The 57,671-nt window shown below is 38.4% G+C and carries 48 protein-coding genes (2 of these 48 running past the window's edge); 27 read left to right on the top strand and 21 right to left on the bottom strand.

The genetic code is table 11. From position 1 onward, the window contains the following. The 4 genes from OW492_RS10040 to OW492_RS10025 all read right to left on the bottom strand — a co-directional run. On the bottom strand, positions 1 to 354 hold the start of the coding sequence (locus OW492_RS10040) for a DUF547 domain-containing protein (RefSeq protein WP_290039823.1). The gene continues 495 nt to the left of window position 1, outside the view; the window shows 354 of its 849 coding nt (coding positions 1-354); its start codon is at positions 352 to 354; the stop codon falls past the left edge of the window. Continuing rightward, the gene (locus OW492_RS10035) at positions 354 to 2,507 is read right to left on the bottom strand and encodes a bifunctional TVP38/TMEM64 family protein/FAD-dependent oxidoreductase (protein WP_290039822.1); all 2,154 of its coding nucleotides are present in this window, start codon (positions 2,505 to 2,507) and stop codon (positions 354 to 356) included. Before OW492_RS10035 ends, OW492_RS10040 begins: the two co-directional genes overlap by 1 nt. 362 nt (positions 2,508 to 2,869) lie before the next feature. Beyond that, a complete protein-coding gene (nrdA, locus tag OW492_RS10030; protein WP_290039821.1) occupies positions 2,870 to 5,140 on the bottom strand; it encodes a class 1a ribonucleoside-diphosphate reductase subunit alpha in 2,271 nt (756 codons plus the stop codon). A 680-nt stretch (positions 5,141 to 5,820) separates the two neighbouring features. Then, on the bottom strand, positions 5,821 to 6,162 hold the full coding sequence (locus OW492_RS10025; protein ID WP_290039820.1) for a thioredoxin family protein: 342 nt from the start codon (positions 6,160 to 6,162) through the stop codon (positions 5,821 to 5,823). 478 nt (positions 6,163 to 6,640) lie between these two features. Between OW492_RS10025 and OW492_RS10020 the strand changes: the two genes are divergently transcribed. Next, entirely contained in the window at positions 6,641 to 7,624 is a 984-nt protein-coding gene (locus tag OW492_RS10020; protein ID WP_290039819.1) for a DUF1852 domain-containing protein, read from the top strand. Positions 7,625 to 7,683: 59 nt separating this feature from the next. Beyond that, complete coding sequence (locus OW492_RS10015) at positions 7,684 to 8,712, top strand: methionine synthase (protein WP_290039818.1); 1,029 nt, start codon at positions 7,684 to 7,686, stop codon at positions 8,710 to 8,712. A gap of 142 nt (positions 8,713 to 8,854) precedes the next feature. On the opposite strand, the gene mtgA is transcribed toward OW492_RS10015, so the two are convergent. The 4 genes from mtgA to OW492_RS09990 all read right to left on the bottom strand — a co-directional run bounded on the left by mtgA (position 8,855) and on the right by OW492_RS09990 (position 12,895). Further along, positions 8,855 to 9,538 (bottom strand): monofunctional biosynthetic peptidoglycan transglycosylase, encoded by a 684-nt coding sequence (mtgA, locus tag OW492_RS10010; RefSeq protein WP_290039817.1) that lies wholly within the window; start codon positions 9,536 to 9,538, stop codon positions 8,855 to 8,857. 263 nt (positions 9,539 to 9,801) lie between these two features. After that, positions 9,802 to 10,200 carry a DUF2061 domain-containing protein gene (locus OW492_RS17030; RefSeq protein WP_354669230.1) on the bottom strand — a complete coding sequence of 133 codons (399 nt, stop codon included), beginning with the start codon at positions 10,198 to 10,200 and terminating at the stop codon, positions 9,802 to 9,804. Positions 10,201 to 10,494: 294 nt separating this feature from the next. Continuing rightward, positions 10,495 to 11,574: a polysaccharide lyase family 7 protein gene (locus tag OW492_RS09995; RefSeq protein ID WP_290039816.1), complete on the bottom strand. Its 1,080-nt coding sequence runs from the start codon at positions 11,572 to 11,574 to the stop codon at positions 10,495 to 10,497. A 187-nt stretch (positions 11,575 to 11,761) separates the two neighbouring features. Then, complete coding sequence (locus OW492_RS09990; protein WP_290039815.1) at positions 11,762 to 12,895, bottom strand: PQQ-dependent sugar dehydrogenase; 1,134 nt, start codon at positions 12,893 to 12,895, stop codon at positions 11,762 to 11,764. Between the two features lie 310 nt (positions 12,896 to 13,205). On the opposite strand from OW492_RS09990, the gene OW492_RS09985 reads away from it, so the two are divergent. Beyond that, the gene (locus OW492_RS09985; protein WP_290039814.1) at positions 13,206 to 13,982 is read left to right on the top strand and encodes a DUF1223 domain-containing protein; all 777 of its coding nucleotides are present in this window, start codon (positions 13,206 to 13,208) and stop codon (positions 13,980 to 13,982) included. 219 nt (positions 13,983 to 14,201) lie between these two features. Beyond that, the gene (locus tag OW492_RS09980) at positions 14,202 to 15,986 is read left to right on the top strand and encodes a protein adenylyltransferase SelO family protein (protein ID WP_290039813.1); all 1,785 of its coding nucleotides are present in this window, start codon (positions 14,202 to 14,204) and stop codon (positions 15,984 to 15,986) included. 119 nt (positions 15,987 to 16,105) lie between these two features. Here the strand turns inward: OW492_RS09980 and OW492_RS09975 are convergent, their stop codons facing one another. From OW492_RS09975 to OW492_RS09960, 4 genes are all read right to left on the bottom strand, one after another. Next, a complete protein-coding gene (locus tag OW492_RS09975; protein ID WP_290039812.1) occupies positions 16,106 to 16,375 on the bottom strand; it encodes a hypothetical protein in 270 nt (89 codons plus the stop codon). A 41-nt stretch (positions 16,376 to 16,416) separates the two neighbouring features. Next, the gene (locus tag OW492_RS09970) at positions 16,417 to 17,295 is read right to left on the bottom strand and encodes an AEC family transporter (protein WP_290039811.1); all 879 of its coding nucleotides are present in this window, start codon (positions 17,293 to 17,295) and stop codon (positions 16,417 to 16,419) included. Positions 17,296 to 17,643: 348 nt separating this feature from the next. Continuing rightward, positions 17,644 to 19,977, bottom strand: a complete 2,334-nt coding sequence (locus OW492_RS09965) for a glucose/quinate/shikimate family membrane-bound PQQ-dependent dehydrogenase (protein ID WP_290039810.1) — start codon at positions 19,975 to 19,977, stop codon at positions 17,644 to 17,646. A 376-nt stretch (positions 19,978 to 20,353) separates the two neighbouring features. Continuing rightward, the gene (locus OW492_RS09960; RefSeq protein WP_290039809.1) at positions 20,354 to 20,545 is read right to left on the bottom strand and encodes a CsbD family protein; all 192 of its coding nucleotides are present in this window, start codon (positions 20,543 to 20,545) and stop codon (positions 20,354 to 20,356) included. A 373-nt stretch (positions 20,546 to 20,918) separates the two neighbouring features. Between OW492_RS09960 and OW492_RS09955 the strand changes: the two genes are divergently transcribed. Together OW492_RS09955 and OW492_RS09950 are read left to right on the top strand one after the other, a co-directional pair. Next, positions 20,919 to 21,107 carry a hypothetical protein gene (locus OW492_RS09955; protein WP_290039808.1) on the top strand — a complete coding sequence of 63 codons (189 nt, stop codon included), beginning with the start codon at positions 20,919 to 20,921 and terminating at the stop codon, positions 21,105 to 21,107. Between the two features lie 621 nt (positions 21,108 to 21,728). Then, positions 21,729 to 22,307, top strand: a complete 579-nt coding sequence (locus tag OW492_RS09950) for an outer membrane beta-barrel protein (protein WP_290039807.1) — start codon at positions 21,729 to 21,731, stop codon at positions 22,305 to 22,307. A gap of 203 nt (positions 22,308 to 22,510) precedes the next feature. Here the strand turns inward: OW492_RS09950 and purT are convergent, their stop codons facing one another. Beyond that, positions 22,511 to 23,701, bottom strand: a complete 1,191-nt coding sequence (gene purT / locus OW492_RS09945) for a formate-dependent phosphoribosylglycinamide formyltransferase (RefSeq protein ID WP_290039806.1) — start codon at positions 23,699 to 23,701, stop codon at positions 22,511 to 22,513. A gap of 570 nt (positions 23,702 to 24,271) precedes the next feature. Here purT and OW492_RS09940 point away from each other — a divergent pair. The 5 genes from OW492_RS09940 (at position 24,272) to OW492_RS09920 (ending at position 28,571) form a co-directional block, all read left to right on the top strand. Then, positions 24,272 to 24,580 (top strand): hypothetical protein, encoded by a 309-nt coding sequence (locus OW492_RS09940; RefSeq protein WP_290039805.1) that lies wholly within the window; start codon positions 24,272 to 24,274, stop codon positions 24,578 to 24,580. Positions 24,581 to 24,778: 198 nt separating this feature from the next. Further along, positions 24,779 to 27,025, top strand: coding sequence for a DUF2971 domain-containing protein (locus OW492_RS09935; RefSeq protein WP_290039804.1), 2,247 nt, complete (start codon positions 24,779 to 24,781; stop codon positions 27,023 to 27,025). 264 nt (positions 27,026 to 27,289) lie between these two features. Next, entirely contained in the window at positions 27,290 to 27,538 is a 249-nt protein-coding gene (locus OW492_RS09930; protein WP_290039803.1) for a hypothetical protein, read from the top strand. A gap of 16 nt (positions 27,539 to 27,554) precedes the next feature. Next, complete coding sequence (gene pyrF / locus OW492_RS09925; protein WP_290039802.1) at positions 27,555 to 28,103, top strand: orotidine-5'-phosphate decarboxylase; 549 nt, start codon at positions 27,555 to 27,557, stop codon at positions 28,101 to 28,103. Between the two features lie 168 nt (positions 28,104 to 28,271). Continuing rightward, positions 28,272 to 28,571 (top strand): 2OG-Fe(II) oxygenase, encoded by a 300-nt coding sequence (locus OW492_RS09920; protein ID WP_290039801.1) that lies wholly within the window; start codon positions 28,272 to 28,274, stop codon positions 28,569 to 28,571. A gap of 392 nt (positions 28,572 to 28,963) precedes the next feature. Here the strand turns inward: OW492_RS09920 and OW492_RS09915 are convergent, their stop codons facing one another. Together OW492_RS09915 and ubiG are read right to left on the bottom strand one after the other, a co-directional pair. Continuing rightward, the gene (locus OW492_RS09915) at positions 28,964 to 29,647 is read right to left on the bottom strand and encodes a DUF2982 domain-containing protein (protein ID WP_290039800.1); all 684 of its coding nucleotides are present in this window, start codon (positions 29,645 to 29,647) and stop codon (positions 28,964 to 28,966) included. 995 nt (positions 29,648 to 30,642) lie between these two features. After that, a complete protein-coding gene (gene ubiG, locus OW492_RS09910) occupies positions 30,643 to 31,407 on the bottom strand; it encodes a bifunctional 2-polyprenyl-6-hydroxyphenol methylase/3-demethylubiquinol 3-O-methyltransferase UbiG (protein WP_290039799.1) in 765 nt (254 codons plus the stop codon). 317 nt (positions 31,408 to 31,724) lie between these two features. Between ubiG and gyrA the strand changes: the two genes are divergently transcribed. From gyrA to tldD, 12 genes are all read left to right on the top strand, one after another. Next, positions 31,725 to 34,445: a DNA topoisomerase (ATP-hydrolyzing) subunit A gene (gene gyrA, locus OW492_RS09905; RefSeq protein ID WP_290039798.1), complete on the top strand. Its 2,721-nt coding sequence runs from the start codon at positions 31,725 to 31,727 to the stop codon at positions 34,443 to 34,445. Between the two features lie 59 nt (positions 34,446 to 34,504). Then, positions 34,505 to 35,593, top strand: coding sequence for a 3-phosphoserine/phosphohydroxythreonine transaminase (gene serC, locus OW492_RS09900; protein WP_290039797.1), 1,089 nt, complete (start codon positions 34,505 to 34,507; stop codon positions 35,591 to 35,593). Positions 35,594 to 35,625: 32 nt separating this feature from the next. Then, entirely contained in the window at positions 35,626 to 36,732 is a 1,107-nt protein-coding gene (hisC, locus tag OW492_RS09895; protein WP_290039796.1) for a histidinol-phosphate transaminase, read from the top strand. A 14-nt stretch (positions 36,733 to 36,746) separates the two neighbouring features. Next, positions 36,747 to 38,039 carry a 3-phosphoshikimate 1-carboxyvinyltransferase gene (gene aroA, locus OW492_RS09890; protein ID WP_290039795.1) on the top strand — a complete coding sequence of 431 codons (1,293 nt, stop codon included), beginning with the start codon at positions 36,747 to 36,749 and terminating at the stop codon, positions 38,037 to 38,039. 542 nt (positions 38,040 to 38,581) lie between these two features. Then, on the top strand, positions 38,582 to 39,619 hold the full coding sequence (locus tag OW492_RS09885) for a rod shape-determining protein (protein WP_113819585.1): 1,038 nt from the start codon (positions 38,582 to 38,584) through the stop codon (positions 39,617 to 39,619). A gap of 50 nt (positions 39,620 to 39,669) precedes the next feature. After that, positions 39,670 to 40,551 carry a rod shape-determining protein MreC gene (gene mreC, locus OW492_RS09880; RefSeq protein WP_290039794.1) on the top strand — a complete coding sequence of 294 codons (882 nt, stop codon included), beginning with the start codon at positions 39,670 to 39,672 and terminating at the stop codon, positions 40,549 to 40,551. Beyond that, on the top strand, positions 40,535 to 41,017 hold the full coding sequence (gene mreD / locus OW492_RS09875; protein ID WP_290039793.1) for a rod shape-determining protein MreD: 483 nt from the start codon (positions 40,535 to 40,537) through the stop codon (positions 41,015 to 41,017). The genes mreC and mreD overlap by 17 nt, the downstream gene beginning before the upstream one ends. Further along, on the top strand, positions 41,017 to 41,586 hold the full coding sequence (locus tag OW492_RS09870) for a Maf family protein (protein WP_290039792.1): 570 nt from the start codon (positions 41,017 to 41,019) through the stop codon (positions 41,584 to 41,586). Before mreD ends, OW492_RS09870 begins: the two co-directional genes overlap by 1 nt. A 1-nt stretch (position 41,587) precedes the next feature. Beyond that, entirely contained in the window at positions 41,588 to 43,060 is a 1,473-nt protein-coding gene (gene rng, locus OW492_RS09865; RefSeq protein WP_290039791.1) for a ribonuclease G, read from the top strand. A 118-nt stretch (positions 43,061 to 43,178) separates the two neighbouring features. Next, positions 43,179 to 47,180, top strand: a complete 4,002-nt coding sequence (locus OW492_RS09860) for a YhdP family protein (protein WP_290039790.1) — start codon at positions 43,179 to 43,181, stop codon at positions 47,178 to 47,180. A gap of 4 nt (positions 47,181 to 47,184) precedes the next feature. After that, positions 47,185 to 48,048, top strand: coding sequence for a carbon-nitrogen hydrolase family protein (locus OW492_RS09855; protein ID WP_290039789.1), 864 nt, complete (start codon positions 47,185 to 47,187; stop codon positions 48,046 to 48,048). A gap of 9 nt (positions 48,049 to 48,057) precedes the next feature. Further along, positions 48,058 to 49,503 (top strand): metalloprotease TldD, encoded by a 1,446-nt coding sequence (tldD, locus tag OW492_RS09850; protein WP_290039788.1) that lies wholly within the window; start codon positions 48,058 to 48,060, stop codon positions 49,501 to 49,503. Between the two features lie 83 nt (positions 49,504 to 49,586). Here tldD and yjgA read toward each other — a convergent pair whose 3' ends face one another. Further along, entirely contained in the window at positions 49,587 to 50,096 is a 510-nt protein-coding gene (yjgA, locus tag OW492_RS09845) for a ribosome biogenesis factor YjgA (RefSeq protein WP_290039787.1), read from the bottom strand. 124 nt (positions 50,097 to 50,220) lie between these two features. Between yjgA and pmbA the strand changes: the two genes are divergently transcribed. Beyond that, the gene (gene pmbA, locus OW492_RS09840) at positions 50,221 to 51,546 is read left to right on the top strand and encodes a metalloprotease PmbA (protein WP_290039786.1); all 1,326 of its coding nucleotides are present in this window, start codon (positions 50,221 to 50,223) and stop codon (positions 51,544 to 51,546) included. Positions 51,547 to 51,649: 103 nt separating this feature from the next. Here pmbA and OW492_RS09835 read toward each other — a convergent pair whose 3' ends face one another. From OW492_RS09835 to rsfS, 5 genes are read right to left on the bottom strand one after another with little or no spacing between them, the layout of a single operon-like run. After that, a complete protein-coding gene (locus OW492_RS09835; protein WP_290039785.1) occupies positions 51,650 to 52,483 on the bottom strand; it encodes a septal ring lytic transglycosylase RlpA family protein in 834 nt (277 codons plus the stop codon). A gap of 4 nt (positions 52,484 to 52,487) precedes the next feature. Then, positions 52,488 to 53,591, bottom strand: coding sequence for a rod shape-determining protein RodA (gene rodA, locus OW492_RS09830; RefSeq protein ID WP_290039784.1), 1,104 nt, complete (start codon positions 53,589 to 53,591; stop codon positions 52,488 to 52,490). Positions 53,592 to 53,593: 2 nt separating this feature from the next. Next, a complete protein-coding gene (mrdA, locus tag OW492_RS09825; RefSeq protein ID WP_290039783.1) occupies positions 53,594 to 55,492 on the bottom strand; it encodes a penicillin-binding protein 2 in 1,899 nt (632 codons plus the stop codon). Continuing rightward, positions 55,493 to 55,963 (bottom strand): 23S rRNA (pseudouridine(1915)-N(3))-methyltransferase RlmH, encoded by a 471-nt coding sequence (gene rlmH / locus OW492_RS09820; RefSeq protein WP_290039782.1) that lies wholly within the window; start codon positions 55,961 to 55,963, stop codon positions 55,493 to 55,495. Then, positions 55,963 to 56,289, bottom strand: a complete 327-nt coding sequence (gene rsfS / locus OW492_RS09815; RefSeq protein WP_290039781.1) for a ribosome silencing factor — start codon at positions 56,287 to 56,289, stop codon at positions 55,963 to 55,965. Before rsfS ends, rlmH begins: the two co-directional genes overlap by 1 nt. Before the next feature lie 116 nt (positions 56,290 to 56,405). Between rsfS and OW492_RS09810 the strand changes: the two genes are divergently transcribed. The 3 genes in view from OW492_RS09810 to rsmH are tightly spaced (at most 6 nt apart) and all read left to right on the top strand, a layout consistent with a single transcriptional unit that may run on beyond the window. Continuing rightward, complete coding sequence (locus OW492_RS09810; protein ID WP_290039780.1) at positions 56,406 to 56,582, top strand: hypothetical protein; 177 nt, start codon at positions 56,406 to 56,408, stop codon at positions 56,580 to 56,582. A 6-nt stretch (positions 56,583 to 56,588) separates the two neighbouring features. After that, a complete protein-coding gene (gene mraZ / locus OW492_RS09805; protein WP_290039779.1) occupies positions 56,589 to 57,050 on the top strand; it encodes a division/cell wall cluster transcriptional repressor MraZ in 462 nt (153 codons plus the stop codon). After that, positions 57,050 to 57,671: the 5' portion of a 16S rRNA (cytosine(1402)-N(4))-methyltransferase RsmH gene (gene rsmH, locus OW492_RS09800; protein ID WP_290039778.1), read on the top strand. 326 nt of this gene lie beyond the right edge of the window; 622 of the gene's 948 nt are visible here — the first part of the coding sequence; the start codon lies at positions 57,050 to 57,052; the stop codon falls past the right edge of the window. Before mraZ ends, rsmH begins: the two co-directional genes overlap by 1 nt.

Raw genomic sequence — 57,671 nt, 5'->3', positions numbered from 1 at the left:
CTTCGTTAAGATAAATTCAACTGTCCATGCATTGTAAGCATTGATCAAAAAAGCTAATTGCTTCTCTTTTGACCATCCATCAAATTCTGTGCGTGTTGTTTCAGCTAACGTATCTAAGTAAGTTTGTAATGTATCTTCTTGTTGCTTAAAGCCTGCATAATCAACTGCAGTACTATGGCCTTGGTTGACTGGCGTAATATGCTCTGCCAATAAATTTGTCCAAGTACTGTGTAAGTTGCCGCTGGTTTCAGCATAAGCTGTGCTGAGCATTGAACCACTTAATATTGCTGCTCCTAAGGTGAAGCGCACTAGGGCGCTTACCTTATTGGTTGTGTGTTGGATTGCTGATTTCATTAGCCGCGTCTCCATGTATGGTATTTCTCTAACCAATTTAGAACCGTTTGTGGCGCATGATTTCGCTTCCATTCACCAGCTGCGTACTTATTACCTTCAGCCCATGTTGGGTAACTGTGGATCGTACCTAATATTTTGTTTAGACCTAAACCGTGTTTCATTGCTAATACAAACTCAGCAATTAAGTCTCCGGCATGTTCAGAAACAATCGTCACACCTAAGATCTTATCTTTACCTTTTGGTGTAATGACTTTGATGAAACCTTTGGTTGCGCTGTCTGTGATCGCTCGGTCTAGTTCTTCAAAATCAAAGCGAGTGATTTCGTAATCAATACCTTTTTGTTTTGCTTCATCTTCATTAATACCAACACGTGCTACTTCTGGGTCGATAAAGGTAGTCCATGGAATTACTCGGTAATCCACTTTAAACTTCTTCAAGTTACCAAATAGACCATTCACTGCAGCGTACCAACCTTGATGGGCAGCGACATGTGTGAATTGGTAAGGACCAACAATATCACCAGCAGCAAAAATGTTAGGGTAAAGTGTTTCTAAGTACTCGTTGGTAACGATAGTACGGTTAGTTTCGATACCAAGTTCTTCTAAGCCGTAACCAGTTAAACGTGCACTACGACCTACAGCACATAATAATTGGTCATATTCAATTTCAATCTCTTCTTCGTTGTGTTTAACAATGATAAATTTCTTACCATCTTTTGTTTCACAACGTAATGCTTGATGCGAGGTTAAGATGTTTACGCCACTCTCTTTTAATGACTCGGTAGCGAATTCAGACACCTCAAGATCTTCTTTGATCATGATGCGCTCTGCCATCTCAATTTGTGTAACGTTCGAGCCTAAGCGAGCGAAGCTTTGTGCTAATTCAGAACCGATTGGACCACCGCCTAATACCACTAGTTTCTCTGGTGGTGTTTCTAATTTAGCGAACTCAGTCCATAACGTATCACTAGTAACATAACCTGTTTCTTCGATACCTGGTAGTGGTGGAACAAATGGGCGAGCTCCAGTTGCGATAACAATAGTACGAGTCGTTAATTTCTTTTTAGTACCATCTTCGTAGCTAATTTCTACTGTCCAAGGGTCAAGAATTTTTGCGTAACCTTTTTCTACTTCTACACCTAAATCAGTGTAACGTTCAACACTGTCATGCGGTGCAACGTCAGCAACAACTTGATGTACACGCTCCATTACTTTTTTGAATGAAAATTGCGGTGTTGTATCTTCTAAACCGTAATGGTGTGCATTTCTAATTTGCTCTGCAATTTTTGCGCTTTTGATGATGGCTTTACTTGGTACACAACCATAGTTTAGACAGTCACCACCCATTTCACCGGCTTCAACCAAAGTTACTTTAGCTTTAACAGCTGCTGCAATGTAACTTGTTACTAGACCGCCTGCGCCTGCACCAATAACAACCATGTTACGGTCAAACTTAGCTGGTTTAGTCCATTTTTTATAGACTTGACGTTTTTTAATCATATTAACAATACCTTTTGCAATAAGTGGGAATATACCGAGTAAAACAAATGAGATGATTAAACCAAAAGATAAGATACCTGACAGGCTATCGATTTTAGCTAGTTGCGTACCTGCATTCACGAAGATAAAGGTTCCAGCTAACATACCGATTTGGCTTACCCAGTAGAAAGTCCAAGATTTAAGTGCTGTCACACCCATTAATAGATTGATTAGGAAGAATGGGAAGATAGGTACTAAACGTAAAGTGAATAAGTAAAATGCACCTTCTTTTTTGATCCCTTCATCAATAGCTGATAAACGTTCTGGAAAACGTTGTTTCAGCGAATCACGTAATAAGTAGCGTGAAACTAAGAACGAACACAGCGCACCAATACTAGAAGCAAATGAAGCAATGATTAAGCCTTCAAATAAACCAAACAGTGCGCCTGCTGCTAAGGTCAAAATAGCGGCACCTGGCAATGCTAATGCAGTCACTAATACATATAAAATAAAGAAACCACCAATCACTAAAGCAGGTGATTGTTCACGTAATGAAGTGAACTGATCCATTGAACCTTTTAACCCTTCAAGGGTGAGCAATTGGTGTAGGTTGAAGTGGAAAAACAACCCTATTAATCCGATTGCTAGTATCAAGAGTACGATCTTTTTTAACATAGTTTATTAGCCTTTATATCAATGCGCATTAATGCTTTAAAAATGGTCCTTGCTAAGCATTAAAAGCGGGTTGTTGTCCGTTATTAGTATGTGTGAGCAATAATTTATGTCGTCATTATTTAAAGCTCCCATACCAAGACCCGAGAAGATTTAATTTAATTTCTTAATTATTTAAATAATTACAATTAATTTTTAAAAGCGGGTAATGAAGGGTGAATAATGCTTGTATTTAATTGTAGGTATATTTACTTTAGGAGAGATTATCAAATATGCAAAAAATAAAAGATGTTTTTTAGCAAAAAAAAAAAGGATGCCTTGAGGCATCCTTTTGATTTATAGAATTATTATTAAATTTCTATATTTTATATTTTACAAGCACCGCCCGCACAACCATCATCTTCGATGACTTTTTCATCATCTGCACCATCGCGTGTATTATGGTAGTACAGTGTTTTTAATCCCATCTTGTAAGCCATTAATAGGTCTTTAAGTAGAATCGTCATTGGTACTTTACCGTCATCAAAACGTTTTGGATCATAGTTTGTATTTGCTGAGATAGCTTGATCAACAAACTTCTGCATGATACCTACTAGTTCTAAATAACCTTTATTATTTGGAATGCTCCATAATAATTCGTATTGATCTTTGTATTTATCAAATTCAGGTACAACCTGTTTCAAAATACCATCTTTACTCGCTTTAACACTAATGAAACCACGTGGAGGCTCAATACCGTTAGTTGCATTTGAAATTTGGCTTGATGTTTCAGAAGGCATCAAGGCAGATAAGGTTGAGTTACGTAAACCATCTTTAACGATGTCTGCGCGCAATTGCTCCCAATCTAAGTGGTAACCTTCGTCACAAATTGCATCTAACGATTTTTTGTAGTTATCTAACGGTAAAATACCTTGTGAGTAACGTGTCTCATGAAACTTCTCACAAGCACCACGTTCTTTAGCTAACTTGTTTGATGCTTTCAATAGGTAGTATTGAATTGCTTCAAATGCTCTATGCGTTAGGTTATTTGCACTACCGTCAGAGTATTTCACGCCGTTTTTCGCTAAGTAGTAAGCGTAGTTGATTACACCTATACCTAGAGTACGACGGCTCATGCTGCTTTTTTCAGCCGCAAGAATTGGGTAATCTTGGTAATCTAACAGGTTATCCAGTGCTCTTACTGCAAGCTCTGATAACTCTTCAATTTCATCTAATGACTCAATTGCCCCTAAGTTAATCGCAGATAAAGTACAAAGGGCGATTTCACCTTCTTCATCTTTAATATGCGTTAATGGTTTAGTTGGTAACGCAATCTCTAAACATAAGTTACTTTGGCGTACAGGTGCTACTTTACTGTCAAATGGACTGTGTGTATTACAGTGGTCAACATTCTGAATGTAAATACGGCCTGTACTTGCACGCTCTTGCATCAATAGAGAGAATAACTCTACCGCAGGAATTGAGCTCTTACGGATTGACTCATCAGCTTCATATAGGTGGTATAAACGCTCAAACTCATCTTGGTCTTCAAAGAAAGCATCGTATAACCCTGGTGTATCAGAAGGGCTGAATAGTGTGATCTCTTTTTTGTCGATTAAGCGTTGGTAGAATAAACGACCAAGTTGTACACCGTAATCAAGGTGACGAACACGGTTTGATTCAATACCACGGTTATTTTTCAATACCAGTAATGATTCAACTTCTAAGTGCCAAATCGGGTAGAAGACAGTTGCTGCACCACCACGAACGCCACCTTGTGAACAAGATTTAACAGCCGTTTGGAAGTGTTTGTAAAATGGAATACAACCCGTGTGGTAAGCTTCACCACCACGAATATTACTGCCCATCGCACGAATACGGCCCGCATTAATACCAATACCAGCACGTTGTGATACGTATTTAACAATGGCGCTAGACGTTGCATTGATAGAGTCTAGGCTATCGCCTGTCTCAATTAATACACATGAGCTGAATTGACGAGTCGGAGTACGCACACCAGACATGATCGGTGTCGGTAATGAAATCTTAAATAATGACGTCGCATCGTAAAAACGCTTAATATAATCTAAACGAGTTTCTTTATCGTAATCAGAGAATAAACATGCCGCTACCATTAGGTATAAGAACTGTGCACTTTCGTAGATTTCACCACTTACACGGTTCTGTACTAGGTATTTACCTTCCAGCTGTTTTACTGCTGCATAAGAGAAATTTAAATCACGAGAGTGATCAATAAATTGATCCATCTCTTCAAACTCTTGCTTAGTGTAATCTTCTAGTAAATGTTCATCATATTTACCTTTAGAAACCATCTTACTCACGTGTTCGAATACACTTGGTGGTGTAAAGCGTTGGTAAGCGCGTTTACGTAAGTGGAATACTGCTAAATGTGCAGCAAGATATTGGTAATCTGGCGACTCTTCAGAGATTAAATCAGCAGCGGCTTTAATGATCGTTTCATGGATATCGTCAGTACGAATACCATCATAAAATTGAATATGAGAGTTTAACTCTACCTGAGATACTGAAACGTTGTTTAAACCTTCTGCTGCCCATGTAATGACGCGATGGATTTTATCAAGGTCAATGGGTTCTTTTTTCCCATTACGCTTAGTGACAGACAGGTTTTTATTCATTTTTAGAGGCCTTTGCTTGATGTTAGTAGAGTAAAGATGTTAGCTATTTAGGCTGTCTTTACTCTAGTGTGTGTTGTTCAAATAAAACACAAGATGTAGTGTTGCTTTAAAAGAAGAGACACAAGATAAAGCTTTTTGAGAATTTTTCAAGGGATAAGTTTTGTTAAATTAGTGGATAAAATTGTGGACAAATAGAGATGATTTAAGTTGGTTAGTAGTCACTAACAAATGGTTTCAGTTCAGCTCTGTTTTATAGGAAATGCAAACATTATTTTAGCTTTTTTTTTCACAGAAAATTATTTGAGGGAGAAATAGCTTTTTTATAAACTTAGAACTTGTTCATGTTTTTATTATCTTTTTTCATCGTTTTTTTTGTTGTATTTGGCACTTAATTATAGGCTTAAACTATCTACCAAAATGTGAGTGTTATATGGCTTTTCTTTACTAAAATACACTTACTTTTAGCGGGCATTAATAAGATTAAAATAAATGGGTTTTAAGCAACAAAAGTGCTTAGAAAAAGTGTGGTTATGCAAGATAAGCTCACCCTTAAAGAGCTAATATAAAGGTGATAGGAAACCTTATTAAACCAAGATTATTAGCTTTATCTATGTACTTCCTGATTAATAATCAATTTTAAGCCTGTAATTGCTTTCGAAGACTATTAAATTCTGCATCTATTATTTGTTTAAAAATAGCTGTAGAGACTGTGACTCTGTTGGGCGAATCAAACGGGCAACCTCATCACCATCTTTTAATAAAATGAAGGTCGGCCATAGCTTGACCTTAAAAGCGCGGCCCAGTTGTTTACCTTTCCCGTCAAAGACTTTGATATGCCTTAATCGACTATATTTAGTATCCTCTGCAAAAGCCTCTTTGATTAATTCACTACCCAATTGGCAATGTGGACACCAGGGTGCTCCAAATTCAAGTAAAGTAAGGCCTAGCAATTCGCTTACTTCAGTAAAGGTAATGGTTTCTTCTTGATATTCAGGTTGAAAGCCAAGTTGATGCTTGTCCATATAGTTGTCCTGTAGTTATCTGCTTAATACGGCTTACAATAATGATCCAATATAAACCAGTTGAGCCGTATTTTGAAAAAGTATCAAATAATAGGTCCATTTTTAATATAACGTTTTGAGGGCAAAGGATACATTTTTCTCAATGCCTATTGTTTCCTGCGTTACATGACATCAGAAAATTCATTAAAGAAAAGCCCAACACTATCCAATCTTACAAAGGTGTTGTACTCAGTTCTGTTTTATCGTTGTTAATCACGTTAATTTTTGTTTATTAGTTATTTTCATGTTTATTTGAATATTAATCATTTTTGTTCATGTTTGATTTGGCGTATAAAATACTTACTGCTGTTTAATGCTAGGCAATATTACCCTGACTTTTATTATTTGGTGTTTCAGATACCAATAAGGGGATTGGCTAGGAAGTCTTAATAAACAAGGAGTGTGTAGATTTTATGATAGACAATTGGAGCTAAAAACGATGAATACAGATTTTACATTTACGGTTAACAGCACTGCTTTAGATGAGCATTACCAGCCAGCAGACAACACTCGAGCGACAACAAACTTTGCTAATCTGGCTCGTGGAGAAAACCGCCAGCATAATTTACGCAACGCATTTAAGATGATCGATAATCGATTTAATCGCTTAGCTCATTGGGATAACGCTGAAGCAAAGCGTTACTCTGTTGAACTTGAAATCGTTTCTGTTGAAATGAATATTCAGAATAGTATGCAAACTTTTCCCTCCATTGAAATGTTAAAAACTAATATTGTTGATCATCAAAGCGGGCTGCGTATTGATGGGGTTGTTGGCAACAATTTCTCATCTTATATACGTGATTACGATTTTAGTATTTTGTTGTCAGCACATAACAAAGGTAAGTCTTCATTCACTGTACCTGAAAATTTTGGTGAGCTGCATGGAAGGCTATTTAAGTCTTTTTTAAACTCTCCTGCTTATAAAGCATACTTTATTAAAAAACCGGTTATTTGTTTGAGTGTGGCGGAAACTAAAACCTATCAACGTACAGGTAATCAGCATCCGATATTAGGTATTGAGTATCAGCCTAATGCCTCCTCATTAACGGAACAATATTTTAGAAAGATGGGCTTACAGGTACGTTATTTCATGCCTGAAAATGCGGTAGCGCCACTGGCTTTCTACTTTATGGGGGATTTGTTGAATGATTACACAAATCTGGAACTAATCAGCACCATTAGCACGATGGAAACTTTCCAGAAGATCTATCGACCTGAAATTTACAATGCCAATACAGTGGCTAGTGATATTTATAAGCCTGATTTAAAGCATGTAGATTATTCATTAACACATATTTTATATGACCGAGATGAGCGCAGTCGATTAGGCATAGCACAAGGTAAGTTTGCTGAGGAGTTTTTCATCAAACCACATAAAAAGTTATTAGAACAGTTGGATACCCAGCCAGCTTGTTTTGCTTAATAGCCCAATAAAAACAGTAAAAGAATTAACATAAAATACCCTAAACAGGATGAATATTGATGAAAGTATTATTACCCACTTCTACGGCAGGCAGCTTGCCAAAACCGTCTTGGCTTGCAGAGTCTGAAACATTATGGTCACCGTGGAAACTACAAGAACAAACATTAGTTGATGGTAAAAAAGATGCATTGTGCTTAGCGTTACACCAACAGCAACTTGCAGGTATCGATATTGTCAGTGATGGCGAACAAACCCGTCAGCATTTTGTGACTACCTTTATTGAGCACCTTAATGGCGTGGATTTTGAGAACCGTAAAATTGTTAAAATTCGTGACCGATATGATGCGAGTGTACCGACTGTAATTGGTCCCGTTAGCCGACAAAAATCAGTATTTGTTGAAGATGCGAAATTTTTACGTCAACAAACTGATCAACCCATTAAATGGGCCTTACCTGGGCCAATGACCATGATTGACACTCTTTATGATGATCATTATAAAAGCCGAAAAGAATTGGCTTGGCAATTTGCAATCATCCTTAATCAGGAAGCGAAAGAGTTAGAAGCGGCAGGCGTGGATATTATTCAATTTGATGAACCGGCCTTTAATGTGTTTTTTGATGAAGTAAATGAGTGGGGGATTGCATGTTTAGAAAGGGCCATTGAAGGGCTTAAATGTGAAACTGCTGTACACATTTGTTACGGATATGGCATTAAAGCCAATACCGACTGGAAGAAAACATTAGGTAACGAATGGCGTCAATATGAAGCGGTTTTCCCTAAATTGAAAGCCTCTAACATTGATATTATCTCTTTGGAGTGTCACAACTCGCATGTTCCAATGGAATTACTAGCCCTTATTCGAGGTAAAAAAGTGATGGTAGGAGCGATTGATGTTGCAAGCAATGTGATTGAAACCCCGCAAGAAGTCGCTAATACTCTAAGAGAAGCACTTAAATATGTGGATGCAGATAAACTGTACCCTTGTACTAACTGCGGTATGGCACCTTTATCACGTGAAGTTGCACTGGGTAAATTAAATGCACTTAGTGCTGGCGCCGCAATTATACGTCAAGAATTGATCGCCTAGTACGTTAATAAGCAAGTGAAAAAACTGGACGGGGCAGTCGTTTGCCCCAAATATGATCTATTCATTGCGTAGTGTAAATTAGCCGGTAGGCGACTGTGGTAGATGATAGCTACTGCGTTTTATTATAGCTCCCTTGAGAAAGTTAATTTTCAAGAATAGGTTTAAGATAACCTGCGCCTAGTTGTCGCATTTGACGTTCGACCCAAATCACTCGTTGGCTGAGTTTAGCCGTTAGATTACGTGGATCACGAGTACGCGGGCTAGGTAATAATACTGCTAACTGTGCTGTTTGATGAGCAGTGAGTTGGGTAGCTGACTTGCCAAAGTAATGTTGGCTGGCCGCTTCAACCCCATAAATTCCTTTTCCAAACTCTGCAATGTTCAAATACACTTCCAAAATACGCTTTTTACCCCAAGCAGCTTCTAGGCTGAGCGCTAAACCGGCCTCTAAGCCTTTACGGATAAAGCTTCTGCCTGACCATAGGAAAATATTTTTTGCTGTTTGTTGGGTAATCGTGCTTGCACCACGTAACCCATCACCGTCATCGTATTGTTCAAGTGCATCAACAATCGCTGTAAAATCGACGCCAAAGTGAGTGGGAAAACGTTGATCTTCAGAGGCTACAACAGCCAACGACATAGCAGGTGAGAGCTTATCAATACTGATCCATTTCTGTGTTACAGGATATGGGCTTTGTAACATAAAAGCAGAGGTCGGTAATGGTACAAAGCGAAATAGTAGCAGGGTCAATATCATTAACAAAAGTAAACGCCACAGGACATACCAGATTTTGCCTAATAAACTCGATTTTTTCTTCTTTGCCATGTGTTGTCTCTAATTGGTTTTTACGAAACGTCTGCATTGTGCGCTTCGAATAAAGTTTGTATTTATATCTCTGCTTCACTCGCTCACAGGAGACAACCCAATAGCATGCCATATTTTTAATATTTTATCTCTTTTTCCAAAGAGTGAGGCTGGTGTGCGAAAAATATATGAGGAGCGGAAACGAGTAATTTTCCTGCTAGGTCTTTATGTTAATTATAAAGACCTAGCAGGAAGGGGGGATGAAGTTTTTTAACTAAATGTCATTAAACGCACATAGCCTGTTCAATTTCATAATCTGATTGTTTATTTTTGTTACCCCATGCTTTTTCATGGAAGAAGTAAGCAAAAGAGTTAATGGTTGGCTCAATCGTTGCCATTAAACCGCCGATGAATGCATCGCCAGTTAAAGCGAAAGTAACAGCAAAGGCAACATTAAAGTGAATCACAGCAAAGCTGATTGTTTTTGCCTTGGTCATTGACTCGCGCTTTTTAAGGAAAGGCACATGTTGCCAAACTTTTTCATGAAAATAGAAGGCTACGGTATTAATAGATGGTTCGATAATCGCAATCAAACTGCCCAATAAAAAATTACCTGTCAAAGCAAAAGCAACTAGGGTTGCGATGCTGAAGTGGATGCCTGCAAAAGTAATTGTTTTAGCCATTGTGTGTCCCTCTTAAAGTATGTCTCTGTTATGTGTAGCTATTATTGATACTTATTATCATTAAGTAAAATGGGTAGTTTCTATACTATTGATAGGTTTTTATGTGAAAACTTTTAATTTTTGATAGGTTTTGTTGTTTGTTTTTTTTCGGGCTGATTCTAAGTAATTGAATTATATTGATTAAATAAAGTAGGTTAAATTGATCTGAAAAGGTTAATCGGGAGAGGTAAGGCTATCCTGATTAGATAGAGGTTATAAAAACCGTTAATTAAACGGTTTTTATAACTGATCGAGTTAATTGCTTGGCGCTTCTGAAGTGCTTAATTCGATATTATAGAAAGTAGCTTGCGCGTAATCCCCGTTGGCTTTATCTATAGCCCACTCTCCTGTGCCGGGACAATTGGTGTACCATATGCCGGGCGCATCTTTACTGCTACATTGGTTATATGCGCCTGCCTTAAAATAAAACCAATCTTTTTGATATCCGTCTGGGTTATCTAACGCATCTACTTTACCGTAAGCATCAATGTTGTTGGATAAATCAATTTGATAGTTTACTTCAGCCTGGTTTTTGGTGGTAAAGGTAAGGTACATAATATTGTTGTGCACGTTAATCACATAACTAAACTCTTCTCCTAATGCGATCCCTGTAGCCGCAGGATCTGTTGGGTTTTCCCAGGTATTTCCCCAAACTGGGTAGGCGACATCAGTACGGTTAGGATCTTTTCTCGGTAGGTTTTTTTCATAAGTCCAAAAAACTGAGCCTGTTGTATGATTTGGCCACTTTTTATAATAAATTTTAATCGGTTCATTTCCCCAGCCAAACTGGTCATCTGTACCATATAGAAGATATTCATCTTTACCTGCATGTATCTGACCGACAACCATAGAGTAAGCAGGGGGCTTATTTGGATAGCCTGCGTGTAAAGAGACTGCATCTACTTTTAATGTGGCTTTTAATTGCCCACCGACACCGGCAAATTTCTTTGCATTGGGATTAGCGGCCAGTGCAAAGTTATTCATCTTATCTTTAGGTCCACCGCCTGAGTTACCGTTCATCATCTGTCTTAATTCACTGCGGGTATTGGTTGAACCGCCCGTTGTAGGAGCTTTGTTTGGTGTGGCAAAGACAACACCACCTTCAGTATTCGCATAGAAAAAATCAGTGTTGTAAAATGTTTTAATATCACTGACGCTAACTTCTCTCGCTTTACCGCTGTTCGCCTCTAAGGGCAGGGTGATTTTCCAATAACTTAAATCAATAATATCTGCTGGCCATACTCCATTTTCAGGAGGGGGAAGGGTACAACCAGAGAGTAATATAGATACACTGACACTGCTCAGTACATATTTTAAAGGTGGATAACGCGTCATAGAAACATTCCTGAATTAATGTAAGTATTAGATAAATCCAGTGTAACCCTAACGCCTTTCATATTTGTAATACAATTATGTAATTGTGAAGTGAGCCTTCAGATAAGTTAATGATAAAAGTTCATTCTTGATGAAGCTCACTAAAGCCACTATGAACCAAAAGGCAATGACAATAAAAGACTAATCATTAGCTTTCTTCAGGGAGTAACCTTAGGATACCTTTACCATCAATGCCTAAGTAAATATAACCATCGTTACCTTGCATAACATTTCTTACTCTACCAATACCCGCTAATAACTTAGTTTGTTTCATTACGTGTTTATTGTTTATTTCTAGCAAGACTAAATGCCCATATTTCATTCCTCCGAGCAATACCTTACCTTGCCATTGCGGATATTGTTCACTGCTAATATAGGCCATACCGGAAGGTGCGATGGAGGGATCCCAATAGAGTTTAGGCTGCTCCATTCCTTGCTTTTCAGTAATATCAGTATAGTTAGTACCAATATAATTAGTGCCATAGCCAATAACAGGCCAACCATAATTTTTCCCCGCTTCAATTAAATTAACTTCATCACCACCTCTTGGACCATGTTCATGTGACCAAAGTTGAGTATTGTCAGCAAGTGTCACTAAACCTTGTGGATTACGATGTCCATAGGAGTAGATGGCTTTTTTGGCGTTAGCTTGTTGATAAAAAGGATTGGAGGTCGGGATACTACCATCAAGATTTAATCGATAAATTTTACCGCCGTCTAATGATAAGTTTTGTGGATTTTTATCACGTTGTCCACGGTCTCCAATGGAAAAATATACAAACTGATCCGTCACGGCAATACGACTGCCATAATGTTGGCCTTTATTTGAATCACCTTCACCAAGGTATAGCTGTTTCTGCTCAACTAACCTATGGTTATTCAGATCTAATTTAGCTCGCATTAAAGCGGTGTTACTGGCTGTCTTATTATTATTGATATATTGGCTAGCATAGGTGAAAAAAACAACTTGGTTATTTTCAAACTTAGGATGCAAAGCAATGTCAAGTAAGCCACCTTGTCCATTGCTATCAATTTCTGGTAAACCTACTATTTCAATGGAAGGTTTACCTTCGCTTAATAACCATAATTTACCTGAACGTTCCGTCGCTAAAATCTGCTCATTGGGTAATTGAACCATACCCCATGGAATAATGATATCAGGCCAAACTACTTGTGTTTGATAAGGCGTTTTATCTTCAAACATAGGCAGTGAAAGGTCAGCTTGTACTGTGCTCGCCAACAAACTGAAGTGAATGAATAGTAGTTTCTGCCAACAAGTCATAATATTTCCTTAGCACATTGAAAATAGATGGTTACAAAGAATAGGTAGATTGTGGTGGTTAATTTTTAACCACTTTATTATGCGAATATTGAAGTAGGTTTACAAGACTGGGCGTCACTTATTATCTAATTGATATTTCATTGGAAATACTCTCCATTTCACTTTGTGTTACAAGAATTTATGTTTTTAATGCAATCAAATCTGTTTTTACTAGGTCTTCTAAACACAATCAGCTACCTAATTGATATAAAACAGCAAAAATCGATAGGTTAGTTGAATGTTGGATCGCTTAGCAAATAAAGAGGACAGAATGAAAAAATTAATTACATCTAGTTTGTTAGCCGTTGCTATGCTCAGCCAACAACAAGTGCTCGCTGAAACGTTTAATAGTGGGGTAAATAAGGTCGCTTTAGTTGAGCTTTTTAGCTCTGAAGGTTGTAGTTCTTGCCCGCCAGCAGAGAAAAAGCTGAGTCAACTCGTTGGTGACCCACAATTATTTCAAACCTTTGTGCCAGTGGCTTTTCATGTCGATTATTGGGATAGATTAGGTTGGACAGATCGCTTTGCCACACCTGAATATACAGCTAGACAATATAGCTTGTCAGCAAATGGTCTTCAACGCAGCGTGTACACACCTAACTTTATTATTTCAGGTGAAGAGTGGAAAGGCTTTTTTAGAGGGCATTCTATACAGGGTGCCGTAGAAGCCATGGCTAAAAGCGCAATTGGTAATTTAAAAATTGATTATCAATCATTAGATTCTCAGCATCAAGTCAAAGCGATTTTTTCACCAAGTGAAGGGGTTGTTGCTGATCAAAGTAAACCACTTATTTTATCCGTCGCCCCCTTAGGAATGGATTTAAAAAGTAATGTTAAGCGCGGCGAAAACCGTAATAAGCAATTACGCCATGAATTTGTTGCACTGGATTGGCAAAAAATGGCGATGACATTTGAAAATAACCAATGGGTGGCGACGTTGAATTTATCTAAAGATGCCCATCAAGAGCAAGCTCAGGCAATTAGTGCATGGGTTAGTAAAGGAAGCAGTTTAACGCCTATTCAAGCAGTAGGAGGATTTATCCAATAGCGAGTTATCGAAAATACTTTTAAAAGGGGCTAATGACCGTGCAGAGGATTAGCTCCTGATTATTTTTTAAATCAAATTGCCTACATCGGTTCGTTAGTCATTTCCGCTTAATGCCAGGCTATAAATTAGTCGCTCACAATAAGTACAGAAGTCTCTAGCATATCGGGGTAAGATATCAGGTATACACTTTTATCTTGATCAACCTTGGTATAAATCATTATGACAAACCAACAGCCTCAGAAAAAAAATTCAACAACACCTATTATTTCGACCTTCAGTGAGCTTGCTAACTTGGCGAATTATTCTTTCATGGATAGGCTTAACTGCGATCCTGATGCGACAGAAAATGGTGTTGACCATACTGAACGACAAGTTTTCTCAGGCCATTATGTGCCAGTTAAACCAACCCCTATTAAAGACCCGCAATATGTTGCGCACAGTAAGCGTTTTTTTGCTGAACTTGGTTTAGCGGACGGTCTAGCTGAGTCTGCGGATTTTATGCGATTATTCTCCGGGGACATTACTCAAGTACCTGAGCCAATGCGCAAAGTAGGGTGGGCGACAGGATATGCACTTTCTATTTACGGTGTTGAGTTCATTCACCAGTGCCCGTTTCAAACTGGTAACGGATATGGAGATGGCCGTGCTATCTCAGTACTTGAAGCGGTGATTAACGGTCAACGTTGGGAAATGCAGTTAAAAGGTGGTGGCCGTACTCCATATTGTCGTGGTGCCGATGGTCGCGCAGTGTTACGTTCAAGCGTCCGTGAATTCTTGGCGCAGGATCATATGCATGCCCTGGGTGTGGCTACTTCACGTTCTTTGAGTTTGTATGTTTCAAAAACTGAAACGGTACAGCGTGGGTGGTATGCAGAAGGATCACGATCGGAAAATCCGGATATGATGGTTACTGAGCCTGTTGCTATTTCAACACGTGTTGCTCCATCATTCCTACGCGTTGGACAAATCGAACTGTTCGCTCGTCGTACCCGTGACGATGGCGAATATGATGAGCAGCTTCACGCCATTGATGAACTTGAAAAAATAGTATTGCACTTGATCGACCGTGAATACGCGGAAGTGATTGACAAAGCACTAAGCACGCCCGAAAAAATAGTCCAATTGACAGGTGAGTTTCGTGAGCGTCTCACCTCATTAATTGCAAACTGGATCCGTGTTGGTTTTTGCCAAGGTAACTTCAACAGCGATAACTGTGCTGCTGGTGGTTTTACCTTAGATTATGGCCCTTTCGGGTTTAGTGACCTGTTTAATCCTCATTACCAGCCTTGGACGGGGGGCGGTAATCACTTCTCGTTTATGAACCAACCTAAGGCTGCACAAAGTAACTTTGAAATGTTTTGCTCAGCATTAAAACCACTATTGGCAACCGATCAAGACGCTTTATCTGCACTTGAAGACATTCAAAGTGAGTTTTCAACCGTGATGGAATCGAAAATGCAAGCTATGTGGGCTGCTAAGCTTGGTCTCAGCTCATTGGATAAGCCTGAACACATGGCAGTACTTCGTGAGTTACAGATGATAATGATGCAAACGCCTATCGATTATACGATTTTCTTTAGAGAGTTATCGTCGATCCCTAACGATATTCGCCCACTTAAGAAAAGCTTCTACACAAATTTAATGCATAAAAGTGCTGAGCAGGAAGCCGAGAGTCAGCAGGTAGATACACGTTGGATAGAATGGTTTGTTAAATGGAAAGCGCTACTTATTAGTGACTGTAATGCCAATGCAGGTACAACACTTGAAGATGTGTCAAAGCAGATGAAGCAAGTGAACCCTAAATACATTTTACGTGAATGGCTACTTAAACCTGCTTATCAACAAGCAGCAGTAGGGGATGACAGTTTAATTCAAGAGCTACAAGAAGTGATGGCGAACCCATACGAAGAACAGTCGCAGTCAGTGGAAGATAAGTTTTATCGCTTGAAGCCGCTTGAGTTCTTTAATGTTGGTGGGGTATCTCACCTCAGTTGCTCGTCGTAATTCGTTGATCCCAAATCAGTGGTAACTGAACAAAGCTTAATAGCCCATTGTTAATGGGCAACGCCAGCTTAGCGGTCAGTTATTCAGCTAGATATTGTTGAAGTGGTATTCGTATTAATTTATGTGAGTACCGCTGTTATCAAGAAAAGAGCAGCGAAGAGAAGCGTATTCGAAAAAACTGCGCGAGCATAATTTGCTTCACCTTTACGATACCAGTTACCGAATATAAATGGCTTGTTAACTTGCATTTTTAACTCAGCAATACTCATATTTTTGTTGATCTTAAGATGGTGCCCAAATACAAAAATTCGTTTAAATAGAATGCAAGAAATAAGGTTGATCCCGATGACTAGCGTTGGCACAGTTATAATCAATGCAATAAAGTCCATTTATCCCCCATAGGTTATAACAACCATTTTACGATCACCTTTTAGCCTAGTGACAAAGCTATAACCAGCACAATAGGAAGCGTGATAATGCTGAAAAAATTGCTGAATAACACCATCGATGCCACTTTTTCTGGCCCAATATTAAATCTTTCTGCGAGCATATAATTCATCACCGCTGGTGGTAGCATAGTAAACAAAAGCAACATTTGTAAATGTAGTGTTGGTAACGGGATAAATAGATAGATTGCTATAAAGGCAATTGCACCTGTAACAAATGACAATACCGTACACATAATCCCAACCTTTAAACCACTAAGGCGAATATTACACATCTGAGAGCCAAGTGATAACAGCATAATCGGGATAGAAGCGCCGCCGAGTAAATGGGTGGCATCATAAAGCGGTTTCCATATGCCAACGCCACTAAGATTTAATACTAACCCTAACAAAGCCGCTAAAAATACCGGCATAGTCAGCATCTTTTTAATAGGGCTCCCATCACTTAATAAAGCGATGCCGATACTAAGGTGTGCGCAGGATGAGATAACAAAAAGCAATACAGCGGGGGCAAGTGCGGTATCCCCAAAAGTATAGGTAAACAAAGGAATAGCTAAGTTACCGCTATTTCTGAACATATTCGACGGTGCCCAAATTTTAAAATTTAACTTAAAAACTTTGCAAATAGGGACCATTAATAGGCCAGGTAATAATACAGCGACAACTGATGCGGTAATTAATGGGAGTTGTCCCATTTCCATTGGCATTACTGCTAAAGATGAGAATACAAGTGCAGGAACAAGTACATCCATATTGATGCGATTGATTGGTTTGAAGTCTGGTTTTAACCAGCGGCCAATAAAAAATCCAACAAGAGTTATCGCAAAAACAGGAAAAAGTATCCCAACAACTTGTGCAAACATAATCATCCTTATGTTCTAAATAGAGAGAGGCCTACTCTTAACTCGATAATGCGTTTAATTAGGCTTTGAACATATTTAATAACATAAACTATTTATATCAACAATATAATGCGGATTGTTATTTTATTGTTTGGGATTGTTGATGTCTTTTGAGGGGGAAGAGTAACTTATTCCTACGGTCTCCCTAGTAATGTATCGCTTTAATTAATCTACAGAAAAAGGCACCTGTAACAATTTTGATGCTATTCCTTTGAGATAAAAGAATAAGTACCTTTTTAACGCATAGCCCATATAAATAGACTAAATATAACCCAGCATTCTTGAGTTATATTTAGCCCTTGGCTATTGCTATTTCTTTAGTTTATAAGCAATAACATAATCACCAATTGTTGTTCCAATAGAACCATGACCACCTGCAACTTGCACGACCATTTGTTCACCTTTACTGTTTAAATAGGTCATTGGAGTGGCTTGCCCACCTGCTGGTAATCGCGCTTTCCACAGCTCCTTACCATCGGATAGGTTGTAAGCTCGCAAGTAATTATCAACCGTCGCCGCCATAAATACGATGCCGCTATCAGTAATAATTGGACCACCAATACCAGGTACACCCATTTCAATTGGCAGTTTAAGTGGCGTCATATCTTCAATAGTGCCATTCTTATGTTTCCAAACCGTCTGACCAGTTTTAAGGTTTGCACCAGCTACAAATCCCCAAGGAGGTTGTTGGCAGGGAATGCCCAGTGGAGAAAGGAATGGTTTTAAATCTACAGCATAATCAGCCCCTTCATTTGAATTAACCCCTTGTTCCCCTTTATTTGAACCACTTAAATCGAGTCCCTCTTTGGGCACTAATGTTGATGTAAAAGCAAGGTAAAGAGGCATTCCAAATAATTGCTGACGTTTAGGATCTATTGCAATACTGCCCCAGTTGAATACACCAAAGTTACCTGGATATATAATTGAGCCTTGTTCTGATGGTGGTGTGTAACGCCCCTCATAGCGTAATTTTTTAAAGTTAATTCTGCATATTAACTGGTCTAATGGCGTTGCTCCCCACATATCCGATTCTGTTAATTTTTCTGGTTTAAAAGATAAAGCAGAAGTCGGTTGAGTTTTAGCTGTGTGATCTCCAACAATCGCACCTTGTGGAGCAGCTTCTTCGGTGATCGGCAATATAGCTTCACCTGTCGCTCTATTAAGCACATAAATATCGCCTTGCTTGGTTGGAATTACCAAAGCGGGTTGTTTTCCTGTTTCAGTGTCTAGATCTAATAAAGAAGGTTGAGCAGGCGTATCCATATCCCATAAATCATGATGAACAAACTGTTGAACCCAAGCGACTTGACCTGTTTTAAGACTCAATGCCACAACAGATGTTGCATATTTTTCTTCAGCAGGTGTGCGGTATATACCTAGTTGATCGGGAGTTCGGTTACCCATTGGGAAATAAGCTAATCCTAACTCCTCATCTGCACTCGCAACAGACCAGCTATTTGGTGAGCTAGTTGCATATAGCTCATCTTCCCCAATTGGTGCTGTTTTATTTGGCTTTCCTGAATCCCAGTTCCACATTAACTCCCCCGTCTTCACGTCATAAGCTCGGATCACACCAGAAGGCGAATTAATATCGTAATTATCATTTACTGAACCAGCCACGATGACTACACCACCTGCTACTAATGGAGGCGACGTTGAATAATAATAACCAGATTGTTTAAATGGCATATTGTGCATTAAATCTAACTCTCCGTTCTCGGCAAAGTTAGCACAGCGCGCTCCTGTGACAGGGTCAACTGCGATAAGACGTGCATCTGATGTGGGTAAAAATAATTGTGCATCGCATTGTAATGCGCTTAGATTTTCTGAAGGTGTTGAAATGGTTTGAACATCAGGAAGTGGTTTACTATCACTTGGTGGTAAATAAGAAACTCCACGACAAGTTTGATGCTGGCGCTGACTTTCAGCGGGTACTTTGGCGTCGTAAACCCATTGCTCTTCACCTGTATCTGCATTTAAAGCAATAAGCCAATTATGAGGCGTACAAAGGTAAAGTGCATTACCTATTTTAAGTGGGGTTGCTTCATAAGTGGTTTCGCCTACATCTTTAGGGCCTTTTTTATCACCTGTTTGATATTGCCAAGCCAATTGTAATTGATCGACATTCTCAGGTGTAATGTTAGCCAAAGGAGAAAATCGTTGCCCCAAATTGCTTCTACCATAAGCATTCCAATCACTTTCATCTACATCACTTGAAAAGGGCATACTAACAGCTCGCGGTAATTGACCCTCTACCGTTGTCGGGGATGTAACCATTAAAGGGGAAAGAGTAGTGGCACTGGTCGCTAACCAGACGGGCAATAAAAATATCCAACCGCGACGATGTTTAACAAAAGCAATTAAGAGGAGAGGGATTGCTAACACTAGGAAAAGTCCCATTCTAGTTGCTAAAGGCCACCAACTGAGACCTGATTCAAGAATTGACCAAACCATTGTCGCCATTAAAAAAATAGCGTAAATAAAGTTAGCGTATGCATTTTTGTTACGCACTAATAATGACACCGCAATGAATGCTATTCCGGCTAAGCAATAATATAAGCTACCACCCAACGCAATTAGCCAACCACCGCCGAGCAATAAGGCTAAACCTATAATAAAAAATAACCCTGATAAAATGATCATAAACACTATCCTTATTTTTTGTGACCTTTGGATACTGATAAAACATGTTGATAAATAGAGTTTTAGTTAGTTGTGATAAATAAAACCTATTAAGAACTGAATTGATTGTGTCTTTTTATAAACTGTATTTTTGTGTGAAACTTAAAATTATTTTGGTATTGAAAATATACTAATGAGTCAATTAACAATCGTGACGAGATTTTGAGCTCGATTAATACCAGCTTAGATTCAATTTTTGGGGGATTTTTTAGCGCTTTTTATAGACACCAAACTCCCTTTTAATGAAAATAAAACTTCATTTTATTGTTTGAAAAAAAGGCCAATTGAATTGGCCTTGAATAAATTATTTAATAAACATTACATAAGAGGTTAAGACCTATGAGAATGTCTTATTAAACTCTTTTTCTGCTTCATCTTTTTCCATACCGTATTTTTCTTGCATTTTGCCTTGGAATACTTCTAGGTTACCGTCAATTTCTTGTAAGTCATCATCTGTTAACTTACCCCATTTCTCTTTGATAGTACCTGAAACTTGTTTCCACTGACCTTTCATAATGTCGTTATTCATAATATAACTCCTTAAGTTAGCTTGAATAAATGCAATATAGTGATTGCGTCGATGTTCTTAGTAAGAAGCATTACAAGTTGCATGCCAATATTTAAGTTGTTGATTACTAATGTTATTTTTTTAATTGGTAAAATTAAAGGTATGCTCACCCTGTAACTATTACAGGGCCAATTGAAAGGTTTTCATGAAGTTCATTATGGAAAGAGGGGCGTTAGAAGTGCCATCATTCCTTAGCTTGCTGAAATCTAAAAATCTCATTTTCAACGTCTCCTTGCTAATGCATAGTGATGTAATGCCCATATACATTGATCTATATGCTATGTTGAACACATGATGTAACTATTACAATAAGTGGAATCGTTAAGGGGAGAGTATGACAATTATCTGGATCTTGATTGCGTTATTTGGTGCTGTTGCCTTGATGGTGATACTCGGTGAGCGTTATGCCAAGCCTATTGATGCGAAACAACAAGCGAAGTACAGTAAAATCTTACCTATTTTAGTATTTGCCATGCTATTCATAGCATTAATCAAACAAGTGTTTGAATCTGGTTATCTTTAATACTTTGTTCTGAATGGTAACCCAGTCTTCATTTATTTAGAGATCTGAGATCTCGTCTCCTCTGTTTTATATTTATTGTCAGTGTTCCGTCCGGTCGGCAAGTTATTTTTCCTCACGCTAAAGAAACCTATACCTTCAAAAAGGAAAGAAAAAGGCTCCTGTATCGTTTTCTGATTTATACCTTTGGGGTAAAGCAATAACGGCTACCTCAAGCACCGCTCATATCCGACGCCCATCTGGAGAGCGCTAGCAACGGTTCCTTACCTTGCTAAGTTCAGTGATTGATTCAGAAAAACTTAATGGGAGGAATGGACCTAGCCATATTGAGGAAGATTTTATTGAAATTTTTTGCTGGTGCTTATTCTAAACATGGGGTATTCAAAAATTTTCTTGAGCAATTAGAGTATGTAATTTCTTCATAGTGAATTATAAAAAATTCACATTAAAACAACGAATTGTACATTTTCAGAACGAAAAACACCCTTTTTTTAGGGGTAAATGTTGGCACATATTTTGTAAATACTTAATCAGCTTAAACAGCTTTAATAGCTTGAAGAGCAACTCTACTAACAAAGTAATTCAGTATGAGTATTAAATAATAAAACACTTATGGAGCATACAATGAAAAAGTCAATTTTAGCATACGCATTAATTTCAACTGGTTTTTTAAGCTCTGCAACATTGGCGCATGCAGAAGCATATAACCCAGATTCCGATGCGGCAGGTGTTTATGTCGGTGGTAACTATGGTTATTTACGAGTAGATAATGATGACGAATTTGATGATGATAAAGACGCTTATCAGCTATTCGTAGGTTACTCTTTGAATGAATATATTGCTGTTGAGGGGAGTTACGTCGATTTTGGTGATTATGGAAACACTGTTGCAAGTGCAGAAACGGATGGATATACCCTTGGGTTAAAATTAGGTTTACCAGTGACAAACAATATCGAAATTTATGCTAAAGGTGGTCAGCTCTGGTATGAAACTGATTACTCTGTACTAGGAGTTGATGGAAACGAAGATGACACTGGGTTATTTGCAGGGGTAGGGGTGAGTTATCACTTAGATAAAAACTGGGCAGTTAAAGTCGATTATACCGTTTATGATAATGATTTGGATGCAGAAAGCGCGGACAGCGATTCTGACTTTTCAACGGATATGAAATACGCCTCAGTTGGTCTTGAATACAAATTTTAAATTCCAAAAAATAAGCTAATAAAATACGAAAAGGCAAATCATGTTGATTTGCCTTTTTTGATATATATCGTCTATTAAATTACGCTAGTTTATGTAGATTTCGACTTTTATAAAACGATGCTGTTGTATAATTCGCTCCTTGCCTGAGCTTGCTAAAGGCTATGTCAAGGTTCAGCAAAAACCTTTATTTAATAAACCTTTATTTAATAAACAATGTTTACAGCAGTACTAACAGATTTTGCACTCTCAATGGCTTGTTCAATATTTTCACCACGAGCAATCGCGACACCTAAACGGCGACCACCATTAATATTGGGTTTTGCAAACAAACGTATCTGCGATCCTGCTACTTTGCCTAGCGCAGTGGCGACACCTTCAAATTGGATATCTTGTGATGTGCCATTACCTAAAATAACACTTGAAGCCGAAGGGCCGTATTGCGTAATATTACCAATAGGGAAACCTAAAATAGCGCGCACATGCAAAGCGAACTCAGATAAATCCTGTGAAATCAACGTCACCAAGCCTGTATCGTGTGGGCGAGGCGAGACTTCGCTAAAGTAAACTTCATCACCTTTTACAAAAAACTCCATCCCAAATAAACCAAAACCACCTAATTCAGTAACCACCTTTGTCGCAATAGCTTGGGCTTTTTGTAATGCTGTTTCAGACATTGCTTGTGGCTGCCATGACTCACGGTAATCACCGTCTTCTTGACGATGCCCAATAGGGGCGCAAAAGTGTATGCCATCAACCGCGCTAACCGTTAACAAAGTGATTTCATAATCAAATGGAACAAAACCTTCAATAATGATACGACCTTCGCCAGTACGGCCACCTTCTTGAGAGTAAGTCCAAGAGTTATCTAAATCTGCATCCGTTTTTACCACGCTTTGACCTTTACCTGAACTGCTCATTACAGGCTTAATCACGCAAGGCTGGCCAATCTCTTTAACGGCTTGTAAATACTCTTCTTTAGTATCAGCAAAAATGTAAGGTGAAGTTTTTACGCTTAACGTTTCAGCGGCTAAACGACGAATGCCTTCTCTATCCATGGTCAATTTTGCAGCACGCGCAGTCGGGACAACATTAAAACCTTGTTGCTCTAACTCCAGCAAAGTATCAGTCGCAATCGCTTCTACTTCAGGAATAATGAAGTCTGGGTTTTCTAAGCGAATGATTTCTTCTAAGCGTTTTCCATCTAACATGCTGACAACATGTGAACGATGTGCAATTTGCATTGCTGGCGCGTTTGCATAGCTATCAGCAGCAATCACTTCGATGCCAAAACGTTGTAGCTCGATAGCCACTTCTTTGCCTAATTCGCCTGAGCCTAACAATAATGCCTTAGTTGCACTTGCCGAGGTTGCCGTACCTAAAATTGGATGTGTCATGTAATTCACTCTTATGTGGATGAAAAGATGAGATATTAAGTTTTGAATTCTAGCAGAAAAAGGGTTTAGCTAGCATTGATTAATAGTAAGAAAGAACCGTTTTCATCATACGGAACTCATTATTCCGTATCTTCGCAAACTATATCCACTGGCTCCGCCCATCGACTAGAAAAGCAGGGTAGCTCTATTTGATGATACTGCTAGCCAGCAAATCAATGACTATCGTTATACCGTGCAAAAGAAGGCTGAACATACCGAACGACGCTTCGAACTGCTAAAAGATAGAAGAAACCAGATACCTTTAAAGTAAGAAAAGTCTGGCTTGAAGTATTTGAGCTAGATGAGAAAAATACAGGAAGAAGATTAAGAATGCCTGTCTCATACTTTTCCTTTTGTGTGTTTTAGGTTTTATTCTTGTCGTGTTGAGGCAAACACTCTTTTTAGTTCAAAGACTAGAGGCTCATGTTTTTAACTAGGCGTTTAAATGAATGGCATGATTAATATAAAATTATGATATTTTATTGCCTTACCAGATTGTTAACTGAAATTAATAAGCCCCAAGGATTAAAAGTGAAAGTAACGTGCCCACATTGCCAAGAAAAAATGAGCCCGAAAGATATTAAAAGCATCAATAAAAATAGCATCTACGTAGAAAAGCAATGTCCATCTTGTGATGGTTGGTTTAGCTTAAATAAGCGGTTAACGAAAATAAAAACACTCGGGATGACATTATTACTAATAACCAGTCTATTAAACATCTTTGGTATTAAAAGTGAGTACAGCATTATATTTTCAAGTATCGGTTTAGTAGGTGTTTTGGTTGCCTTACTCATTACTTTTATAGGTAAAAATGAAAAAGTGGATAAGCCAAGGCATTAAGTAAAAAGAAACTAGATCCGAATTCATAGTTATCTTCGTTTGATAAAGATGGCGATTAATTCAGAAAAGCTTATTGGGAAAACGGACGTAGTCATATTGAGATAAGTTTTATTGTAAATATTTGATATTGATAATTTAAATATGCGGGCGTCCAGCCTTTTTTTAACTAATAGATCTATTTTTATAATGGTGGGTAAAATGTATCACATAAGTGAAAAAGAAATCATTAAAGCTATAAAAGCTAAGCGTTATTCTGCTCTTACTTTTTTAGAGCAGCATCGAAATACTTCAGAAAACAAATGGTATTTAGGTTTTTATTACTTTATTCAAGATCTTAAACAAGAAAATACCCAAGAGACGTTTAGTGAAATTATATTAAAATATGGTAATAAATCATTTGCATACAGCTACTTGGGGGATACCGCTAGTAAAATTTATAGTGAAATTTTAAATGAACATATTCCAACTTGTTTTTATAAGAAATCAGTAGAATTGGATAATGGCAATATCGACGGCCATCGCGGATTATACTATAAAGATCATAATATGAGTTCTTGGCTTTATGTGTTGGAATTTCACTATAAAAAATGTGAATACGATGTTGTCATACATTTAATTAACACTTCTTGTATTACTTTTAAAAATACAAAAAACTTATTAGCTGCACAATGGACGCTTATAAAAAAAATAGTTATGGATGAAGAGGTTACATGTAAATCAAATTTACTTATATTGGCTCATTTCCACCTTGATGAAATTGAGGAAGGCTTAACTATTATTAATTCAATGGATAAAATTAGTTACGATATTATACAGCCATATGCAGAGAAAGGCTTAGTTGATAAAGAGAAGGTAATATCTAATATTTATCCATTTCAAGTACCTGATTTTTGTAGCGATGATTATAAAAGCATTTATCAAAAGTATTTGAAAGAAAACTTAATGACAAGAGAAACAATTATCAAGTCTGCGTTTCAGGCCAAAGAATTTCATGCTGTAATTACTCATTATGACGAAGCACCTAAAAGCGATATATTGTTCAGACATAGTTTCAGCGCTCGAATTTTTTATGTATTAGCTAAGTTGCAATTAAATGACGAACTAGATGAAGAAATAATGCAGTGTATTCATAAGAATAGTGATTCTTTGCAAGGTGAAAACAACTCACTTTATAAAATATTAAAGTTTAAATTAAAAACTAAAGAGTTAGAGGAACACTTTGAAAGTGGACAGTCGTTACAATACCCAATAGATAATTTTGAAACTTATATTCAAGCTAAAAATATTATTGATAGCTTAGATTTAATGATGTATTTCCAATATTCAACATTAAAAGAAGAACTTAAGGCTATTAAAGAGCTGTGGAATAAAGCTTATTATCAGAATGAATTTGAAAAAAAGAAGAATAAAAAGCTTGGTTCAACTTTATTGGATCAAGATTTATTAGGTTTTTATAATTTAGGAATAAAAGCTGAAGAATATGATTACGTAATAGATAGCATTGTTGATATCCATACAAAAAATTTACCTACGATGGCCTCGTGCAACATACTTGGTGTTTGTTATGAAAGAAAAGGTCAATTATCGTTAGCATTTGAGCAATACAAATACGGTTTAAATTTAATGCTCTCATCTGAAGAGAAAGATCATGTCATTATTGGAAATTATATTGCTACTGGAACAAAACTATCTGATGTAGATATTTCAGAAAGCGATTTTGTGAAACTAAAGCAAATATTCAATATTGCGATAACCAATCAATTTCAATGGAATACATTTACAGCAGATGGAATGAAGCGCCTATTCAAATATTCTTATTTTAATATGAACACTCTTGATGCTTTAACAAATCAATACTTTTACTTATCAAGCAGAGAGCAATTAAATGATCCAATAGAACTACCTATGTTAAATAAAGTAGGCGAAGGGCAGCTTATTGACTCAAACTATCGAACATTCTCTCTATCTCTCAATATTAACTCCATGCTGATGTGGTCTCATTATGCTGAAGAGCATCAAGGGATAATGATTGAATATTGGTTTGGTGGTGAACTTCCAGAGGGCGTTGGAATAGAGAAAATCTCCTACACTGAAGAATTAAAACGAAATGCAGAACAAGATTTATTTATATTCAATCAATTTTTACTAACTAAAAATAAGGGATGGGAGTATGAGCGTGAAGTTAGATTATTTTCAAACCATATGAATAAAATATATTTTGAAAAATTTGACTATCCAAATCATGATAGAAATAGAATTAATGCAGAGATAGTTTGTATTACTTTAGGCTATAAATTCCCAGATAATAAAAGAGAGCTTATTAAAAAGCTTATTACTCGAATAAACGAGAATAAAAGAAACTTTGAGCAAAAAATATCACTCAAAGAAGCTTATATTAGTGATGATGATAAGTTTTCAATAAAGTATCGCCAAGTTAATCTTTAATCTTAAGAGGTAACTTTTTTTAGAGTGGTTTAAGGGGCGCATATCCGAAAAGTTACGTTTAAAATACGTTTGTTGGTTAGATAACAAGATAGTACGAGACAGGGCAGAAAACAAAGCTGGAAATGAAGTGTTGGACACCCAAACCTTTTATAAACAAATGAAATGTATTATTTGGCTATATCTCATAGGAAGAAGTACTGGAAGGAAGAAGTACTGGACACCCAAACATTTTCATCGTGGACGTTACACTAAAAGGAGTATTGAGTGAGTTTTATAGAAAAATTGAACCGTATCTGGGAAGAACATAACTCGTTGGTTTGTGTTGGATTAGATCCTGATGTTTCTCGTTTCCCTGCTAGTCTATGTAATGTTCCTGATGCAATTTTCAAATTCAACAAAGAAATTATCGATAGCACCCACGATTTAGTTTGTGCATATAAGCCACAAATTGCTTATTTTTCAGCTGAGTCAGCAGAAGATCAATTAGAAAAAACAATACAATATTCAAAGTAAATATCCTAAAATACCAGTGATTTTAGATTCTAAGCGTGGCGATATTGGGAGTACAGCCGAAAAGTATGCCGTAGAATCATTCGAACGTTACAAAGTAGATGCTGTAACTGTTAACCCTTATCTCGGCTTTGACTCGGCTGAACCTTTTATCAATTACAAGGAGAAAGGCACAATCCTACTTTGCCGAACATCTAATTCAGGTGCTAATGACTTCCAAGAATTGGAAGTAGATGGAATGCCTCTATATAAAAAAGTTGCTTCTTTAGTTAGCGACAAGTGGAATTATAATAATAATTGTTTACTTGTTGTCGGTGCTACATGGCCATCACAGATGTCTGAAGTTCGTTCTATAGTCGGAGATATGCCTTTTCTTGTACCTGGTGTTGGCGCACAAGGTGGAGATATCGAGTTCTTGGTAAAAGCAGGACAAACTGAAAATGGAACTGGTTTAATTATTAGCTCTTCGCGAGGCGTTATCTATGCTAGTGATGGAGATGATTTCGCTTCTAAAGCTAGAGAAGTTGTTTTAAAACTTCGTTCTGAAATTAATTTATATCGAAAATAGGTGGGAATCTTATTAAACGTAACTAAATGAAGTGTTGGACACCCAAATCTTTTATAAACAAATGAAATGTATTATTTGGTTATATCTCATCGCATTTTGATATTGCTAAACAGGGCTATTACAGATGACTCAATGCTAGAATAAACAGTTCATTGGCATGGAGACAATATGACCGAAACCATTAAAAATAAAACCATTCTTTATAGTAAGATATTTTCGATAAACCTAGTCACTTATCCTATTAATCACAGTGTCAGGATGCACGTTGATAATGTTCAAAAAGGACGCTATTACAAACTTAATTTCATATTGGTACAACCCAAAGTGGGTGGTGTGTTTAAGTGTACAAAATGCATCCTCAATTTATTTAATCGCGTGTATTTATTCAGACCAGATAAGTATGAACACAGCGTCACTAAAATTGAATCAGGAAAACGTGTTTTATTAAGTTTTGCATTAAACATTTAATTTTATTAAGCACTTTATCGAACATGGCATAAACGAAAAAATGGCCATGTTAAATGCGGCAACACCTCCCCGCCGTTAAGCTTCCCAAATCATACTTTGCTTTTAGCAAATCCAAACAGAATGTTTGGTTAGGCTAGTTTTGGCCATGGATGGCCAGCAAGAGCCGGTGCGTTACAACGTTGTTATTCATTCAGATTAAAAAACGATCGGGGTGAGTTTCTGTTGGTTCCGTTTCTTTGTTCGTATAAAAAATGAACTCGCCGACAGGGCGGAAAACAAAGTTTGAAATATCAATTTAGCTTCGACGAGCGGAGACGAGAAGCAGAATCTAGCAGCCTGGTTGCTTATATTTGCGATTATTCCTTTTCAGGTCATTGATTACGACTAAAAAACTAAGAAGGCCCATTTACAATGATGTAGTGATGGCACTCTTTTAATAAGGTTAAAAAATGGTTTATATCTCGATCTAAACTGCTCTCTGGCAAATAAAGATGATAACCATATGCTTTGGCGAGTTGTTCCGTACGATGTAACCATCCTGCGATTGGGCCTTTATATATCACTTCATTTAACGTGAATGGTTCAAAATTAATCAAGTCTTCTTCTGCACTAATTTCTTTATTAATGATAGCCAAAACGATTAATTCTTGTTGCTCGTGAATTAACTTGTTGGCGAGCCTTGGGGATATGTTTTTGGCGAGATATTCTAAATTATTTAGCTTGATGCCAAGGTAAGGCAACTGTGTGTGCTGTCCTCTGACGTCTGCTTTAACTTCTCCAAAGCGTATAATATCTTGCCATGGCAATGTCCATTTTCCATTAAGGTGACAATATTCAATCATTTTAGGTGTGATAAAAAAGCTGGTTTCGGGCTCCAAATATTTAAGGAGCCCAATAAATGCAATCATTAAGCTGATACATATGAGCAAAATCAATTGAATTTTAATGGTTTGCCAAAGAAATAAACTGATAATCCAAAAAATAAAAATCAAAGTGCATCCAAGGCATATGAGCGTTAGTGCATTACGTTTTGAATTGGGGTGAACTTTAATCACTCTATTGACGGCATCTTCCAAATTTAACCTTCCTTGAAAATTTGGTTTCTTGAACAAATAGTTTTTATTAGCAACGAATAATATGTTTTCGATAATAAGTGAGCGGTGTTTTAAATTATATAATAAATTTAAAACAAAAAAAGCAGGCTAAAAAAAGGAATCGCAGAGCGCTTCCGTTCATAACAAGCCTATCGGCTAATTCACCCAGCGCTAACGAGTATTAGTAAAAAAAACACAAAGTAAAAACATGCAGACTAAAGTCAGCGCCCCGAAAACCCATACTTTATAAGCTGAAGACTAATTCAACAAACTGATATAACGACTCTTGATTTACCTACAACAAAACCTTGCTCAAGTTGGCTACGATAATTTCCTAGCAAACTAAGGCATGGTAGCTCAGTTCGAAACAGGGAAGTCGAATATGAGCGGTGCGTTAAGAAGGTAGCACGCCGTTAGGGCGGAACAAAAGTTGGAAATATCAATCAGATTCGATGAGCGCAGACTAGTATTAGTAAAAAAACACAAAGTAAAAGCATGCAGACTAAAGTCAGCGCCCTGAAAACCCATACGTCATGAGCTACATACTAATTTTACAAACTGAACTCACAGCTCTTGATTTAGCTACAACAAAACCTTGCTCAAGTTGGCTACGATAATTTCCTAGCAAACTAAGGCATGGTAGCTCAGTTCGAGACAGGGAAGTCGAATATGAGCGGTGCGTTAAGAAGGGTGTGATTGATTCAGGTTAAAAAAACGCTCGGGAGCCTTTTTCTTTGGTTACTTTCTTTTGGGCGAGCAAAAGAAAGTAACACGCCGTTAGGGCGGAATAAATGTAAATCGAAACGTGAATGACTGGACGAGCAAAGACGAGAGATAGCACTTAGTAATCTAGGTAAATATGCATTCCCACGGAGGGCCATGGGAACGAGGGGGAAACTATGCATTCCCACGGAGGACTGTGAGAACGAGGTGAAGCTATGCATTCCTACTAGAGAGCATCCGAACGAGCCGAAAAACTAGCTGAATTTCGTACACTTCAACATATAGTTCACATCAACGTTTTTAGTGATTTTAAAATTACTTGATAACGGGCTGTATTCCACACCACATAAATCATCACAATGTAACTGCGTGTTATCAATCGCGCTTAATAACTGAGAAGGACGAATGAATTTCTCATATTCATGAGTCCCTTTTGGTACCCATTTTAAAACGTGCTCTGCGCCTAAAATCATCATTAGGTAGGCTTTCCAGGTTTTGTTGATGGTTGAAAAGTACACTGTGCCACCTGGTTTCACTAAATCACAACATGCTTGGATCACTGACGCTGGATCTGGCACGTGCTCTAACATTTCCATACAAGTCACAACATCAAACTGTTGTGCATGAACCGCGGCAAACTGCTCGGCTGTGGTTTTTTTATAAGTGACTTTTGTTTCTGTTTCTAAGGCATGCAAACGCGCGATTTGTAATGAAGCGTGTGCCATGTCGATGCCAATGACCTCTGCACCTTTAATCGCCATGCTCTCTGCTAGGATACCGCCACCACAACCTACATCGACTACTTTTTTGCCAAACAAACCTTGTACACCTTGTTCGATATATTCAAGACGTGTTGGGTTTAGCATGTGTAGCGGTTTGAAATCACCTTCTAAATCCCACCATTGTTCTGCCATTGCTGAAAACTTCTCGATCTCTTGTTGATCGACATTATCTTCTAGTATCAACGCTTCTGATGTGGCTTCTAAGGCTGAAATTGTTGCTGGTGTGTTGTGATCCATGCTGGTGCACCCTGTATGTTTGTGGCAGTGAAAAATGGGCTAATGTCATTGTTGATTGAGTCATTTGACCTAGCAAATGATTATAACGTGATAATAATTAGGATGGGGAATTTTATTTTGCGCCGCTGAGCGCTTTAATTTGAAAATTAAGTTGTTCAAAAAATGTACTTTAAAACGATAAATGCCTCAAATTCGCTCATAAAACGATTCTCAGGCGATTTTGCCTATTAAAAGCCTTTTGCTGAGGTGCATTTGTGCTACTATCAATCCCTTACTAAATTCAGTCTATTTCCACTAAATTAAGGATTTAAGTTTCTATGAGCGAATTTGCCTCTGACGTTTCTCCAATTAATATTGAAGATGAATTAAAAAATTCTTATCTTGAATACGCTATGAGCGTGATCGTAGGGCGTGCATTGCCCGATGTACGTGACGGTCTAAAACCAGTACATCGCCGTGTTTTATTTGCGATGAATATCTTACGTAATGATTGGAACAAGCCTTATAAAAAATCAGCACGTGTTGTTGGTGATGTAATCGGTAAATACCATCCACATGGTGACACGGCTGTATACGATACTATCGTTCGTATGGCGCAAGACTTCTCACTACGTTACATGTTGGTTGATGGTCAAGGTAACTTCGGTTCTGTTGATGGTGATAGCGCGGCAGCAATGCGTTACACAGAAATCCGTATGCAGAAGCTAGCCCATGAATTATTAGCCGATTTAGAAAAAGAAACGGTTGATTACGTACCTAACTATGACGGTACTGAATTTATTCCTGAAGTACTACCTACAAAAATTCCAAACCTATTGATTAATGGTTCTTCGGGTATTGCGGTTGGTATGGCAACTAATATCCCACCACATAATCTAGGTGAAGTGATCAGTGCATGTTTAGCGTTGATCAAAAATGAAGATATTACGGTTCATGAGTTAATTGAACATATACCAGGGCCTGATTTCCCGACTGCGGGTATTATCAATGGTCGTAAAGGTATTATTGATGCTTACACAACTGGCCGCGGTAAAATTAAAGTACGTGCTAAAGCGGAAGTTGAAGTTAACGAAAAAACCGGTCGTGAAACGATCGTGGTACATGAATTACCTTATCAAGTGAACAAAGCGCGTCTGATTGAAAAGATTGCGGAATTCGTAAAAGATAAGAAAATTGAAGGTATTAGTGCATTACGCGATGAGTCTGATAAAGACGGTATGCGTATGGTAGTGGAAGTTAAGCGTGGTGAAGTGGGTGAGGTTGTATTAAATAACTTATACGCACAAACACAAATGCAGGTGACTTTCGGTATCAATGCGGTTGCACTTGACCATGGCCAACCTAAACTATTTAACCTAAAAGAGATGTTAGAAGCGTTTATTCTGCATCGCCGTGAAGTAGTTACACGTCGTACGGTATTTGAGTTACGTAAAGCCCGTGACCGTGCACATATCCTTGAAGGTTTAGCGATTTCATTAGTTAACATCGAAGAGATTATCGATTTAATCCGTAAGTCACCAACACCTGCCGAAGCGAAACTTGCTTTACAAGCACGTGGTTGGGATTTAGGTGCAGTGTCTTCTATGTTAGAAGCAAGCGGTGTTGATGCGGCTCGTCCTGATGGCTTAGCGGTTGAGTTCGGTATCCGTGATAACCAATACTTCATGACTGAAATTCAAGCACAAGCGATTCTTGATTTACGTTTACATAAATTAACGGGTCTTGAGCACGAGAAAATCTTAGGTGAATACAAAGAGCTATTAGAAATAATTGCTGCTCTATTATTCATTCTTGAAAACCCTGCGCGTTTAATGGAAGTGATTGAAGAAGAGTTAGAAGAAGTGCGTGATAACTTTGCTGACCCTCGTCGCACTGAAATTACTGAATCTGAATCTGACCTATGTATGGAAGATTTAATCGTTGAGGAAGATGTGGTCGTTACACTTTCTCACGAAGGTTACGTTAAGTACCAACCTCTATCTGATTACGAAGCACAGCGTCGTGGTGGTAAAGGTAAAGCTGCAACTAAGATGAAAGATGAAGATTTCATTGAAAAACTATTAGTGGCAAGTACCCATGATACGATTCTATGTTTCTCTACGCGTGGCCGTTTGTACTGGCTGAAAACATTCCAGTTACCATTAGCATCTCGTCAAGCACGTGGTCGTCCGATTGTGAATATTTTACCGCTTGAAGAGGGCGAACGTATTACAGCTATCTTGCCGGTACGTGAGTATGAAGATGATAAATACGTGTTCATGGCAACCGCTAACGGTACGGTTAAGAAAACGGCATTAAGTGCTTACAGTCGCCCACGTTCAAGTGGTTTGATTGCGATTAACTTAAATGATGATAACGAGCTAATCGGTGTTGCGTTAACTGACGGTAATGATGAAATCATGTTGTTCTCTGATGCAGGTAAAGTGGTTCGCTTCAAAGAAGCTGAAGAGAGTGAAGTGACTGATGAAGAAGGTAACGTTGTTTTAGATGAAAACGGCAACCCTGAAATCAAGTTTAAAGGTGTTCGTCCAATGGGGCGCACAGCAACCGGTGTTCGTGGTATTAAATTAAACGAAGGCGGTAAGGTTGTTTCATTAATCGTACCAAACGCAACGGGCCATATCCTAACAACGACTGAAAATGGTTACGGTAAACGTACACCGTTAGAAGATTACTCGTCTAAGAGCCGTGCAACGCAAGGTGTGATCTCAATTAAAGTGAGTGAACGTAACGGTAAAGTGGTAGGTGCGGTACAGGTTGATGAAAACGATGAAATCATGTTGATCTCAAACAAGGGTACCTTAGTACGTACGCGTGTTTCTGAGGTATCAGTCGTGGGTCGTAATACACAAGGTGTTACGTTGATCCGTACTTCTGAAGATGAGAAAATCGTTGCATTACAACGTATTGATGAAATTAAAGATGTGCCTGTTTACGAAGGTGAAGAAGGCGAAGTGATTGCCTCTGTTGAAGAAGGTAGTACATCTGAAGCACCAGCTGACGTAGTCGATGAACAAGAGACTGATACTGCTGAGTAGTGGATTATGATAATCAATAAGCGGCCGTAGCCGCTTATTTTGTTTTAAGGGATATAAAAATGAGTAAGATTTATAATTTTTGTGCTGGCCCAGCAATGTTACCTGAAGCAGTAATGCAACAAGCACAAAGTGAATTTTGTAACTGGCAAGGTTCTGGGGTTTCTGTGATGGAAGTAAGTCACCGTAGCCCTGAATACATCGCATTAGCTAAACAAGCTGAGATGGATTTACGCGAGTTACTGTCAGTACCTGATAATTACAAAGTATTATTTTGCCAAGGTGGTGGACGTGGTCAATTTGCTGCGGTTCCACTTAACTTATTAGGCGAAAAGCTAGATGCGGATTACATCCTGACTGGACAATGGTCTAAGTCTGCGGTGGTTGAAGCCAAGAAACATGCGCGTATTAAAGAAACAGATATCATGACCACCACGGAAGATGGCAAAATTACCGTTAAACCTTGTGATCAATGGCCTGTTAATAGTGGTGCTGCCTACCTGCATTACTGTCCAAATGAAACCATTGAAGGGATTGAAATTTTTGATGTGCCAGAAACGGGGATTGTGCCGTTAGTCGCTGATATGAGCTCAACTATTTTGTCTCGTCCATTGGATATTAGTAAGTTCGGGTTAGTCTACGCCGGAGCACAAAAAAATATTGGTCCATCTGGTTTAGCAATTGTCATTGTACGTGAAGACCTAGTGGGTAAAGCACGCCAAGCGATTCCATCAATTTTTGATTACGAGATACAAGCAAACGCTGACTCTATGTATAACACACCACCAACGTATTCATGGTATTTAGCGGGGTTAGTGTTTAAATGGCTATTAGCTCAAGGTGGTATTGCCGAAGTAGAGAAAAAGAATATTGCGAAAGCTGAGCTGCTGTACAACGCCATCGATGCGTCTTCTTTCTACAGCAATAATGTAGATAAAAGTGTACGTAGCCGTATGAACATTCCTTTCACATTAGCTGATGATAGCTTGAATGAAACCTTTTTAAGCGAATCCAAAGCTGCAGGTTTATTAACCTTAAAAGGCCATAAATTAGTCGGTGGAATGCGCGCAAGTATTTACAATGCGATGCCAATCGAAGGTGTACAAGCCTTAGTTGACTTTATGGCTGAATTTGAGAAACGCTACGCATAATCTCGCGACAGAAGTGATTGAAAGGAAGTAAAATGAGTAATGATTTTTTAAGCTTGGCGAATAAAGGTGTGCAAAAATTACACCCATACCAAGCGGGTAAACCAACCGATGAATTAGAGCGTGAGTTGGGATTAACTAATATTGTTAAATTAGCCTCTAATGAAAACCCATTAGGGTTAAGTGAATCAGTTAAAGCGACATTACAAAAAGAGTTAACGGAATTAACACGCTACCCAGATGCAAATGGTTATTACCTTAAACAGGCACTAGCTAATAAGTATGCAGTCGAATTAAACCAAATCACTTTAGGTAATGGCTCTAATGATTTATTAGAATTAATTGCACGTGCCTTTGTAGATAATAGCCATGAAGTGATGTTTGCTGAACATGCATTTGTGGTTTATCCAATAGTAACGCAAGCAATTGGCGCAACCGCTGTCGTAGTCAAAGCTAAAGATTATGGTCATGATCTTGAGGCAATGGCGGCGGCGATCACCGATAAAACTAAACTTATCTTTATTGCTAATCCTAATAACCCGACGGGAACTTTTTTAGAGCAAGATGAGATTAAAGACTTCTTGAAGCAAGTTCCGAGTGATGTGTTAGTGGTATTGGATGAAGCTTATTTTGAATATGCATCATCTGAGCGTCGTGGTAATGCTATTGCTTGGATTGCTGAATTCCCTAATCTGATAGTATCACGTACTTTCTCTAAAGCTTATGGCTTGGCTGGTTTACGTGTTGGTTACAGTATTTCTCACCCAGATATTGCTGATATTTTAAATCGTGTACGTCAACCGTTTAACTGTAACGCTTTGGCTTTAAAAGCGGCGGAAACTATTTTGCAAGATGAACAATACTTGGCTGATAGTGTGCGTTTAAATGATGCGGGCATGAAAGACTTAAGTGCTTTTTTTGACGCTAATAATTTACAGTATATCCCATCTATGGGTAACTTTATTACAGTTAATGTTGGTCAATCGGGCGACGAAGTTTATCAAAAACTATTGTTAGAAGGGGTGATTGTAAGACCGATCACCGGTTATGGTTTACCACAACATTTACGCATTAGCATTGGTACTGACGCAGAGAATCAACGTTTTAAACAAGCACTCACCCGTGTTTTAAATTTGCAATAAGAGAAACAGATAGTATGGAACAGTTATTATTAAACCCGATTAAAAAAGTCGATGGTGAAATTAATTTACCCGGGTCAAAAAGCCTATCAAACCGCGCTTTATTATTAGCGGCATTGGCGCAAGGAACGACCACTTTAACTAATTTATTAGACAGTGATGATATCCGTCATATGTTAAATGCGTTAAAAAAATTAGGCGTTAACTACACGCTTTCTGCAGATAAAAAACAGTGTATTGTTGAAGGATTAGGTCGTGCATTTGATACACAAGGATTAGGTGATATCGAGCTTTTCTTAGGCAATGCAGGTACGGCAATGCGTCCTTTATGTGCTGCTTTATGTTTAGGCCAAGGCGAATATACCTTAACTGGTGAACCGCGTATGTTCGAGCGACCAATCGGTTCATTGGTTGATTCACTTAAGCAAGCTGGCGCTGACGTTAGTTACTTAAAAGATGAAAATTACCCACCATTAAAAATTAAAGGAACTGGCCTGAAAGGCGGTGATATTAGTATTGATGGCAGTGTTTCAAGCCAATTTTTAACCGCATTTTTAATGTCTGCACCGATGGCTTCTGAAGATACAACCATTAATATCGTGGGTGAATTAGTATCGAAACCTTACATTAAAATTACTTTACAAATCATGCAAGATTTTGGTGTTGAAGTGGATAACGTTGACGGTGAGTACCAACGCTTTGTGATTAAAGGTGGTCAAACTTATCAAGCAGCAGGTAATTACTTAGTAGAAGGTGACGCGTCTTCAGCTTCTTACTTTTTAGCAGCTGCTGCAATTGGCGGTGGTAGTATCAAAGTGACAGGTATTGGCAAAAAATCAGTACAGGGTGATATTCAATTCGCTGATGCCTTAGAAGCAATGGGCGCAAATATTGAATGGGGTGACGATTACATTAAAGCCAGCAAAGGTCAGTTAAAAGCGATTGATATGGATATGAACCATATTCCTGATGCTGCGATGACTATTGCGGTTGCGGCATTATTTGCTGAAGGCACCACTAAAATCACTAATGTTTATAACTGGCGTGTAAAAGAGACAGATCGTTTATATGCGATGGCAACTGAGCTACGTAAAGTCGGTGCTGAAGTGATTGAAGGTCATGACTTTATTGAAGTAACGCCGCCAGCACAGCTTAAGCATGCAGAAATCGATACTTATGATGATCATCGTATGGCGATGTGTTTCTCATTAGTGGCATTAAGTGATACACCTGTGACGATTAACGATCCTAAGTGTACTTCTAAAACATTCCCTGATTACTTTGAAAAGTTAGCATCAGTGAGCCATTAAGCATTTTAATGTATTAATTAAAAACCTACTTCGGTAGGTTTTTTTATAACTAAACATTCACTTAAAAGAAGAAACTATTTGTGCTTCTTTGTGTCTGCTTAGTTAATACCAACCAGACTAATTAACGGAGCTAATTTACTTGTTAAAATAACTTATTTCTTCGTTGTAAATTTCGTAAAGAGAACCATCACCCAAGAATTAATCTCCTTTTTGTTAATTCTCCGGCAGACGATTAACGAAGTTAATTTTCGAAAGGCTCAATTTAAGCCTTGAACTAAGTTATTTTTTCTATGCAAAATTTAGCGCGCTTATTTATTATAATTGGTATAAGTGTACCGACAGGTATATTCAGCTTTTTGTTGGTTGAAAAATAAGCTGATAGTTAAATGTTATCTTGGTAATCCTTTGACGGTAATCAAAATAACTAATTTGCGCTCGCTAATGCTAGTAAAAGCAAGCTTTTCACTTTCTTTTCTTGCTGTATTTTTAGCGGGTTGGTAGAGTACGCGAATTACTTTTATTCGCTTCTTTTGGAAATATTCATGTTTAAAATGTTCCGCGGTATGTTTTCTAACGATTTATCAATCGATTTAGGAACTGCAAATACCCTTATTTATGTAAAAGACCAAGGTATAGTCTTGGATGAGCCTTCTGTAGTTGCAATTCGAATGGATAAAAATGGCAAAAGGGTTGCCGCTGTAGGTAGTGCTGCAAAGCAGATGTTAGGTAAAACGCCTGGCAACATTCAAGCAATTCGTCCAATGAAAGACGGTGTCATTGCTGACTTCTATATCACTGAAAAAATGTTACAACATTTTATCAAACAAGTGCATAACAATAGCTTTATGCGTCCTAGCCCTCGTGTTTTAGTTTGTGTGCCTTGTGGCTCTACACAAGTCGAACGTCGTGCTATTCGTGAATCTGCAATGGGTGCTGGCGCACGCGATGTATTTTTAATTGATGAGCCAATGGCTGCAGCAATTGGTGCAGGCATGCCTGTCTCTGAAGCAAAAGGTTCAATGGTTGTTGATATCGGTGGTGGTACTACTGAAGTTGCTGTTATCTCATTAAATGGTATCGTTTATTCAGCCTCTGTTCGTATTGGTGGTGATAAATTTGATGAGGCTATTATCAATTATGTGCGTCGTAACTACGGTTGTACTATTGGTGAAATTACTGCTGAACGCATCAAACACAGTATTGCTATTGCTTATCCAATTGATGAAGTTAAAGAGATTGAAGTACGTGGTGTAAACGTTGCTGAAGGTGTTCCTCGCAGCTTTACATTAAACAGCAATGAAATCTTAGAAGCATTACAAGAGCCATTAAGCGGTATTGTTTCAGCTGTGATGTTAGCATTAGAGAAAACGCCACCAGAGCTTGCAGCTGATATCGCTGAGCAAGGTATGGTCCTAACAGGTGGTGGTGCATTATTATGCGAACTTGATCGTCTGTTGTCTGAAGAATCTGGCATCCCTGTGATTGTTGCTGATGATCCTCTTACCTGTGTTGCACGTGGTGGCGGTATGGCATTAGAGATGATCGATACACATGGTGGTGATGTCTTTAACGGAGATTGATATCAATTAACGCAGGTTGATTCCTGCGTTAACATTCAATAGAAACCCCCATGAAACCAATTTTTACCCGCGGTCCTTCCTTCGTACTTAGGCTATCCATTGTGATAGCCTGTTGTATCGGTTTGATGATCGCTGACAGTCAGTTCAATTTATTCTCTTCGGCTCGTGTTTATTTAAATTCGATCGTTTCACCTATCCAATATGTTGCCGATGCGCCACAGAAAATATTCAGTTCATTTTCTGAAAACATCATGACAAGACAAGCGTTAGTCGATCGTAATCAACAATTAGAAAAAGACAATTTACACTTAAAAGCAGATCGCCTTTTATTAGGACAGTTACAAAGTGAAAATAAACAACTTCGCCAACTATTAAATTCTGAAAGGCAGTTTAAATACAAACGTATGATTACTGAAGTGATGAGTTTACGCTCTGACCCATTTACGCATCAATTATTAATTGATAAAGGCGCATTGAATGGTGTGTATTTAGGACAACCTGTGATCAATGAGCAGGGTGTAGTTGGGCAAGTGTCACAAGTGGGTAGTACCACTAGCCGAGTTGTGTTAATTGTCGATGCAACACATGGTATACCGGTGCGAGTTCAACGTAATGATGTGATTGCTGTCGTACATGGTAGTGGCGCTTGGGATCAACTTAAGGTGCCTTTTGTACAAAGTAATGCAGATATCAAAGAGGGTGACTTATTAGTAACCTCTGGTTTAGGCGGACGTTTTCCTGCAGGTTATCCGGTGGCTAAAATTAGCCGTTTTGATTACCAAGAAGGTGAGTTGTATGCCACAGTTACGGCGACACCTGTTGCGGACCTAGATAGAAGCCGTTATTTACTCCTACTATGGAATGATGACCCATTAGCCGATGCTGATTTAACGTTAGATTCTCCGGAAGAATTCGATGCCCCTGCTGAATAGTTATAGAGTTATCTACCTCACTTTCTTTGTTTGCTTGGTGGCGGATATTTTTCCGTTACCGATCATGTTTAATGCATTTCGTCCTAATTGGATGATTTTAGTGATTTTCTATTGGATTATTGCGTTACCGCATAGAGTGAACATTGGGCATGCTTTTATACTGGGTTTGATACTTGACCTGTTATTAGGCTCAACATTAGGAACCCATGGTTTATTGTTTTCTTTATTGGCGTATTTAACCAGTATCAATTTCCAACGTTTTCGTAATTTTACCTTAGTGCAGACTACTTTATTATTAGGTGTCTTTATCTTTATTGCGAAATTAGGTTTGTATTGGATAGCCTCCAGCATGCAAGAGATTGTGTTACATCGACCTTATTTCTGGTCAATTTTTACCTCCATGTTGATTTGGCCTTGGTTCTTTCTATTTATGCGCTACTTGCGCGTTCGTTATAAGGTGAGTTAATGCCATTTAAACTGTTTTTAGCATCAGGCTCACCGCGCCGCGGTGAATTGTTGTCACAAATTAATGTTGAGTATCAACGTATTAAAGCGGGTATTGATGAAACTCAGCAGGTGGCAGAAAGTGCCGAGCATTATGTGCAACGTTTAGCTTTGGAAAAAGCCTTAGCGGGTTTGCTTAATAATCAGCAGCAGGGCGTGGTGTTAGGTGCGGATACGATTGTGGTGTGTGATGGTATTGTGATGGAGAAACCACAGGACAAACTGCATGCACAACAGATGATGCATTTGTTATCGGGTAATACACATCAAGTCTTGACGGCCGTTGCGTTAGTCACGGCACAACAACAAGCGGTTAAGTTAGTAACTACCGATGTGACATTTAAAATCCTCTCGGATCAAGAAATTTCAGACTATTGGGATACTGGTGAGCCAAAAGATAAAGCCGGTGGTTACGGTATTCAAGGAATTGCAGGGCAATTCGTCACCCATATTTCGGGTAGTTATAGTGCAGTGGTAGGGTTACCCCTTTACGAAACAGCACAACTTATTAAACGCTTTGAAGAGGCTTAACATGTCTGTTGAATTATTAATGAATATTACCCCCACAGAAACGCGTGTTGCGTTAATTGAAGGTGGTGTTTTACAAGAGTTACATATAGAGCGTCAAGTAAGTAAAGGTATTGCTGGTAATATCTACAAAGGTAAAGTGACCCGCGTATTACCTGGGATGCAGGCTGCATTTGTTGACATTGGTTTAGAAAAAGCTGCCTTTTTACATGCATCTGATATCGATTTACATGCGGAATGTTTTACTGGACCGGAAAAAGAAAAATTTAAAGTTGCTGATATTTCAACCTTAGTAAGGCCTGGACAAAATATCATTGTGCAAGTTGTAAAAGATCCGCTAGGTACAAAAGGCGCGCGTTTAACTACGGATATTACTTTACCCTCACGATATTTAGTGTTTATGCCTGACACCAAACATGTTGGGGTATCACAGCGCATTGAAAGTGCTGAAGAGCGAGAGCGTTTAAAGGAGATCACACAATCTTGTGTTGATGACCTTGGTGGTTTTATCATTCGTACTGCAGCGGAAGGGGCTCCTGAAGCTGAATTAAGAAATGATGCGGCTTTTTTACAGCGTGTTTGGCGTAAAGTCATCACACGTAAACAGCGTACGCAATCTAAGAATAAGATGTTATATCAAGATTTAGGGTTGGCATTTCGTATTTTGCGAGACTTTGTAGGCAACGAAATAGATCGAGTACGTATCGATTCGAAATTGAGCTTTAAAGAGTTATCTAAATTCAGTGCCGATTTTGTGCCTGAGTTGGAAGGCAAGATTGAATACTATGCTGGTGAAAGCCCAATATTTGATCTGTTTGATGTAGAAAATGAAGTGCAACGTGCCTTAAATCGTAAAGTGGAATTAAAATCTGGCGGGTATTTGATTATTGATCAAACGGAAGCTATGACCACTGTAGATATTAATACCGGTGCATTTGTTGGCCATCGCAATCTTGAAGAGACTATTTTCAATACCAATATTGAAGCGACTTTAGCGATTGCTCGCCAATTAAGGTTACGTAATCTAGGCGGTATAATCATACTCGACTTTATCGATATGAAATTGCTAGAGCATCGTCGCCGAGTATTTAATAGCTTAGAGCAAGCATTGGCAAAAGATCGCGTAAAGACCCATATTAACGATTTCTCGCCATTAGGTTTGATTGAAATGACGCGTAAGCGTACTCACGAAAGTCTTGAGCATATTTTCTGTGGTGAGTGCAAAACCTGTAATGGTCGCGGTTATGTGAAAACTGTCGAGACAGTATGTTATGAGATATTACGTGAAATATTACGTGTAGACCGTGCTTATTCTGCTGAGCGTTTTGCTGTATATGCATCAGTGGCGGTTGCAGAGGCGCTGAAAGGTGATGAATCCTATAATTTAGGTGAGTTAATCGTGTTTATGCAGAAGCGTGTGGAAATTCATGCTGAGCCGCTGTATGGACCAGAGCAGTTTGATGTGGTGATGATCTAATAGACTCCTCTGAGGTGATTGCTTTTATCGAAAAGCGTATTAAGATTGATAGCTAGCTTAATCGTTAATAATAGTGCGTCACTACTGGCTTGACCGCCACTTGTTATACAGTAAAAGGATGGTAAATGGGTTCTCATTTTTGAAACATTTTACATTAAGATGTTTAAAATGCTTGATAGTCTTGCTGGTGGTGACTTTAATTGTCTTAGCGGTATTATTAACCGCTGCCCGTTTTGCAATTAATGGAGTCGAAGACTATAAAGCACAACTTGTTGAGTGGGTTGCTGCAGAGCACGATATTAATGTCGATGCCGATAAAGTTTCAGCAGGGATCGACTTCTCCGGTCTAGTGCTCACCTTAAATAATGTCACCTTCACTGAAACCGATGTTTTACCCTTCGAATTAAAAATTAATAACCTATTTTTACATTTAGATTTTTTAGAAAGTTTACAAAAGCAACAGCTGATCTTTAATGATATCTCGATCAAGGGTGCTGATTTATTGCTTAAATCGGCGTTAGATGTCGAACGCATTGGTCAGTTATCAACTTCCGAGTCTGATGAAGCTGGATCTCAGGGCACCTTAGCCTCTTTGAAAAATATCCTGCTACTCCGATTAAGCTCTTTTTCTATTACCGAAAGTCGTATCCGTTTTACTGACCACCTCTATAACCAAAAAACTATTCTAATCCAGGATTTGAGCTGGTTAAATGACGGTCAGCAACATCAAGGTGTTGGTAAAGCGTCATTGCCTAATACGCTAGGTGAGAATACTTTAGAGTTTATTATTGATGTTACTGGTGATGCTGAAGGCACTCCTGATAACTTAGTAGGGCGCTTGTATGCTCAAGCAGAGAACCTTAATGCCACTGAGTATTTAAAACCACAGATTAACCCGTTAGCCGATCTTACTTCTGCCGTTGTGTCGTTTCGTTTATGGAGTGATTTTGATGTTAATGGTTTTAAGAATATGCAATTGCACTGGGACAACTCCGAAATCGCTTGGACATTGTTAGGTGAATCTGAAAGTTGGCAAATTAATGATGGTTTATTTCAGTTTAGCTATGACGACCAGCATTGGTTGTTTGATAGTTATGATTTAAATATTACCCATAACTATACACCGTTAAATGATGTGAATATTGCAGGTCATGGTGATATTGGTCGTTTTGGTCAGTTTGATCTTAAGGGGATTAATATTAATGCGATTACTCCCTTTGGTTTATTATTTTCATCCCTTTCTGAACAGCAGATTAACTATGTTGCTGATTTAGAGTTAGGCGGTAAATTGAGTAAATTGGATATGCATTTTAACCCGATTGGGCAAATGACGGTGAGTGCACATATTGATGATTTTAGTAATCAAGCTCACGATATAATCCCTGGGGTGAGCAATGCGAATATTAAGGTGACTGCTGACCAAGATAGTGGTCATGCATCGATTCTACTTGATCCACAACGTATTACTTTTGATGGACAATTTAATCGTTCAATGCCTTTACAAAAAGCTGATATTGACCTGCATTGGAAAGTTAATTCCACTGGCGTCACTTTAGCCAGCAATCAATTTCTTCTTGATACTGATGACTTGAAAAGCACCACGCAATTTTCACTTTTTTTACCAAATAACAGTGATGATTTAGTATCTCCAAGTGATCCTGATACAACTGAAAATGAACAAGCATCCAGCCCTTATTTACGCCTTTATTCTTACGCCTCTTTAAATGATGCAAGTAAGGCTCAACATTACTTTCCAGTGAAAGCAATGGGTAAAGATGTCTTCAGTTATTTACAGTCAGCGATTCAACAAGGCTCTGCAGATGGTGCGAAAGTGTTGTGGAATGGCCCTTTAAATGCATACCCATTTAAACAACAAGAGGGTATTTTCCAAGCTTTTATCCCAATCAAAAATGCCCAGTATGATTTTTTTGAAGAATGGCAAGGTTTGTATGATTTAGATCTAGACTTGTTATTTGAAAATGACTCATTACTGATGGAAAGTGAGAAAGCTAAACTGGGCAGCATGAAGGTTGATAAATTGTCAGCTAAGATTGCTACTCTGTCTAGTAATGGCGGTATAAATATTGAAGCCGATATCGACCAAAAAGCAGACTCTATTATGCAGTATCTGCTTAAATCACCGATTAAAGATAGCCTAACGCAAGTCGCCGATACCTTACAGATTCAGGATAACTTACAAGGTAAGTTAACGTTAAATATTCCATTTTCTACAGACAACGGTCAAACACAAGTTAAAGGTCAATTTAACCTTGATGGCAATGATGTCAATATTAAGCTTAGTGATGAAACAAATCTGTTACTAGAAAATACGCAGGGTAGCTTTAGTTTTACTGATGAGAATTTTACAGGTGATGGGTTAACAGCAAAATTATTTGATCAACCGGTCAATTTTTCATTTTCTAGTAATGAAAATGACAGTAAATATCAATTATTGGTCAGTTTATTTGGTCAATGGGACATGAGTAAATTAAGCCGTGAACAACCCTCATTGCTGCCTTTACAACTAAGTGGTAATTTAGATTGGCAAGGCCAAGTTAATTTCAGTCAACAGCAAGATAAGTATAAATTTGGTGTTTACCTTACATCTCCTCTACAGGGCACTAAAATTAACCTGCCTGCACCTTACAATAAAAATGCGCTGCAGTCTTGGCCGACTAAAGTTAACGTCAACGGTGATGCAGATGGTATTCGTTGGGATGCGTTAATTTCAAATAAATTAAAATCAGCGGGTGAATTGTATTACCCAGACCAACAAACAAAGCTTAAATACTTTTATCTCGGCTTAGGTAATGACTTAAATTTACCTATTGATAAAAGTAAGCAAATCGTTCGTATTAATGAATCTCGAGTGAACCTAACGCCTTGGGTTAGTGTAATTAAAGAACACTTACAAGCTAAGCAAGGTACAGATGATAGTGATACATTATTTAATCTCGATCATCTTTATCTAGATGTTAAGCATGCTGAATTATTCGAACAGCCTATTGTTAACTTGTCTACGGATTTACAACAGTCGGGTAAGAAGCTTGCCATTAATGTTAAAGGCGATGATCTATTAGCAAATTTGGAGTACCGTAAAGGCGTCCCTGATCGATATGATATCAATATTCAAAAGATGAACTTTCAATCTTTAGATATGGATGCATTAAAAGATTCTTTTGTACAACAAGAGTCAGCAACTTTAGTTGAGCCTAGCGATAACTTACGCTTAGACTACCCTGAGGTGTTTTTAGAGTGCGTCGTGTGTATTTATAATCAAATGTCCTTCTCTCCATTGAAAGCACATGTATTCCCAAGTAAGTCCCGTTACAACATCGATTATGTACAACTCGGGGAAGAGCAACAAGCGACTAATATTTCAGGAGTATGGGATCAACGCCGCACTAATATTATTTTTGATGCCAAGGGCAGTAGCCAAACAAATATTGTGCGCCGTTTAGGTTATAAAAGCCCAATGAATTACCAAGAAAGTGAAGTGAATGGCGCTTTAAACTGGGTTGGTGCACCATGGCAATTTAACTTTGATTCGTTGAATGGTGATTTGACCGTGGATGTTGAAGATGGCCAAATCACGGAAGTGGATGATAAAGGCGCTCGACTACTAAGCTTTTTAAGTTTGGATGCGATTCGTCGCAGTCTAAATATTGAATTCGACAATGTATTTTCTAAAGGTTTAGGGTTCGATACCATGTCGTTATCGGCTACCATCACTAATGGTATTTTTAAAAATGATGATTACTTCTTAGATGGCTCTGCGGGTAAAATTTCGGGAACGGGTTTAATTGATTTACCTAACCTGAATGTTAATTATCGTTTCAGTTATAGCCCGGCAGTGACTTCTAGTTTACCGGTGTTAGCTGCCTTTGCTATTAACCCATTAACCGGTGCAGCAGTATTGATGTTGACTAAAATTTTGGAGCCTGTAGTCGATACTATTGTTCGTGTTGATTTTTCAGCTAAAGGACCTATTTCTGACCCTAAAATAACCATTGAAGATAGATTAAAAGGCTCAGTTAAATTACAAAATAGTGAAGTATTAGAAAAATTAGAAGATAACCAAGCTAACAATACAACTAACAGCAGCTCTGTTAAGGAGTAATGAGATGAGTAATGATAGTCAAGCTTGCAAGTTAACCGCGGTTCAAATTATTAGCAGTGACTGCATTGAACATAATTTTGAGCAAGTAATAGAACAACTTGATGCGTTAAATTTAGATTCGGGAGTGAATCACTTAGTTTTATTACCTGAAAACGCATTATGCTTTGGTAGCCGAGATAATTATTTATTAAAAGCTGAAACGCTAGGTGATGGTAATGTGCAACACCGTTTATCTGAATTGGCTAAAACCTATTCATGCACCTTGATTTGCGGCAGTTTCCCGATTAAAAGCGAGCAACAAGATAAAATTTACACCACCTGCTTAGTGTATTCTCCACAGGGCCTGCTACTAGAGCATTATCATAAGATACATTTGTTTGACGCGGATGTAGAAGATGCACAGGGCGCTTACAGAGAATCGGATACCTTTATTCCTGGGGAGCAGGTTAAGGTCGTGGATTGTGGTTTTGCTAAAGTTGGTTTAGCAATATGTTATGATTTACGTTTTCCAGGATTATTCCAGCAGCTCAGAGAACAGGGTGCTGAGATTATTATCTTACCTGCGGCCTTTACCCAAGTGACGGGAGAAGCGCATTGGCAAGCGTTATTACAAGCACGTGCCATAGAAACACAATGTTATATGCTAGCGGCTAACCAAGGTGGAGTGCACTTTGTACATCAGCCAGAGCATGCAACGCGTTATACCTATGGACACTCAATGATTGTAGATGCTTGGGGAATGCTTGTTGCGCAATTAACAACTGGCAATGGCTCGGTACAAGCGGATTTTTCATTACAAGATGTTAATCAAATTAGAAAGAAAATGCCGGTACAGCAACACAATCGATTTAATAGTATTTATAAATAAGGATCTTTAATGTCTTTTGAACAAGTCGTAAACAATTTTTTAGCCCCTGCGGAGATGCAAATTAGTGATCTCGAATCACAGCTTAGTCAGATATCGGGAGCACAAATTGATTACGCAGATTTTTATTTTCAAGCCAGCCGACATGAGTCTTGGTTATTAGAAGACGGTATTGTTAAAGAAGGCAGTTATAACATTGAGAAAGGGGTCGGTATCCGTGCTGTTTCTGGTGAAAAAACTGGCTTTGCTTATTCTGATCATATTTCTAAAAGTGCTATTGCTGAAGCTGCAAATGCTGCGAAAAGTATTGCTAACTCAGGTCAAGAAAAAAGCGTTAAGTTGATTATACCATCGGCACAGCCGCTTTATTATGGTTCTGCTGATCCTTTACAAAGCATGAGTCGTGATAAAAAGATCGAACTGCTAAAGCAAGTTGATAGTTTTGCGCGTGCTTTAGATCCTGCAGTGACTGAAGTAACAGTGTCATTAAATGCTGTTTACGAAGAGATCTTAGTCGCGGCTAACGATGGTACTTTAGCATCGGATGTGCGTCCTTTAATTCGCTTTAGTTGCTCTGTGTTAATTGAAAAGAACGGTAAACGTGAACGTGGCAGCGCTGGTGGTGGTGGTCGATTTGACCTTGACTATTTCACTGATACGCAAGAAGGTGAATTAAAAGCGTTTGGTTATGCTCGCCAGGCTGTACGACAAGCATTAATCAATATTGAAGCGATTGCGGCACCTGCTGGAGCAATGCCGGTGATTGTAGGTGCTGGTTGGCCTGGTGTACTATTGCATGAAGCAGTGGGGCATGGGTTAGAAGGTGACTTCAATCGTAAGGGGTCTTCGGCATTTTCAGGTAAAATCGGTCAACAGGTTGCTTCTAAACACTGTACGGTTATTGATGATGGTAGTATTGCAGACCGTCGTGGTTCGGTTAATATCGATGATGAAGGGACTAAAGGTCAACGTAATGTATTGATCGAAAATGGTATTTTAAAAGGGTATATGCAGGATAAATTAAATGCGCGTTTAATGGGAGTCGACCCAACCGGAAACGGACGTCGTGAATCTTATGCTCATTTACCAATGCCACGTATGACTAATACCTTTATGTTAAATGGTGAATACCAACATGAAGAGTTAATCGAAAGTGTTAAAAAAGGTATCTACGCACCTAATTTTGGTGGTGGTCAAGTGGATATTACCTCGGGTAAATTTGTGTTCTCAGCCTCTGAAGCTTACTTGATTGAAGATGGTAAAATTACCGCGCCAATTAAGGGTGCTACCTTAATTGGTAATGGCTTTGATGCAATGCAGAAAATCTCAATGGTTGCGAATAATATGTGTTTAGACCCAGGCGTAGGTGTTTGTGGTAAAGAAGGGCAGAGCTTACCAGTGGGAGTGGGTCAACCATCATTGAAAATTGATCAATTAACCGTAGGCGGAACGAATTAAACAGTATCTATAAAATATACCTATAAAAAAGCCAGAATAATGATGATTCTGGCTTTTTTCGTTAAGGTGTAAAGTTGGTATCACTATAAACAGTTAGTTTTTAAGTAGACAAATAACTCTTTGGCTGTTTTAGCTGGTTTTTCTAATTTCTTCTCTTTATTGGCTTGACGTACTAACTGGCGTAGCTTTTGACGTTCAAGTTGCGGGTACATCTCTAGGGCATCATTGATTTTTGGATCGCCCAGTTCAATCATCTGTTCTGTTAACAACTCTAGGTGAGCAATTGCATGAGTACGTTTACGGTTGTTATCATTTAAGATATCTAATTTAGCCGTGATTTTTTCCATGTCTTCAGTACGTAACACTTTGCCTATGTATTGTAACTGTCGGCGTAATGCTTCATGTTTGTTAGCAATTTTATGAGCTACTTTGATACCTTCCATTAAGGTATCGCTTGCCGGAATTTGTGCAAGTTGCTTAGCATTTAATGCCACAAGTTGACGACCAATATCCTTTAAAGCTTCTGCTTCACGTTTAATTTGCGACTTACTGATCTCTTCTTCTTCGAGTATTTCTTCAACTTTTTTATTCATAGCTTTTGGTTTATCACGTTAGGGATTAAATAATTATGCGCATCATAACATCATCACAAGATGCTTACCTTAATCCATGTTATTATTTCTTATCTTAAATTTATTTACCTTGTGGTGCTTGAACATGATTGAACAGAAACAGTTGCTAGAGAAAGCCGTGAATACGGCGCTTAATATTGCCAATGATTTAGGGGTGAGCCAAGCTGAAGTCGCTTTAGGAAAAAGTGCTGGTATTTCAGTTAACACTCGTTTAGGTGAAGTTGAGAATATTGAGTTTAATCATGATGGTGCAATGGGGATTAGCGTTTATGTTGATCATCGTAAAGGGAGTGCTTCTACAGCAGATTTAAGTGAGGAAGCGATTGCTGCAAGTGTAAAAGCAGCTGTGGATATTGCGAAGTACACCAGCCAAGACCCATATGCAGGTTTATTAGATAAACAACTGTTAGAAACTCACCCACTTGATTTAGACCTTTACCATCCAAGTGATAAAAATACCGACCAATTATTAGCATTAGCTAAACAATGTGAAGATATTGCGTTAAATACTGACAAACGTATTGTTAACTCCGATGGTGCTGGCATGAACAGCCATACTAGCTTACAGGTATACGGTAACAGTAATGGTTTTTTAGAGAGTTATGCGAGTAGTCGTCATAGTTTAAGCTGTGTATTAATTGCACAGGAAAACGATGAGATGCAACGTGATTACAGTTACACCAGCGCGCGTGATATTAATGATCTGTATTCTGCACAATGGGTAGCGGAACAAGCGGTAAGTCGAACCGTTGATCGCCTAGGTGCTCGTAAGATTGCAACACAAGAAAGCCCTGTAGTTTTTTGTCCGGAAATGGCAAGTGGGTTATTTGGTCACTTAGTGAGTGCAATTAGTGGTGCAAGTCTTTACAAAAAATCTTCTTTCTTATTAGACTCTATTGATACTCAAGTATTCCCTGATTGGATGTCGATCACAGAAGACCCGCATATTGTTAAAGGTATTGCGAGCTCGCCTTTTGATAGCGAAGGTGGACGCACTGTAAAACGAAATATTATTGATAATGGTTTCTTACAAACGTATTTATTAACCGGTTATGCTGCACGTAAAATGGGCTTACAAAGCACTGGTCACGCTGGTGGTATTCATAACTGGTTTGTTAAAAATAACGGCTTAGATTTAGCAGGTATTTTGAAAGAGATGGGGACTGGTTTATACGTGACTGAATTAATGGGACAAGGTGTGAACATGGTAACCGGAGATTACTCTCGTGGTGCGGCAGGTTTCTGGGTAGAAAATGGTGTGATCAGTTATCCTGTGCATGAGATCACTATTGCAGGTAATTTGAAAGAGATGTTCATGGATATCAGTGCAATTGGCTCTGATACAGATCCAAGAAGTAGTTTAAAAACGGGTTCAATCTTAATTAAGAAGATGAAAATAGCAGGCGAATAGGTCTTGTTATTCATTATACAGAATATTAAAAAATCCCAATCAGAGTGATAACATTGGGATTTTTTCTAGCTAATAAGCGACGAGAGATAACTTAGCGGTTAAGTTATTTAGTGTGGATTATGTAGGCTTTTTCATATTCATCACGAATCTCTGACAGGAGTCTATCTGCTTTACTTTGGCTACTTAATGGGCCAACTCTTAGATAATACAGATCATCTTTCTGTTCAAAGTAAGTCATGACATGATATTTGTGTGTGGCTTTTTGGGTAAGTAATTCGGCTTTTTCTGGGCTCGAAGTTACTAGGTATTGAATACTATAATTTCCATTCACTGCTTCACTTTGTTCTTCATAAAGCGTTGAAGTGTCTGTTTCTTCAGGGAAATGCAGAAGCTTGATTTCAACTTGTCCAGTTCCTGCTTTAATAATGTCTAATTTGTTCGCAGCCGCATAAGAAAGGTCGATGATACGTCCTTCATGGAAAGGACCTCGGTCATTCACTCGTACAATGATTTGTTTATTGTTTTCTAAATTAGTGACTTGCACATAACTAGGCAATGGTAAATTTTTATGTGCGGCACTCATAGAGAACATATTGTAACGTTCGCCGTTAGAGGTTAAGTGCCCATGAAACTTATTACCGTACCAAGAGGCCCCGCCACGTTGTGTCAATTTGGTAATATCACGCCATACTTCATAATCAACACCACGCACTGTGTAATCTTTATTACCACCACGTGAGTAAGGTTCATAACGTGGCACCGCATCTTCAACATTATCTAATGGTGGGATCTCTGTGGGTGCATGATCTTGACTGTATTGGTATCGACCATTTGCCGTATCTTGATTATAAGTATCATCGGATTTTTGTGTTTCATTACTACTACATGCTGCTAAAAATAGGGTGACGAAACAGAGTGTGACCAGGTGTTTTATCATATAACTACCGTTTTATATTAAATCGTTTATGCGTATGGATGGACATTAAAATACCAAACCCTGCAAGTAAAGTTACAATCGAGGTACCACCAAAGCTAACTATCGGCAATGGCACACCTACTACAGGTAATAAGCCACTCACCATGCCTATATTTACAAAAACATAAACAAAGAAGGTTAGTGTGATACTACCTGCGATCAGTTTAGTAAAAGCATCTTGTGCTTGATTCGCAATGATCAAACCACGTGTTATTAGGAAAATATAGATACTTAACAACAGTAGGACACCAACAAATCCAAATTCTTCGGAAAAAACTGAAAAAATAAAATCAGTATGGCGTTCAGGTAAAAATTCTAGTTGTGATTGTGTTCCATGCATCCAACCTTTACCCCAAAGTCCGCCTGAACCGATTGCGATTTTTGATTGGATAATATGATAACCCGCACCCAGTGGATCGGCTTCTGGATTTAATAGAGTTAATACACGCCCTCGTTGATAATCGAGCATTAAGAAGAACCACAGAATAGGAATAAAAGCTAATACTGCAGCAACAGCTAGGCCAATATATATCCAAGAAACACCCGATAAAAATAGGACAAATATACCGGAAGATGCAACCAAAATTGAGGTGCCTAAGTCAGGCTGTTTAGCGATTAACAAAGTTGGGATAACTACTATTAGTAGGGCAATAAAGGCTTGTTTAAAGCGTGTAGGCATGGTGAATTGACTAACATAATAGGCTACCATCAATGGCATGATCAGCTTCATTATTTCCGAAGGCTGGAACTTGGTAAACCCTAAATCTAACCAACGTTGTGCTCCTTTACCAGTATGCCCAATAACCAATACTGCAATTAATAATAAAACACTGACTAGGAAGATAGCGGGGGTCCAACGTTGATACCATTCAGGCGGTATTTGTGCGATAAAAATCATCACTGTAAGGGCTATCGCCAAACGAGTAACTTGACGATATAACATATCCAAACCACCCACCGAATATAATACAGTTAAGCTGATACTCATTAAGGCAAATAGACCCAACAGAAGATAAGGGTCGATATGTAAACGGTAAAAAATGCTTTTTTGAGCTTGAGTACTAACCATATTTACTGATCCGCTGGAGAGGTGGCTGGTATAGGTGAAACTTGTTCTTGTGCTTTAAAGTATTCATCAAATAGTGCACGAGCAATTGGGGCTGCGTTGGTACTACCGCCACCCGCATTCTCTAGCACGACAGTCGCAACAATTTCAGGTGACTCAAAAGGTGCAAAGGCAATAAACATTGCATTATCACGATGACGCTCGCTGATTTTGTCTGCATCATAAACTTCATCTTCTTTAATGTTAATTACCTGTGCTGTACCTGATTTACCAGCAACGGTATAAGGCGCATCACCAAATGTACGATATGCAGTACCACGTCGTTTACTGGTTACACCTTGCATCGCTTCTAATGCAATATTCCAGTAGCGTTCACTGGCCAGCGTTACTTTTTTACTGGTATCGTATTCAGGTGTGACTGTTTCATCAGCTGAAATGATCGACTGTAAAATATGTGGTTTAATGTTATCACCACGTCTCGCTAACATTGCTGTCGCTTTGGTTAATTGAATTGGTGTTACTGTCCAGTAACCCTGACCAATACCGATAGAGATGGTATCACCGTCATACCAAGGTTGATTAAAGCGCTCACGCTTCCAATCACGAGATGGCATGATCGCTTTAGTCTCTTCAGCAAGATCTAACCCACTGTATTCACCAAAACCAAATAAACGCATAAACGGTTCTATACGATCTATTCCTAATTTATAAGAGGTATCATAGAAAAAGGTATCACAGCTCTGTTCAATAGCATGAAATACATCAACTAAACCATGACCCCAACGTTTCCAGTCACGAAAACGGCGTTTTGAGTTTGGTACAATCCACCAACCTGGATCGTATATTTTAGTTTCTTCAGTGATCACTTTTTCATCTAAGGCTAATAATGCCATTTGTGGTTTGATCGTTGAAGCTGGCGGGTAGCGTCCCTGAGTTGCTCGATTGATTAATGGACGATCACGAGATTCTAATAATGCCTGGTATTTCTTTTGGCTTATCCCTGTAACAAACAGGTTAGGATCGTAACTTGGTGCTGACACTAGGCTTAAAATTGCACCAGTTTTGGCTTCCATTAAAATAATGCTACCACGGTTATCACCTAATAGCTCTTGCGCTTTAAGTTGTAAGTTAATATCGATATTAAGTTTAATATCTTTACCTGGCGTCGGGGCAGTAAAGCTTAAAGTGCGAATCACTTTACCCCAGCTATCAACCTCTACTTGGCGTTGTCCTGGTTGACCATGCAAAATATCCTCGTAATATTTTTCAATACCTAATTTACCAATGTAGTGAGTACCTTGGTATCGTGCTCGTTCACCTTTTGCTTCAATTTTTTCTAAATCACGGTTATTGATTTTGGCAATGTAGCCTAAGACATGGGTAAAGGCGTTACCAAACGGGTAATAGCGTTTTAAACTGGCTTGGATCGAAAAGCCTTTAAAAAGATGTTGGTTAACCGTAAACAGTGCCACTTCTTCAGGCGTCAGTTGATCGCGTATGGTGATCGCTTTAAAAGATCGAGAGTAACGGTTACTTTTGTTAAATTTCTCGATTTCATCATCGGTTAAGGAGAGAAGTTTGGTTAAGCGTTTAATATCATTTTTTAAGTCATTTGCTTTATTAGCAATAACTTGCAGGCTATATACAGGGCGGTTCTCTGCTAAAATCACCCCATTTCTATCATAGATTAAACCACGATTGGGTGGGACAGTTTGAACGCTGATTCGATTTGCATTGGAGCGAGTTTTATAAGTATCAAAGGAGTTAATTTGCAGGTAATACAAGTTAGTAAATAAAACAGCTACCGCAAGTAAGATCCCAAGAAAAACCACAATGGTTCTGCGCATAAAAAGGGCAGACTCAGCACTGTGGTTACGGATGCTATTACGTTTTCTTTTCACCATCTACTCTCTATGGTAAGGATGATTAATAGTTAGCGTAAACGCACGGTATAAGCTCTCTGCAACAATAATACGAACTAAGGGATGCGGTAATGTTAATGCAGAAAGTGACCAGCGTTGTTCAGATAATTTGATACATTCTGGAGCGAGTCCTTCAGGGCCGCCGATTAACAAACTAATGTTGCGCCCATCATGCTGCCATTTAGTCATTTCACTCGCTAATTGCTCGGTGGTCCACGATTTCCCTGTCACTTCCAGCGTGACAATTTTGTTACCTTTTGGGATCGCTTCTAAGGTTAGTTCACCTTCTTTTTTTAAAATGCGTTTAATGTCTGCATTTTTACCACGTTTACCTGCGTTAATTTCCAGTAACTCAAGTTGCATCTCTTTCGGGAAGCGTCGCGCGTATTCAAGATAACCTTTTTCAACCCAGTCAGGCATTTTAGTACCCACTGCAATTAGCTGAATTTTCATTATGCTGTTTCAGTCCATAACTTTTCTAATTGATAGAATTGGCGAGTCTCATCTTGCATTACATGCACTACAACATTACTCAAATCAATCAGTACCCATTCACTGCCTTCAATGCCTTCAACACCTAATGGTACTTCGCCAGCATTTTTTGCAGCCAGTGCTGTTTGCTCTGCAATTGAACGTACATGGCGTTTTGAAGTACCAGTACAGATGATTAATGTATCAGTCACATCAGAGATATCTGCAACATCAATGGTTACGATCTCTTTTGCTTTCATGTCTTCAAGTTGATTAATAATAAAGGCTTTTAATTGTTCGTCTTGCAAGGGAATTTCCTTCCGTATTTATTGATTAAATTGTAATAAGCCGCGGAGTATATCACGCAACTTATAAATTGGTCGCCTTTTGAGGTTAATTTCACATTTTTATTAACTGATAAACCATGCAAATAAAATGGATTACAGATAAAAGTGAGATCTATATCACTATTTTAAAAGATCCATCACTTGCAATAATATTGGAGTTTATTAGACTGGGTGGTCAAAAGTGGGGAAAAGTGTCGATTTGTGGATCTTTTTCTGAGAAAGTGGATCATTTACCCATCAAAAAATGGAATTGAATAATCATGTTGCGTGGTGCAAATGCAATAAATCTTGATACAAAAGGACGTATTGCGATTCCAACTCGGTATCGAGATTGGCTGACGGATAACTGTCAGGGTCAATTTGTGTGCACCATCGATTTTCAATCACAAAACTGTTTATTGCTTTACCCATTACATGAATGGTTATTGATAGAAAATAAACTACGCGGTTTATCCAGTACCAACCCACAGGAAAGACGTATACAACGCTTGATTCTAGGGCACGCTAGTGAGTGTGAATTGGATAAAAGTGGTCGTACTTTGATCGCTCCGACATTACGTCAGCATGCAAAATTAGATAAAAAAATAATGTTAGTAGGCCAATTGAATAAATTTGAAATTTGGGATGAGGAAGTGTGGCATCAACAAGTACAGCAAGATCTACAAAGTGATATGTCGTTAGGCATGGAATTAAGTGATTCTCTTAAGGAGTTCTCGTTCTAATGAGTGAGCATATAACCGTATTATTAGATGAAGCTGTTGATGGTTTAGCAATTAAACCTGATGGTATTTATGTTGATGGCACCTTTGGACGAGGCGGTCATTCTCGACATATCTTATCCAAGCTAGGGCCAAACGGAAGATTAATTGCAATCGATCGCGATCCGCGTGCGATTGCCACTGCCGAAGCATTGAAATTAGAAGATAGTCGTTTTGATATCGTTCACGGTCCTTTTTCTGGTATCGCTGATTACATTAAAGAGATGGGCTTAGCTGGAAAAATTGACGGTGTGTTATTAGATCTTGGCGTGTCATCACCACAATTAGACGATGCAGAGCGTGGTTTCAGCTTCATGCGTGACGGTCCGTTAGATATGCGTATGGATCCAACGTCAGGGATTAGCGCTGCGGATTGGTTAGCTAAAGCTGATGTTGATGATATTGGTTGGGCTTTAAAAACCTTTGGAGAAGAGAAGTTTGCTTACCGTATCGCTCGCGCGATTGTAGCGGATCGTGAAGAAACTCCTTTTACCCGTACGTTACAGTTAGCACAGTTAATTGAGCGCCTTTGTCCAAAGCGTGAGAAGAAAAAACATCCTGCTACACGCAGCTTCCAAGGGATAC

The sequence above is a fragment of the Psychromonas sp. 14N.309.X.WAT.B.A12 genome (assembly GCF_030397575.1).
In the GTDB taxonomy this organism is placed as follows: Bacteria; Pseudomonadota; Gammaproteobacteria; order Enterobacterales; family Psychromonadaceae; genus Psychromonas.
Note: the sequence above shows the minus strand (reverse complement) of the source record. Positions and strands in the feature narration are given on the sequence as shown.

Coding starts and splice junctions, on each gene's coding strand:
- OW492_RS09980 (WP_290039813.1), top strand. CDS start 14,202: ATGACAAACCAACAGCCTCAGAAAAAAAATTCAACAACACCTATTATT.
- OW492_RS09810 (WP_290039780.1), top strand. CDS start 56,406: ATGCAAATAAAATGGATTACAGATAAAAGTGAGATCTATATCACTATT.
- serC (WP_290039797.1), top strand. CDS start 34,505: ATGAGTAAGATTTATAATTTTTGTGCTGGCCCAGCAATGTTACCTGAA.
- OW492_RS09935 (WP_290039804.1), top strand. CDS start 24,779: ATGTATCACATAAGTGAAAAAGAAATCATTAAAGCTATAAAAGCTAAG.
- rlmH (WP_290039782.1), bottom strand. CDS start 55,963: ATGAAAATTCAGCTAATTGCAGTGGGTACTAAAATGCCTGACTGGGTT.
- OW492_RS09970 (WP_290039811.1), bottom strand. CDS start 17,295: ATGTTTGCACAAGTTGTTGGGATACTTTTTCCTGTTTTTGCGATAACT.
- OW492_RS09995 (WP_290039816.1), bottom strand. CDS start 11,574: ATGACGCGTTATCCACCTTTAAAATATGTACTGAGCAGTGTCAGTGTA.
- OW492_RS09990 (WP_290039815.1), bottom strand. CDS start 12,895: ATGACTTGTTGGCAGAAACTACTATTCATTCACTTCAGTTTGTTGGCG.
- mrdA (WP_290039783.1), bottom strand. CDS start 55,492: ATGGTGAAAAGAAAACGTAATAGCATCCGTAACCACAGTGCTGAGTCT.
- purT (WP_290039806.1), bottom strand. CDS start 23,701: ATGACACATCCAATTTTAGGTACGGCAACCTCGGCAAGTGCAACTAAG.
- OW492_RS09870 (WP_290039792.1), top strand. CDS start 41,017: ATGCCATTTAAACTGTTTTTAGCATCAGGCTCACCGCGCCGCGGTGAA.
- ubiG (WP_290039799.1), bottom strand. CDS start 31,407: ATGGATCACAACACACCAGCAACAATTTCAGCCTTAGAAGCCACATCA.
- pmbA (WP_290039786.1), top strand. CDS start 50,221: ATGATTGAACAGAAACAGTTGCTAGAGAAAGCCGTGAATACGGCGCTT.
- mraZ (WP_290039779.1), top strand. CDS start 56,589: ATGTTGCGTGGTGCAAATGCAATAAATCTTGATACAAAAGGACGTATT.
- OW492_RS09965 (WP_290039810.1), bottom strand. CDS start 19,977: ATGATCATTTTATCAGGGTTATTTTTTATTATAGGTTTAGCCTTATTG.
- mreC (WP_290039794.1), top strand. CDS start 39,670: ATGAAACCAATTTTTACCCGCGGTCCTTCCTTCGTACTTAGGCTATCC.
- rodA (WP_290039784.1), bottom strand. CDS start 53,591: ATGGTTAGTACTCAAGCTCAAAAAAGCATTTTTTACCGTTTACATATC.
- OW492_RS09960 (WP_290039809.1), bottom strand. CDS start 20,545: ATGAATAACGACATTATGAAAGGTCAGTGGAAACAAGTTTCAGGTACT.
- aroA (WP_290039795.1), top strand. CDS start 36,747: ATGGAACAGTTATTATTAAACCCGATTAAAAAAGTCGATGGTGAAATT.
- OW492_RS17030 (WP_354669230.1), bottom strand. CDS start 10,200: ATGGCTAAAACAATTACTTTTGCAGGCATCCACTTCAGCATCGCAACC.
- mreD (WP_290039793.1), top strand. CDS start 40,535: ATGCCCCTGCTGAATAGTTATAGAGTTATCTACCTCACTTTCTTTGTT.
- OW492_RS10025 (WP_290039820.1), bottom strand. CDS start 6,162: ATGGACAAGCATCAACTTGGCTTTCAACCTGAATATCAAGAAGAAACC.
- yjgA (WP_290039787.1), bottom strand. CDS start 50,096: ATGAATAAAAAAGTTGAAGAAATACTCGAAGAAGAAGAGATCAGTAAG.
- mtgA (WP_290039817.1), bottom strand. CDS start 9,538: ATGGCAAAGAAGAAAAAATCGAGTTTATTAGGCAAAATCTGGTATGTC.
- OW492_RS09860 (WP_290039790.1), top strand. CDS start 43,179: ATGGTAAATGGGTTCTCATTTTTGAAACATTTTACATTAAGATGTTTA.
- OW492_RS09950 (WP_290039807.1), top strand. CDS start 21,729: ATGAAAAAGTCAATTTTAGCATACGCATTAATTTCAACTGGTTTTTTA.
- OW492_RS09955 (WP_290039808.1), top strand. CDS start 20,919: ATGACAATTATCTGGATCTTGATTGCGTTATTTGGTGCTGTTGCCTTG.
- OW492_RS10020 (WP_290039819.1), top strand. CDS start 6,641: ATGAATACAGATTTTACATTTACGGTTAACAGCACTGCTTTAGATGAG.
- OW492_RS09835 (WP_290039785.1), bottom strand. CDS start 52,483: ATGATAAAACACCTGGTCACACTCTGTTTCGTCACCCTATTTTTAGCA.
- OW492_RS09885 (WP_113819585.1), top strand. CDS start 38,582: ATGTTTAAAATGTTCCGCGGTATGTTTTCTAACGATTTATCAATCGAT.
- nrdA (WP_290039821.1), bottom strand. CDS start 5,140: ATGAATAAAAACCTGTCTGTCACTAAGCGTAATGGGAAAAAAGAACCC.
- OW492_RS09855 (WP_290039789.1), top strand. CDS start 47,185: ATGAGTAATGATAGTCAAGCTTGCAAGTTAACCGCGGTTCAAATTATT.
- hisC (WP_290039796.1), top strand. CDS start 35,626: ATGAGTAATGATTTTTTAAGCTTGGCGAATAAAGGTGTGCAAAAATTA.
- OW492_RS09985 (WP_290039814.1), top strand. CDS start 13,206: ATGAAAAAATTAATTACATCTAGTTTGTTAGCCGTTGCTATGCTCAGC.
- gyrA (WP_290039798.1), top strand. CDS start 31,725: ATGAGCGAATTTGCCTCTGACGTTTCTCCAATTAATATTGAAGATGAA.
- OW492_RS09920 (WP_290039801.1), top strand. CDS start 28,272: ATGACCGAAACCATTAAAAATAAAACCATTCTTTATAGTAAGATATTT.
- OW492_RS09975 (WP_290039812.1), bottom strand. CDS start 16,375: ATGGACTTTATTGCATTGATTATAACTGTGCCAACGCTAGTCATCGGG.
- rng (WP_290039791.1), top strand. CDS start 41,588: ATGTCTGTTGAATTATTAATGAATATTACCCCCACAGAAACGCGTGTT.
- OW492_RS10015 (WP_290039818.1), top strand. CDS start 7,684: ATGAAAGTATTATTACCCACTTCTACGGCAGGCAGCTTGCCAAAACCG.
- tldD (WP_290039788.1), top strand. CDS start 48,058: ATGTCTTTTGAACAAGTCGTAAACAATTTTTTAGCCCCTGCGGAGATG.
- OW492_RS10035 (WP_290039822.1), bottom strand. CDS start 2,507: ATGTTAAAAAAGATCGTACTCTTGATACTAGCAATCGGATTAATAGGG.